Genomic DNA, 57,267 nt, shown 5'->3' with positions numbered 1-57,267 from the left:
TCATCCCCATTATTAGTCTTCAATTGAAGAAACTCCGGAAGATCCTTATGCCATGCATCTAACCAAATAGAAACACTACCATTCCTAACTCCAAGCTGGTCTACAGCTATTGCAGTATCATTGTATAGTTTTATCCAAGGAATAACCCCTCCAGAAGCGCCCTTAAAACCTCTTATAGCCGAACCTAAAGCCCTTACTTTACCGAAGTATATACCCATACCTCCACCAAACTTTGATACCTTTGCAAAGTTATCTAGAGATTTATATATTCCATTTAAACTATCTTCTACAGTATCAATGAAACAGGAACTCAACTGATAAAATGGCTTTCTAGCATTTGACATAGTAGGAGTAGCCATAGTTGCCTTTAATGAACTAAGTACATCATAAAATCTTTTAGCCCAATAAACTCTTTTATCATCTTTCTCTGGTATAGCTAAATGCATAGCAATGCCCATAAACATCTGCTGAGGTAATTCAAGCGGCTTTCTATTAAAGTCTTGAATTAGATATCTTTTAGCTAATAGGCTTATGCCACTATATGTAAATAAAAAGTCTCTCTTGGGATCAATATACTTTTCTAATTGATCTATATCATCTCTTGAGTAATTCTCTAAAATATACTTCCCATAAAGACCTTTATCTGTAAGCTCAGAAACAAAATCATAAAAGTTTTTATAAGGATCTTCTTCTTTAGTAAGTGCTCTATTTTCCCTTACTTCATCGTACAACTTTACTATATATAGTTTAGCTGCTCCATTAAGCCATTTTGGTTCCTCTTCTGTAGTAAGTTCAAGACAAACTTGAATTATAGAATTTAGCATATCGTTATAACTCATGTTGTCTCTCATTATATGCTCTAATGAATCAGTAAATTTTTTCTTTGAATATATATCCGTATCCCCACTAATGGCGCTTAGCGCTATATCACATAACTCTGATAGATTTTTCATAGCAATTCTCCTCCCCACAATATATAGTATATTTATTAGTATTCTATTCTTAGCAACACAATATATTGTCTTATATATTATAATAACCAAATAATAATTTTGTAAAATTACTTTTCTCCCGAAATAAGTGAATATAATATACCTTTATTGTATACATTTCATTTTTTCTTCTATTTCCTTACTAAACCATTTTAATTTTAAAGGATATATTTTCATGTTTTTATTACTGAATTCCATATAGATAAATTCGTATCTTAACCTCTATTACTTTATAATAAACTTAGGCTATGTTTAATAATATTGTTGAAATTAAGTGGTCATGAAGGAGATGCTATATGAGCGAGCAACTAGAATTAAATGATTTTTTCAGATGGAATGGCTTTAAAAATCACTAATACGTTCTTCATTAGTGATTTTTTGCGCATCTGCCTTTTCTGAACGTATGTGAAGAAATTCTGGCAGGCGACATAATTTTTTACTCTTTACTCTTTTTAATCAAGACATTTTATATTATTTTCATTTAAATCAAAATATAAGAATTTTATAAAAGTTATGATCATTAAAGAGTAAAACTGTATGTTCGAACGTAGTGAGTTTACAGTTTTAGCCATGGAATATGAAAAAATCATATTAATTCTTTGCGCAAGCTCATCTAAGCATCAGATGACTGACCACTTAATTTCAACACAGTGCTTTAACAGAGCCTAAACTTAAAATTTTATCAGTTCTTTAACTTAATTATCTTTTACCTTATAAGTTTATCCTTATACTCACAGTTATTAACAATTTCATCTCAAACATAGTTTATCTAAAATTAAAGAGTGATATCTCAGTAAGTAATTGGCATACTTATGATGTGCTACAAAAAATAAATCTCAAACCCTAAAGTTTGAGATTTATAGTAAAATAGTATTATGCTTCAAAAAAATATTTTACAAAGAAATATTTTTTACATCCTCTTCCCATTGATCTTCCTTAAATCCAACTAATACAGTATCATCCTTTATTAATATTGGTCTTTTTACAAGCATGCCATCTGTTGAGAGAATCTCTAAAAGTTCATCTTCTGAGGCAGTCTTAACCTTATCTTTCAAATTTAATTCTTTATACAGTCTTCCACTTGTATTAAAGAACTTATTAATTGGTAATCCACTTTTATCAAGCCAAAGCTTTAACTCCTCTTTTTTAGGATTATCTTCATTAATCACTCTATCAATAAAGTCTATATTATTATCTTGAAGCCACTTTTTAGCCTTTCTGCAAGTACTGCATTTTGGATACTCTATAAATGTAACTTTCATATAATATTCCTCCTTACTACATTGATTTAACTTTAACCAACAAACTTATAAAACTAATGGTAATGTTATATATTTTTAAGGTTGAAGCATTTCAATGACTTTTATATTTTATAAATTATGTTAATGTAATTAATATAAAAAGTAAAGAGCATATTTAGTTTACTCTAAGTCCTTAGGAATACTTATATAAAGCTTAAACATATCTCCTTCGGTTTCAATGTCCATCTTTCCACTGTGAAGCTCAACTATACTCCTAGCTATCGCAAGACCAAGCCCCGATCCATCAACCTCTGAATTTCTTGAGCTATCACCTCTTACAAATCTTTCAAAAATCTCATCATTATTAAAATTCATTTCATAAAAGGCAATGTTTTTAAAAGATATTTTTATAGCTTCACTAGAATCAACAATATCTATATATATCCTTGTATTATTCATTGAGTATTTTATTGCATTTATAATTATATTATTAAGCACTCTAGACATTCTGTATCCATCCAGCTTTACCATTAGGCTTTCTGGAGCATTAACTCTAACTTCAAGTTCCTTTTCCTCATATAACTCTATATATTCTCCTAAGGTCTGATATACAAGTTCTACAATATCTAGGTCGTTCTTTTCTAATGTTACCTTGCCACTGCTCATTTTTGATATTTCAAATAGGTCATCTATCAGATTCTTAAGCTTATAAGACTTATTACTGAGTATTTCTAGATAATCCTTTCTTTCCTCTTCAGTTATATCCTCTCTTTTTAATATATCTACATAATTAATTATAGAAGTCAGCGGAGTTCTAAGATCATGTGATACATTAGTTATAAGCTCTGTTTTTAGTTTTTCACTTTTAAGCTGGTTCTCTAAGACTATCTCATAACCGTCTCTTATAGAATTTATATTTTCTATGAGTTCACCAAACGAATCCCCTGCATCTTCTATTGCAATCTTATTATTCAAGTTTCCAGTAGCTAAAACTTTAGTCTGATTTATAAGCTCCTCTAATTTATAAACTCTATCTAATAGAAGTATACCTACTAATACAAAAAGTAAATCTCTAATAATCCTGATAATATTACCACTAAAGTTATAAATACCTACACTTATCAGAAGATAATCAATCCTATTAATACTATAATTCATTTTATAATCTATAATTATCAAAACAATAAAAACTAACGCTAGTACTATAATAGTCTTAAACACTTTTACTCTATACTTATTGAGCAAGCTTGGCAAAACGAGTATTCCACGTTTAGCCCTAAAAAAATTTTTATATATTAAAAGTGATTTTATAATACTATCTAAACTGCCTCGACCATTCTTTTTCCTATATCTTATTATTTTAAAAATCATTGTAGCAAGGAAACTAATTAAAAGTATAATAAATATAAAAAATAACTGTACGGCTCTTATATAGGAGGTGTAATAGCTATCTCTAATAAAATAAACCTCCTTATAGTTTGCTAAAACCTTTTTATCGTAATCTCCTAATAAATCATTTCTCACAATATAAGAATTAAAAGTATTAACATTGTCTACTGTGTAATAAGTTACATATCCCAAATCATCTAATATCTCTTCCGTACTCTTTCCAGAACTATTTATCTGCTTATATAGCCATTCTCTATTGGTAAATACATCTCCGCTACTTTTGTTTATTATTGCAAAGCCAACGTTATTACTTATTTTATATAAACTACTTCTTAAATCATCTATTTTCCAATCATCTTTTTTATTTTCATGTATCAGCGTATATTCATTAGTACTACTTGAAAATATCTTACTCATATCCCAAGAATCTAACTTTAGTCTGTTTAATCTGTATTCATTCTCACTTAACAGTACATTTTTCCACGAAACTCCATACTTCCAATTCCAATCGTCTTGGAAATCTATTTTATAGAAAAAATATATTAACGCCAAGAATGTGGCAATTATAAGGTATATTTCTATTTTAAAAACTTTACTCCAGTAATTATTAATCTTTGTTCCAGCCTTACTTGTCCATCTTATACCCAATACCCCACACCACCTTTATATACTCAGGCTCTTTTGCATCTATCTCAATCTTTTCTCTTATCCTTCTTATGTGTACAGTAACTGTATTTTCGCTCCTGTAAAAAGGTTCTGCCCATACTCTTTCATATATCTCTTTTATTGAAAAAACTCTCCCTGGGTTTTGAGCAAACAGACATAATATCTTAAACTCTGTAGCTGTTAAACGTATCTCTTCTCCCCTTAAAAACACTTTCTTTAAGTTTTGATCTAAAACCATATCTTTTATATTTATGATATTACTTTTTTCCTCTACTACAAGAGGACTTTCATATCTTCTTAACTGAGACTTCACTCTAGCTACAAGTTCCAGATGATTGAATGGCTTGGATATATAATCATCTGCTCCAATATTTAGGCCTAGTATCTTATCACTATCTTCAGTTTTTGCAGATAACATTATAATGGGTATGTTATTTTCTTCTCTTATCCTCATGCAAGTTCTTATACCATCAAGCTTTGGCATCATCACATCTAATATAATCAAATGTATTGTATTACTTCTCAGCATATCTAAGGCTTCCATTCCATTTGCGGCCTTTATGATATTTAACCCTTCACCTCTTAAATATATCTCTATTGCATCTCTTATTTCCTTTTCATCATCTACAACTAAAATTGAGAACTTCCCCAAAATAAACACTCCTTAATATTTAAATATACTGGTACCTATTTAAAACTTAATTTATATGCTAACCCAACAATAATTAAATAAACTTTTCTATACTAATACTATGTTAGTACTCTTTAATTAAAAAAAACCGTATAAAACTCTTACAAATTTATTAAGATTATTCTATTAACCATAATAACAGATTGACCATTACGTTGAATTTAAATGCATTTTCTCCTATTCTTTGCTCTTAAATATGTTCAATATTTAATACCTTGGCCAAAATATTATATAAGTATTAGCATTACTATTGTACCAACTTTTCACCTACATTCCTATTAATAATCAAGTTTCAAATAGATTGATATTTATTTGGTTGCTTAGAAATAAATTTTAATCTTCATAAAGTATCTTTTATAGGTTATAAATCTCCTATTTATCACCTTAAAATTCTCTTAAATTTGTTTACTTATAGAGAAATATATGGTATTTAATGGTACAATATAGGATATCATTATAACTACGGAGGAGATATCTATGCTAGAGGTTATAAATCTAAATAAAAAATATAATAAGCTAGAAGCTGCCAAGAATATAAATTTCACCATAAATAAAGGGGAAATTGCAGTTTTAGTTGGCCCAAATGGGGCAGGAAAATCAACCACTTTAAAATCTATTGCCGGCTTACTTAAGTATGATGGAGAAATAAAAATATGTGGTAAAATTAATAAAACTCCTGATGGTAAGCGTTTATTTGGCTACATCCCTGAGTTACCCTCACTATATCCTCTGCTTACGGTGGAAGAACATATTCATTTTATAGCTAGAGCCTATGGCATAAAAAGTTATGAAGATAAAGCCGAAAAGCTTCTTACCATATTTGATATGAGTGATAAAAAAGAAAAACTAGCTCAAGAACTATCAAAGGGAATGCAGCAAAAAGTTAGTATAATATGTGGTCTTATTACCAATCCTCAAGTAATTCTATTCGATGAGCCTATGATTGGCTTAGACCCAAAAGCAATAAAAGAATTAAAGAATTTGATATGTGAACTTAGGGATGAAGGTGCTTCAATCTTAATAAGTACTCATCTACTGGATAGCATGGAGGAACTTTGGGATAGAATATTGATAATGAAGAATGGTGAAATTGTAGTATCAAAAACAAAGAATGAATTTAATGAAGCCGATGAATCCTTAGAAGATATATTCTTTGAATTTACGGAGGAAAAATAACATGTCACCACTTTTATATATACTAAGAAGAAGCCTTATAAACAACATAAAGCTGATAAGAAGAAAACCTTCTAAGTTAGTACCAATATTGGTTTATATTCTCTTACTTGCTTATTGTGTTATAATGCCCTACTTAACAAGGAAGTCTCTTATAAGAACCACTTCACCTAGATACTTTATAGGAATATCCACTTTTATTACTATAATTATTTTTTTATTTTCTATATACTCAGGTGTGCAAAAGAGAAGCTCCTCATTCTTAATGAGTGATGTAAACCTTGCCTTTACATCTCCCATAAAACCACAAAATATATTGATGTATGGATTTATAAAAGAGATACAGACAATATTCGTAACATCATTATTTATTTTATTTCAAATTCCAAACCTTATTAATTGGTTTAAGTTCGTTCCTTTTGGGGTTTTCTTATTGCTATTTACGTATATCGTATTCTTTGTAACAATATCCTTTATATCTGTATTTGCTTTTAGTTTGTGCTCAAAGAAACCTTTTTTAAAGGAAGTTTTTAAAGCAGCGGTACTATTTATCGGTTCAGTAATATTGTTATATACAGCCTATAGTGGATATGCTAACAAAGATAATGTATTGATATATCTAACTTCTATGTATAGCAATAATTCCTTAGACTATGTACCTATAATAGGTTGGATTAAGGCTATCATCACTCAATGCTTCTACGGTTTAAACTATAGTATATTTATATATTTGGCACTAATGATATTATTGCTATCTATCATAGTATTTGTTTTATATAAGCTGGACTTAGATTTCTACGAGGATGTCCTTGATAAATCTGAGTTAAATGAGAACATGAAAAATCTTAAGACTAAGCAAATGAAGTCAAACGAATTTATGCTTCAAGGGAAAAGAAAAAGGAGGACTCGTAAGGTAACCTCCAAGTACGATAGCATGCTTGGAAAAGCTATTTTTAGTAAGCACCTCCTAGAGTATAGGAAGACAGGCTTTGGATTAATAAACATACATACTGGTTTCCTTATCCTAGGAGCCATATGCTACGGTGCATTTTTTCCAATCAAAGAGATTAATATATTTCTATACTTTACTATATATTTAGGTTGTTTATCAAACTTCTCATCAAAGTTTAATTTTGAAGCTTCCAAACCATATATATTTTTAATTCCTGATAGCGATGATAAAAAAATATTTTGGGCTACTTTATCTTCAGTATTGAAGTATATATCTGATAGCATTATAGTATTTATGATTTTAGGTATATTAATAAAGGCCAATCCAATAGATACTATTATGTGTATGCTTGTTTACATCTCCTTCGGATTTGTATTTACTTATGGAGCTGTATTAAATCTTAGATTATTTGGTGGAATGAACTCAGAAATGATAAAAGGGCTACTAATGTTCCTCTCTATTATAGTATATGTACTTCCAGGAATAATAGGTGCGGCAGTTATTGCCAGCCAACTATCATTTTTGGGGCACTATGCAATATATTTGGCTTTCTTAATCTGGAATTTTTTCGCAGCGGTGGTAATACTTCAATTATCAAAAGGCATATTAAAGCATGTAGAGTTAGATTAGTCTTCCAAATGATTAATATTAAGATATTGCTATTGAAAAGAAATATCTATGAATTAAAATAAATATAGCCATGCATAAAAAGAACTTAGTCTACTTTTTATGCATGGCTTTTATATTTATAGAAAGTTTTTATGCTTCTCTTAACAAAAGCTTTTTCAACTGTAATTATAAGTGTATTTAAACTATTACTTGCAATACTGCAGAAATCAATATATCTAGAATTTAATTATATTTTCTCTAACCTCTGCCCACTTAAGTGCATCTTCAATACCTTTCTCTATAGACATAGTTGGCTGCCAATTGAGTATTCTCTTTGCTTTGTCTATACTAGCATATGAACCTGCCACATCTCCAGGCCTCGATGGTGCTTCTTCTTTATCTATTTTCTTTCCGTATACTCTTTCAAAGGCATTAACAAGTTCTTTTACTGTTACTCCATCACCGGTTCCTAAATTAATTGCTAGATAATTATCACTTCCCGAGGATTGGTCAAAAGCCTCTTCAAATTTCTCCACAGCCTTAACATGGGCAAGCGCTAAGTCCCAAACATGAACAAAATCTCTTATTCCTGATCCATCTCTTGTATCCCAATTAACTCCGGTTATCTTAAATACTTTTTCATTACCTATAGCTACATCTACCATCTTTCCTAACACATGACTTGGAAACTGTACATGTATTCCAGAGCGCATTTGTGGGTCTGCTCCAATTGGATTAAAATATCTTAAAGCAATCCCCCTCATTCCATATGCCTTACAAAAGTCCTTTAATATCATCTCAATCATGCATTTTGTTCTTGCATAAGGACTTCTAGCATTAAGAGGTGCTTCTTCAGTTACTTCAAATCCTGGCACATCATCATATATTGAAGCCGAAGAGCTAAATACTATATTATTGCACCCAAATTTATTCAACGTATAGAATAACTCTAGTGACTTTGATACATTTTCCTTATAATATTCATAAGGATTTTCCACTGATTCAGGAACCACAATTAACGCTGCACAATGTATCACATGACTTATATCAGGATGTTCCACAAATATTTTTTCTAAAAGTTTTTGGTCAGCAATATCTCCTTGATAAAATATTCTACCTTTAGTGAACTCTCTTCTTCCTGTTATTAACGAATCTAAGATTACTGGAACATGTCCACTATCAATGAGTGCTGAACATACAGTACTTCCTATATATCCAGCTCCACCTGTTACTAATACCTTCATAAATTACTGCTCCTACAATATAACATATTATTTACGTATATATTGTATTTTAGTAATTTTTTATTTATGCAATCTTATAGAAGTAGTTAACCGTTATTTAACTTGTATAAATTGCTGATTAGTCTTTGTATTAACATTATTTTCTTTTCTATTTTCTATCCCTTCTTTTATAAAGATAGCGATACTAACAAATACTAATATCATGAGTATAATTATTTTTGTCTTCATACTGCCTGGAAGCTTAACTCTCATTACTAAACTCCTTTAGAGATTTTATATAAATCTAAATTATAATACTTATATTTTATATCACACCATATTTATTGTCTATTACTATGAAAGTTGAATTTAAGTAGTTATGTAGGAGATGCTATATTAGCAAATAATTTAATTAAATATTTTTTTAAATCCAATATGTAATGAGTAATCATATATTCAAATTTAGTTATATTTTAATACATATTATTGTATACAAGATCTTATAAGGAATAATGAAGAATTTATAGCATTTTTTACTTTATGATGAATAAAAACTTGTAATTTCGTTTTATAGCAGATTACAGTTTTTACATAGCATGATTATTTTTATATAATTTTCATGTAAACACATTATCTTATTGAGAGGGTCAAAAAATGGACTACATAAAATCTAAACAAACTTATATATTAGACATAATAATAATAATAAGTGGTTGTTTTATATCATCCTTAGGAATAAACCTATTCTTAACTCATGCTAAACTTTTAAGTGGTGGTGCTACAGGTGTAGCTCTAATTATTCAGTATCTCACTGGTTTCAAAGCTGGTTTTACTGTATTCATCTTAAATTTGCCACTATTTGTAGTTAGCTATTTTAAGTTAGACAAAAAATTTACCATGTATTCAGCATTAGGTATGACATCCTTATCAGCATCATTAATCATAACCTCACCTCTTTCTAAAATAATAGTACTAGATGAGGCTATTCTTTATTGTATTTACGGTGGAGTTATATGTGGAATAGGTTTTGGACTGGTATTTTCAAGAAATGGTTCAACTGGTGGAACAGATATAATTACAATGCTAATTAGAAAGAAATATTCTAATTTTGAAATAGGCAAGCTTAACTTTGCACTTAACTTAGTAATTATAGCAGTTGGAACTATATTTTTCGGTATTCCTAAATCTCTTTATACTTTAATATCAATGTTTATCCAAAGTTATGTTCTTGACGTTATGGTAAGAGGCTTAAATCGAAAAAACCTACTTCTTATTCTGACAGAACGAGAACAAGACGTAATAAGGTACATAATTAATGATTTGCACAGAGGAGTAACCTCCCTATTTGCAGAAGGTGAATATACCCATGACAGAAAGAAGATGCTTTATTGTATCGTTACAACTCGTCAAATGATAGAACTAAAAAATACAATTCATCTTGTTGACCCGAAGGCTTTTATAACCATAATCGATATATCAGAAGTTAGAGGAAAAGGGTTTAAAAGTATATAATAATAAAAAGACGCCTACATTAAGTTTTTAACCTATTGTACACGTCTTTTTATTATATTACTTTAGGCTTTCCAAATAGTCTCTTCTTCCAATTTCATATAAGTTGTTACCTTTACTATCTATTATTACAACTACCGGTAAGTCTTCAACTTCTAATCTTCTAACCGCTTCAGCACCTAATTCTTCATAAGCTACGATATCACTTTTTTTTATACACTTGGATATAAGTGCTCCAGCACCGCCAATAGCTCCGAAATATATTGCTTTATTTTTTATCATACTTTCTACTACGTCTTTACTTCTTAATCCCTTTCCTATCATTCCTTTAAGCCCTAAATCAAGTAATTGAGGCGTATATGAATCCATTCTGTAACTTGTAGTTGGTCCTGCTGACCCTATTACCTCTTTCGGCTTTTCTGGAGTTGGTCCTACATAATAGATAACTGAATTTTTTATATCTATAGGTAACGGCTTAGCTGAATTAATAAGTTCAATAAGCTTTTTGTGTGCTGCATCTCTAGCTGTATATATTACACCACTTAATAAGACTGTATCTCCTGCAGTTAACTCTAGCACCTTATCTTCTGTCAATGGAGTGGTAATTTTTCTTTCCATATATATTCCCCCTACAATTCTATTTCAGCATGTCTAGTAGCATGGCAATTAATATTAACAGCAACAGGCAATCCTGCAATGTGCGTTGGGTACACTTCAATATTAACTCCTAATGCTGTAGTTCTGCCTCCAAAGCCTTGAGGGCCTATTCCTAAATCATTTATTTTAGAAAGCAATTCCTCCTCTAACTCAGCATAAAACGGATTGCTATGTTTTTCATTTATCTTCCTCACAAGAGCCTTTTTTGCCAAAGTAGCAGCCTTATCAAAGGTACCTCCTATTCCTACTCCTATTACTATAGGTGGACATGGATTGGGTCCAGCCTTACTTACAGTATCTAAAACAAACTCTTTGACACCTTCTAATCCATCCGAAGGTTTTAGCATCTTAATTGCACTCATATTTTCTGATCCAAAACCTTTTGGAGCCACTGTTATTTTAAGCTTATCTCCACTTACAATATTATAGTATATTACTGCTGGAGTATTATCCTTAGTATTAATTCTTTCTATAGGATCTCCTACAACAGATTTTCTAAGATATCCTTCTTCATAACCTCTTCTTACACCTTCATTTATAGCATCTTCCAGAAGTCCCCCACTAATATGTACTTCTTGACCTATATCTATAAAAACGCAAGCCATACCTGTATCCTGGCAAATAGGCATCCTTTCATTCTTAGCTAAGTCTGCATTTAATACTATGTTTTCTAATACACTTTTTGCTATAGCCCAATTTTCTTCTTCTTTTGCTTTTTCCAAACTATCCTTTAAATCATCCCCTAAAAAATAGTTAGAAGATATACATAATTCTTTTACTGCCTCAACTATTTCTGAAACATGTATTTCTTTCATAAGCCCCTCCCCTTATATATAGACGAATCTAATTAAATTTGTAATTTAATCTTTAATTGTTTTCTAATTATATTAAACCATAGATTATCTTAAATATAAATTATATAATTCTTGCATAATATTAAAAATTCAAACTTATATTTAATTGTAAAATAATTTTAGGGAGCTTATATGAAATTAAAATTATCAACTAAAATTTATGACATTTTAATATATACATTAATTATAGTGTTACTATTAATAGTATTTTATGACTTCTTTAAAGTAGTAAATAAAAACAATAAAGATTCAATTCCTCATAACAGTATAAGTGTTTCACCTATAACTGGTGAAAGGATGACTGAAGTTTCATCTAAAAATTCTATTATAGGAATAAAATATTCACCAGTAAAGATTAAGAATCTCACTAATATAACAATAAGTGATATAGTATATGAAACATATAATAAAAAAAATAGTAATATAGAGTATTGGGCAATATTCTATAATAAAAAAATAGAGAGAACTGATTCAATAGACGTTATTAAAAACATGACTTTAAATGAAATACCTCATTTTAATTTTATAAACAAGCTAGATTTGGAAAAGTACAATTTCAAGTCTAATTACGACACCATTTTTATCGAATACACACCAGAGACTTCTTCCAGCTTTACATATAACGGTGAGGATTATGTACACTATAACGGTCCTATCGTGGAGAAGAATGTTATAACAAATAAAGAATTATCCTTTAAAAATATTATTATTCAATATGTAGATGAAGATAAAATAAATCATGAAGATATATTTTCTCATAAAGGTGATGGCTATGGCTTTTTGTTTACAGGTGGTAAAGCTCAAAAAATATTCTGGAGAGATAATAATTTTTATTTAAGCGATGGTACTACTCCCCTTTCTTTAATTAGAGGAAATACTTACTGGGTAGTTACTGATCAATCGACAAATATAATAACTTCAAAATATCTTGTGAAAAACTAGCAGTCATATATAAAGAGGATGTTCTGAAAGACAACAAGAGCAATTGTCTTCAAAGCATCCTCTTTTTTATAATACGCCTTCATTATTTCCTAGGAAATTTAGTTATTCAACATCATTTTTAGACTGAAAATATTTATCTATAGCGTGACCAACAGTATCTGCAAGTTTTTGTTGGTACGCCTCTGTTTTTAGCAACGCTTCTTCATTAGAATTCGATAAAAATCCACATTCAACTATAACACTTGGCACTCCTAATTTATCTCTAAGAATCCTATAATCATCTCCGGCTGATTTCGCTACTCTTTTATTATTTTTATCAATCTTCTCCACCAATGTATTTTGAATTAACTCGCCTAACTTTTTACTTTCTTCATCACTAGCATACCATGTCTGAGCACCATAATATTTACTTTGAGGAAACATATTTTGATGTATACTTACAAATATATTGCATTTAGTACTTTCTTTCAATTTCACCCTATTTCCTAAGTCTTCATCTTTTTTCTCTCTCAGAGTCTTACCCTTTTCATATAATCCAGTATCATCAGATCTAGTCATATAGATTTTATATCCCTTTTTCTCAAGATAGGCTCTTAATTTTAAGCCTATAGCCAAATTTATATCTTTCTCTATGGTACCATTTTTAGATTTAGCTCCGCCATCTATTCCTCCGTGTCCTGGATCTATTAAAACTATCTTATCTGAGTTTTTTGCATTCTTATCCAAAGCACTGGCACTGCCGACTACATTGGTAGCTAATAAAACGATGGCTAAAAATAATATAGATATCTTCTTTTTCATAATAACCTCCATAAGTACAATATCTATAGTATTTTTTGCAATAACTCTATATTTATACTTATTTTAGCGCATATAGTCTATAAAAAAATCACTGAAACTAACTTTTCAGTGATTTTTTGAATCCAACTTCTATAATTCACACCTAAGGAATCTATCATCTTATACATCTTTTAGCTATTTAAAGCTATTAAAACTCCTAATATTAGCAGCATATATGAAACCTTACTGCTAAATAATAAAGTTTCATATATGCTGTTGTAAAAACAAAAAAAAAGAGGAATACTCCTCTTTTTTGAAATACTATCTCTTTGAGAACTGTGGTGATCTTCTAGCTTTCTTAAGACCGTATTTCTTTCTTTCCTTCATTCTTGGATCTCTAGTTAAGAAACCAGCTCTCTTAATATCTGTCTTAACAGTTTCGTCTGATTTAACAAGAGCTCTTGATATACCATGTCTTATAGCTCCTGCTTGACCTGTCAATCCACCACCGTGTACATTAACTATAACATCAAATTTATCTTTAGTTCCAGTTAATACTAATGGTTGATTAACTATAACTCTTAAAGTTTCTAAACCAAAATATGTTTCTATTTCTTTATTATTTACTACTACCTTACCTTCACCTGCAACAAGTCTAACTCTTGCAACTGATTTCTTTCTTCTTCCAGTAGCCATGTATTGAACTTTTGCCATTTCAAATCCTCCTCCCGAGCGTCAAATTAGTACTTTAATTCAAGTACTTCTGGATTTTGAGCTGCATGATTATGTTCTGCACCTCTATAAACCTTTAATTTTGTAAGCATTTTTCTTCCTAGAACTCCTTTTGGAAGCATTCTTCTTACAGATTCTTCAAAAGCGAATTCAGGTTTCTTATCTAAAACTTCTCTATATGGAGTCTCTTTTAATCCACCTGGATATAGGCTGTGCTTTCTTAGGAACTTTTGATCTAATTTCTTTCCAGTTAAAACAACCTTTTCAGCATTTATAACTATTACGAAATCTCCGCAATCAACATTTGGAGTAAATGTTGGCTTATTCTTACCTCTTAATATTGAAGCAACTTGGCTAGCAACTCTTCCTAGTGGCTTTCCAGCAGCGTCAACTACATACCATTTTCTTTCAACTTCATTAGTTTTTGCAATGTATGATTTCATCGTTTTCCCTCCCTGAACTTTCTTTAAAGCGTACTTATACATTTAGTCAAATCTATAATGTCAAGATCCCAGGTCAACTGGTTCTTATACACGTATCACACGAACATAGACTATTATAATACACGCTTACGGGCGTGTCAATAAATTTCATCAATATTTTAATAAAAAACTTTTTCTAAACATAAACCACTAGCTGGTGAACACTTGCCTGCTTTCTGCCTTATTCCATCTGATATTATCTTCTCTACATCGCAAGGTTTGAGTTTATTTCTTCCAACTAGTATCAAGGTTCCTACTATTATTCTTACCATATTATACAAAAAGCCATCACCAGATACATAAATTTTAATAATATCATCCTTTATATCAAAATCAAGTTGTGTTATTGTTCTAACAGATGTCTTTACTGAACCACCTTTATTTTGAAATGCTTTAAAATCATGAGTTCCTATAAAATATTTAGCACCATTAATCATAGCCTCAACATCAAGCTCTTCTTTAACATTATAAAAATAATTTCTGCCTATAACTGTTGGCATGCTATTGTTTCTTATGGTATAACTATACATCTTTCCCTTTGAAGAATACCTTGCATGAAAGTCATCTGAAACTTCTTCTGAAAAAGTTATCAAGATATCCTCTGGCAATCTGGTGTTAATTGCATCCTTGAACTTTTCGCCAGGAATAGTGCTATTTGTTATAAAGTTCGCCACATATCCCTTAGCATGTACTCCTGAATCAGTTCTAGAACATCCTATAACTTCTATCTTTTCTTTCGTTAAACTTCCTATAGCCTCTTCTAGCTTATTTTGAACCGTAGCTCCATGTTTCTGTCTTTGCCATCCAAAATAGTTACTTCCATCGTATTCTAATATAATCTTTATATTTCTCAAAAAAATCACCTAATCTATTTTATTCCAAACCTCACATAAAAACTTAAAACAAGTAAAAGAGCAATTATTCCATATGCAACAAAGTCTCTTCCTCCATACTTTAATTGCTTCATTCTTGTTCTTCCTTCTCCTCCTCTATAGCATCTCGCCTCCATTGCCATTGCAAGTTCATCTGCTCTTCTAAAAGAACTGATGAATAGAGGCACCAGTAGAGGAATTAAGCTTTTTGCTTTTTGTATAATATTACCCGACTCAAAATCTGCACCTCTAGCTTGCTGAGCCTTCATAATCTTATCAGTTTCATCCATTAATGTAGGTATGAACCTTAATGCTATAGTCATCATCATCGCAAGTTCATGTGCTGGTACTCCAATTTTCTTAAATGGATTAAGAAGCCTCTCTATTCCATCAGTTAATTCTATTGGTGACGTTGTAAGAGTTAGTAATGAGGTACCTAATATTAAGAATATAAGCCTTAAAGTCATAAATAGTGCTGTATCTATGCCTTCCTTGTATATCTTTAGATATCCCCATGCATATAATAAATTCTCTGGCTTTCCTTGTATCATAAAAATATTTAAAGCAGCTGTTATAATTATAAGAAGAAATACAGGTTTTAGGCCTTTATAAAGAAATCTTATATGGATCTTAGAAAATATTATTGCAGCTCCTAAAAATGCCGTTACAAAAATATACCCTACATACTTGTTCATTACAAAAAGACAAATTATAAAAAATATTGATATTAATATCTTAGTTCTAGGATCTAACTTATGTATGAATGAATCTCCTGGTATATACTGCCCAATAGTTATCTCTTTTAACATTGCACCTTCCCCCTTACCTTATTGCTTGTTGTTATTGAAATACTCCAGTAACTCCTTCTTAGCCTGTTCCACTGTAAATATACTACTGCTTATATTGAAGCCTTTATTTTTAAGTTCTCTAACCAAATAGGTCACTTGAGGTGCGGCTAAGCCAACTTCTTCTAGAATGTCTATCTTATTAAATATTTCTGAGGGAACACCATCCAATATACACTTTCCTTTATTCATAACAATAACTCTATCTGCTAACTTAGCAACATCTTCCATGCTGTGACTTACAAGTATTATGGTCATATTATATTCTTTATGGAGTATCTTAATCTGCTCCAGAATCTCATCTCTACCTTTTGGATCTAAACCTGCAGTAGGTTCATCTAATATTAATATCTTAGGTTCCATAGCAACAACACCTGCTATAGCTACTCTTCTCTTCTGCCCACCACTCAATTCAAATGGAGATTTATCCTTATACTCCTCATAATCTAATCCAACCATCTTCATAGCTCTCGTTGTTCTAATACTAATTTCCTCTTCAGATAAGCCTAAATTCCTTGGGCCAAACTGTATATCTTTCTCTATTGTCTCTTCAAATAATTGATACTCAGGATATTGAAATACAAGCCCTATCTTTTTTCTAATGTCAGATAGCTTTACGCCTTTCTCAGTTATATTGACATCATCTACTATTATCTTACCACTAGAAGGCTTTAATAAACCATTTAAGTGTTGAATTAAAGTAGACTTTCCAGAGCCAGTATGTCCTATCAAAGCAACAAATTGACCATCATATATTTCTAAGGAAACATCATCTAGTGCTTTCTTCTCAAAAGGCGATTTTGGCATATATATATGAGTTAAACTTTCTATTTTAATTGACATAATGCATCCACCATCTCATCTACATTTAATATTTTAGTGCTAATATCTATACCCGACTTTTTAAGTTCGTAAGCAAGTTCAGTAACTTGAGGTACATCAAGTCCTATTCTCTTCATTGTTTCAACTTGCGAAAATACTTCTTTAGGTACACCTTCAATAATTATCTTTCCTTGATCCATAACAACTATTCTATCAGCCTCTGCAGCTTCATCCATATAATGAGTTATTAAAATTATTGTTATGCCATAATTCTTGTTAACATCTTTTATTGTATTTATAACTTCTTTTCTACCTACAGGATCCAGCATTGCTGTAGGTTCATCTAAAACTATACATTGAGGCCTCATAGCTAATATACCGGCTATGGCAATCCTTTGTTTCTGGCCACCTGACAATAAATGTGGCGCATGCTTTCTATATTCATACATCTCAACTTTTTTTAAACTTTCATCAACCCTTTTTCTTATTTCCGAAGGCTCAACTCCTAAATTCTCAGGACCAAAAGCTACATCTTCTTCTACAATAGTAGCAACCATTTGGTTATCAGGGTTTTGAAACACCATACCAGCTCTTTTTCGTACTTCCCATGTATTATTAACATCAGATGTATCTATGCCATCAACATAAACTTTGCCTCCACTAGGAAGAAGTAATGCATTTATATGTTTAGCAATAGTAGATTTACCTGATCCGTTATGTCCTAGGACAACTAAAAATTCTCCCTTTTTTACGTCTAGGTCTACTCCATTTATGGCATACTTTTCTTCTCCGTTTTCACCATTAATATATTTAAAGGTAAGCTCCTTACATTCAACCATCTTATCGCTCATCTAGACTCCTCCATATAAAATATATATAGATGTACCAATTTAGAACTTCAACAAATCTATAGGATTATATTACTATGACATTTAAATCCTAAGGTTAAAATAGTACATCTTTATCACATTATAAAGCTTATTAGAATAATAATAAACTTTATAATATGGACAAATATCTATTGTCTATTATACTTTATAATACATCCTTTTTCTACACTGTTAAAGCACTGACATAGTTAGTTATAATAAATCTACGTATATATTAAAATGGGGACTAAGCCGTAACTTAATCCCCAGTAAATTATACTAATTCAAGTATAACTATTTCAGCTCCGTCGCCTCTTCTTGGGCCAACTTTATACATTCTTGTATAACCACCGTTTCTCTCAGTGTATTTTGGAGCAACATTTTCAAATAAATTCTTCACTACTGCTTCTTCCGTAACAAAAGACAAAACCTGTCTTCTTGCATGAAGATCTCCTCTTTTTGCAAGAGTAATCATCTTTTCTGCAAGGCTTCTCGCTTCTTTAGCTCTTGTTTCAGTTGTTTCTATTTTACCATGCTTTAAGAAGCTTGTAACAAGGTTTCTTAGCATAGCTTTTCTCTGATCAGTAGGACGACCTAACTTACGATATCCTGCCATAGCTTTACCTCCTTACTTACTCGTCATTTAATCTTAGACCTAAACCTAATTCTTTAAGCTTTCTCTCAACTTCTTCAAGGGACTTCTTACCAAGGTTTCTAACCTTCATCATATCATCCATTGATCTTTGAGCAAGCTCTTGAACAGTGTTAATACCAGCTCTCTTTAAACAGTTATATGATCTAACTGATAAATCAAGCTCTTCTATGGTCATTTCAAGTACTTTTTCTTTGTTATCTTCTTCTTTTTCTATCATTATTTCAACATCATTAGTGTTGTCTGTAAGAGTCATGAATAATTTGAAGTGTTCAATAAGAATCTTTGCAGATAAACTTATAGCTTCTTCTATCTTTATTGTTCCGTTAGTCCAAACTTCTAAAGTTAATTTGTCATAATCAGTGATTTGACCTACTCTAGTGTTTTCAACAGTAAAGTTCACTCTCTTTACAGGAGTATATATTGAGTCCATTGCTATAGAACCTATAGGAAGACTATCGCTCTTATTTTTATTTTGAGAAACGTATCCTCTTCCTCTATTAACTGTAATTTCCATATACAATTTAGCATTGTCATCTAAAGTTGCTATATGTAAATCTTCGCTAACAACTTCTACATCACCATCAGTCTTTATATCAGCTCCTGTAACTACTCCAGGACCTTTAGCATCAATGTATATAGTCTTTGGGCCATCTCCAGTCATTCTAAGTGCTAATGATTTCATGTTAAGAATTAATTCTGTAACATCTTCCTTAACACCAGTAACTGTAGAAAACTCATGAACTACACCATCAATTTTTACTGATGTTGGTGCAGCTCCTGGTAATGATGAAAGTAAAATTCTTCTCAACGCATTACCAAGAGTTGTTCCATAACCTCTTTCTAATGGTTCCACAACAAACTTTCCGTAAGTTCCGTCCTCATTAGATTCAACACATTCGATTATTGGCTTTTCTATTTCTAACATTAACAAACCCTCCTTTTATATAAAATGGCAACCTTATTATGAGGGCAACTGATCCTATATTTGTAAAAGATAATATACCTAATACAAATATTAAAAATTACTTGCTGTATAATTCGACGATAAGTGTTTCATTAACTGGTACGTCGATATCCTCTCTTGCAGGTTCAGCTACAACCTTGCCTTCAAAGTTGTCAGGGTTTCCTGTTAACCATTTTGGTAATGGCTTTGGATTTTCAGCAAAAGTCTTGAACTTCTCAGAAGCTCTGCTCTTTTCTGAAACTGTTATAACATCATTTACAGATAATTTGTAAGAAGCAATATCAACCTTCTTACCATTAACTAAGAAATGACCGTGGTTAACTAATTGTCTAGCTTCTACTCTTGATGAACCGTATCCTAATCTAAACACAGCATTGTCAAGTCTTAATTCAAGAAGCTTTAATAGGTTTTCACCTGAAATACCTCTTAATTTTTCAGCCTTTTCATAGTATGTTGAGAATTGGCTTTCAAGAACACCGTATATTCTCTTAGCTTTTTGCTTTTCTCTTAATTGTACACCATAGTTAGAAAGCTTTTTCTTGCTTGCTCCATGCTGTCCTGGTGCATAGCTTCTTCTAACAAATGCGCATTTGTCTGTATAGCATCTATCCCCTTTAAGGAATAGTTTCATACCTTCTCTTCTACATAGTCTGCACGTAGCTCCAGTATATCTTGCCATTAATTACACCTCCTAATTACGTAACTATACTCTTCTTCTTTTTGGTGGTCTACATCCGTTATGTGGTATTGGAGTAACATCTTTTATTAATGTAACTTCAAGACCAGCTGCTTGTAAAGATCTTATTGCTGCTTCTCTACCAGCTCCTGGACCTTTAACATAAACTTCAACACTCTTTAAACCGTGTTCCATAGCTGCCTTTGCAGCAGTCTCTGCTGCCATTTGAGCTGCATATGGAGTGCTCTTTCTTGAGCCTCTGAAACCTAATCCACCTGCACTAGCCCATGATAATGCATTACCTTGAACATCAGTTAAAGTAACAATAGAGTTGTTGAAAGTTGACTTGATGTGTGCAGCACCATGTTCAACGTTCTTTCTCTCTTTTCTTCTTCTTGTCTTCTTAACCTTTTGAGCTGCCATTGTCTTACCTCCTCACTATTTCTTCTTGTTAGCTATAGTCTTCTTAGGACCTTTTCTTGTTCTAGCATTAGTCTTAGTCTTTTGACCTCTTACTGGAAGACCTCTTCTATGTCTAATTCCTCTGTAAGAACCAATTTCAACTAATCTCTTTATGTTTAACGCAATATCTCTTCTAAGATCACCTTCAACATTTAAGTTCTTGTTGATATAATCTCTAACTGCGTTTACTTCTTCTTCAGTAAGATCCTTAACTCTTGTGTCAGGATTTACTCCTGTTGCTTCAAGAATTTTGTGTGAAGTAGGTAGTCCTATTCCATATATATAAGTTAGACCTATTTCAACTCTTTTTTCTCTTGGTAGGTCAACACCTGCTATTCTTGCCATTAAAAGTTACACCTCCTGGTAATTGAAATGCGTTTTCTAAAGTTTTTAATTTATATATTATATAAAAAATTTTAGGTCTATAGGTAATGCCTATAGTCAGCCGCCCTAAAATTTATTAGCATTAAGAAAATACCTATATAATCTTATTTTAGTTTTAGTAAAAAGTCAATAAATACTTTCATACTAATATAAATTATTTTTAAAAATTTATATTTTCTTATTAGCCTTGTTTTTGCTTGTGCTTTGGATTTTCACAGATTACCATTACTCTTCCTTTTCTTCTTATAACCTTGCACTTTTCGCAAATAGGCTTAACTGATGGTCTTACCTTCATCGCTAACCCTCCTCAAATTCCTTTAGAGTATTAAAAATATCTTTTATATTTTCAAGTTACTCTGAATAGTATATTCGCTAGCAATATTTGATTGCTATTAATATGAATTTCATAAAACACAATATATAATATTGTAATAATTTCAGAAAGTTATTATTTAGCTCTCCAAGTAATTCTTCCTCTTGTTAAATCATATGGAGACAGTTCTATTGTAACTTTATCTCCAGGAAGGATTCTTATAAAGTTCATTCTAAGCTTTCCTGAAATATGTGCCAATATCTTATGTCCGCTTTCTAACTCAACTTGAAACATAGCATTTGGTAGTGCTTCTAGCACAACTCCCTGCATTTCTATTACATCATCTTTTGACATAAGGTAATCAGACCTCCTTGACAGTGCCATTAAGTTTTAAATATCTCTTTACTTTAAGATCTACAGTACTATCATTAGATAATATGCAATTCTTGATCTGTTCATCCACCTTATTAGTTAAAACTAAATGTTTTAGTTTCTTTTTCTTTGGCATTTTTAATGTCTTTGTATCTCCATTTGCTAGTAAAACATAATTCTCATCAAGTTGATCTACAACTATATAAGCCTTATCTTCATCTCTACCAGCTTTAGAAAATACCATTCCGCCAATTAAAGTGTCTTTTTGCAAAGTTTTCACCTCGATGATTACCTTAGCCATAAATCAACATAGCCAATAAAATGGCATGATGTGAATTTATAACTAAGCAACACGTATTTATTTTATCAGTGTCAATATTTCAGGGCCATTTGGTAGTATAGCTACAGTATTTTCATAGTGCGCTGACAAACTACCATCAACTGTTACTACAGTCCAATCATCAGATAAAGTTTTAACATGATAGTCTCCTATGTTAACCATAGGTTCAATAGCTAAAACCATACCTTCTGTAAGCTTAGGACCTCTACCTGGACGCCCAAAATTAGGAACTTCAGGATCCTCATGCACATCCTTACCAATGCCGTGTCCTACATAATCACGTACTACAGAAAAACCATTTGCTTCAACATATTGTTGAATATCATATGATATATCTGTCAATCTATTTCCTACATGAGCTTTTTCAATTCCTTTAAAGAAACTTTCTCTTGTTACATCTATTAATTTTTTTGCTTGATCAGAAATTTCACCTACAGCAAAGGTTCTAGCAGCATCACTGTGATATCCATTTAAGAATACACCACCATCGACGCTTATAATATCCCCTTCTTTTAATCTGTACTTTCCTGGAAATCCATGAACTACAACTTCATTAACTGATATACAAAGTGAACTAGGAAATCCATATAAGCCTTTAAAAGATGGTTTTGCTCCATGCTTAGTTATAAATTCTTCTGCAATTTTATCTAGTTCAGCTGTAGTTATTCCTGGTCTTATATTCTCTTCTAAAAGTAATAATACTTCTCCAAGAAGTCTTCCTGCTTTTCTCATTAGGTCGATTTCATTATCATTTTTTAATATAATCATTACTTATCGCTCCCTAATATACGACAGATACTTTCAAAGACCTCATTGATTGCTTTAGTACCATCAACAACTGACAGCAAATCTTTACTACTATAAAAATCAATCAGTGGCTGTGTTTGTCTTTCATAGACATCAAGTCTTTCCCTAACGGTCTCATCTGCATCGTCTTTTCTTTGAATGATATCACTTCCGCAAACATCACACTTACTAGCTACTATTGGTGGGTTGAATTTTACATGGTAACTAGCTCCACACGATGGACAAACTCTCCTACCAGTCATTCTTTCTAAAATAAATTCTTTCGGTACATCAATACATAAAGATGTATCCAAACTTTCTCCTCTATCCTGTAAAAATAACTGTAATGCCTCTGCTTGATGAACTGTCCTAGGAAAACCATCTAATAGATATCCGTTTTTACAGTCTTCTTGCTGAAGCCTATCTTTAACCATATTGATAGTCACATCGTCTGGCACGAGTTGACCATCATTTATATATTTTTTAGCTTCTATACCTAGTGGAGTATTTTCAGAAATATTCTTTCTGAATATATCACCAGTAGATATGTGAGGAATGGAGTATCTATTACTAATTGATTTTGCCTGTGTTCCCTTTCCTGCTCCAGGAGGACCTAATAATACTATTTTCACGGGCATCATCTCCATTGTTTAATCTATTTAAGGAATCCTTGATAATGTCTCATTACAAGCTGAGATTGCAATTGTCTCATAACTTCTAGCGATACACTTACCATTATTAGAAGAGTTGTTCCTCCAAATTGAAGATTCTTAAAGTTTGTATAATTATTTAATATTATTGGTAGTACTGCTATGACTGCCGCAAAAATACCACCTATTAATGAGATTCTATCCAAAACTCTTGTTAAATAATCTGCTGTTGGTTGACCAGGTCTTATGCCTGGTACAAATCCAGATGATTTGTGCATATTCTCAGCCATTTCTTCAGGTTTAAAAGTAACTTGAGTATAGAACCAAGTAAAGAATATTGTTAGTATAGCTTCACAAACTATATACAACCATCTATTTGGGTTAAAGGGACTCCATGTTCCTGCCTGAATCCATTGTGACCAACTCTTTGTTGGGAAAAACTGAGCAATTACATTTGGAAATTGCATTACTGACATAGCAAAGATTATAGCTATTACTGTTGATCCTATTAAACTTAAAGGAATATGAGTTGATTGACCTTTATATACTTTACCACCAACTGCTTTACCTGCATATTGAACAGTTATTCTTCTCTCGGCAAGAGATAGATAAACAACTGATGCTAATAAGGCAAGTGCTGCTACAACTAATAAAAACACCTCAACTATATTTGTATCTCCCTTAGATTGAGTACCTATTATGGTATTCACTGTTGAAGGGAACTTAGAAATAATATTCACAAATATTAAAAGTGAAATACCATTTCCTATACCTTTAACAGTAATCTGATCACCTAACCACATACAAAAAGTAGATCCAACAACTAATGTTAACATTATTAAAAATGTATTAAATGCTGTGTCTGCTCTTAATGCTCCTATATTATGAATAAGAACATAGGTACCGTATGCAGTTATAAATCCAAATACTATGGATGCATATCTAGTAATCTTTTGTATCTTCTTTCTACCCTCTTCACCTTCTTTAGAAAGTTGTTCCAACTGAGGAATAGAAATATTTAATAATGACATTATAATCGATGCATTAATGTAAGGAACTACACCTAATGCAAATATGCTAAATCTCTTAAAAGCACCACCAGAAATTAAATCATAGAATCCAAATAAACTTCCGGACTGTGTAAGGGTATCTAGACGTGATGTATCAATTCCAGGAACAGGAATATGATTTCCTATCCTGAAAATTGCAACTAATACAAAAGTCCATAATAATCTTTTTCTTAACTCCGGAACCTTCCAGGCATTACGTAGGGTTGATAGCATTATTAGATCACCTCAACTTTTCCTCCAGCAGCAACTATTTTATCAGCTGCTGTTTTTGAGAACTTACATCCTTTAACTGTTAGGCTCTTCTCAACATTTCCGTTTCCTAATATCTTAACTCCGTCTAGCACCTTACTTACTACTCTTCTTTCTAGTAGTAAATCAGGAGTAACTTCTGTTCCGTTTTCAAATACGTTTAATCTGTCTACGTTTATAGTAACATATTCTTTAGCAAATATGTTTGTAAATCCTCTCTTAGGAAGTCTTCTGTAAAGTGGCATTTGGCCCCCTTCAAATCCTGGTCTAACTCCACCACCAGTTCTTGAATTTTGACCCTTTTCACCTTTACCAGCGTTTCTTCCTAATCCTGAACCAGTACCTCTACCTACTCTCTTTGGAGCTTTCTTGCTGCCTGCAGCTGGTTTTAACTCATGAAGTTTCATTTAAGTACACCTCCTTGTTATTAAACTTCTTCTACCTTTAACAAGTAGTCAACTTTGTTTATCATACCTCTGATTTGAGCAGTTTCCTCATGTTCTACTGTTTTACCGATTTTTCTTAGTCCAAGGGCATTTGCAGTAGCGATATGGTCCTTTTTTCTACCTATTAAGCTTTTAACTAATGTAACTTTTAGCTTAGCCATCGCTTGATCCCTCCTAACCTAGAATTTCTTCAACAGATTTTCCTCTTAATTTAGCTATATCTTCAGCTGTCCTTAAGCTTGCTAATCCGTTGATTGTAGCGTTAACCATGTTTCTTGGATTATTAGACCCCAATGACTTAGCTCTAACATCCTTTAATCCTGCTAATTCAAGTACAGATCTTGCAGGACCTCCTGCTATAACTCCAGTACCTTCTGTAGCTGGCATTATAAGAACCTTACCAGTTCCGAACTTTCCGTAGATTTCATGAGGAACTGTTGTTCCAACTATTGCAACTTCTACTAAGTTCTTCTTAGCATCTTCAATTCCTTTTCTAATTGCTTCAGGTATTTCAATTGACTTTCCCATTCCAACGCCTACGTGACCGTTACCGTCTCCGACAACAACTAAAGCGCTGAATCTGAAGTTTCTACCACCCTTAACAACCTTAGTAACTCTGTTTATAAAAACAACCTTTTCTTTAAGGTCTAGTGTGCTAGGATCGATTCTCATGTATTTCCCTCCTTTTAGAATTTTAGTCCTGCTTCTCTTGCTCCGTTAGCTAATTCTTGAACTCTTCCATGATATACATATCCGCCTCTATCGAAAACAACTTCTGTTATTCCCTTTTCAGCAGCTCTTTTAGCAACTAATTCACCAACAAATTTTGCAGCTTCTTTGTTGCTTCCAGCTTTTCCTGTAAATTCTTTATCTAGAGTTGAAGCAGCTACTAGAGTAACAGCATTAACATCATCTATTATTTGAGCGTATATATTCTTTTCACTTCTATAAACTGAAAGTCTTGGTCTAGCTGAAGTACCGAAAACTTTCTTACGTACTCTAAGGTGACGTCTTTCTCTTGACGCTTTTCTGTCTACCTTCTTGAACATAAGGTTCACTCCTTTCTATTACTTCTTACCAGTCTTACCTTCCTTACGTCTGATAACTTCATCAGAGTATTTAATACCTTTACCTTTATAAGGTTCTGGTTCTCTCCATGATCTTATATCAGCAGCAACTGCACCAACTTTTTCTTTATCAATACCTTGAACTAGAACTTTTGTAGTTCCGTCTAAAGCAAAAGTTACTCCATCAACTGGTTCTACTTCTACTGGGTGTGAGTATCCAAGGTTCATTACAAGCTTCTTTCCTTGTAATTGTGCTCTATAACCTACACCTATTAATTCCAATGTTTTTTGGAATCCTTGAGTTACACCTGTAACCATATTATTTACTAAAGCTCTTGTTAAACCGTGTAGAGCTCTGTGTTCTTTTACATCACTTGGTCTTGTAACAACCACTTGATTGTCTTCTACTGCTATTGTTATGTCCTTGTGCATAGCTTTAACTAGCTCTCCCTTTGGACCCTTTACTGTAACAACGTTGTCTGGTGTTACAGTAACAGTTACGCCAGCAGGGATAGCTATCGGCAATCTACCAACTCTTGACATAATTGCACCTCCTGTATTTTGGCATAAACGATCTAATATATTTAAACACACTACCTTTTATTGGTCAGTTAATTACCATATGTAGCAAATAACTTCTCCACCAAGGCCTTGTTTTCTAGCTTCTCTATCAACTACTATACCTTTTGAAGTTGATATTACCGCAACTCCTAATCCATTAAGAACCTTAGGAATATCATCTTTCTTACAGTATACTCTTAAACCTGGCTTAGATATTCTCTTTAATCCAGTTATAACTCTTTCTTTGTTAGAACCGTATTTTAAAGCGATTCTTAACATTGGTACAACACCATCATTGTACTCTTCAACATTCTTAATGTAACCTTCTTGTAATAATAAATTTACTACAGCCTTCTTTATGTTAGAAGAAGGAACCTCTACTACTTCATGTCTCACAGCATTTGCATTTCTTATACGTGTTAGCAAATCTGCTATAGGATCTGTCATAACCATTATATTGTGCCTCCTTTCATTACATCAATGATTTTACCAGCTTGCCTTCTTGCATCCAGGTATTTCTCCTTTGTAAGCAAGTTCTCTAAAACAGATACGGCAAATTCCGAATTTTTTAAGTACAGAATGTGGTCTACCACATAGTCTACATCTAGTATAAGCCCTAGTTTGGAACTTAGGCTCTTTTTTCCATTTTTCAATCATTGCTTTACGTGCCATCGTAACCCTCCTTATTATTGAGCGAATGGCATTCCCAAGAATCTTAACAATTCTCTTGCTTCTTCGTCAGTGTTAGCAGTTGTAACGAAGATGATATCCATTCCTCTAACTTTATCAACTTTATCGTACTCGATTTCTGGGAATATTAATTGTTCTTTGATTCCTAGTGAGTAATTTCCTCTACCATCAAAAGATTTGCTTGAAACTCCTCTGAAATCTCTAACTCTTGGAAGAGCTATTGACATTAATTTATCAGCAAATTCATACATCTTTGCTTTTCTTAATGTAACCTTGCATCCTAATGGCATATTTTGTCTTATCTTAAAGTTAGCAACTGATTTCTTTGCTCTTGTTATAACAGGTTTTTGACCTACTATTATTGTTAAGTCACTAACAGCAGATTCTAGGGCTTTAGGATTGTCTTTAGCCTCTCCTACTCCCATATTAACTATTATTTTTTCAAGCTTTGGAACTTGCATTACATTCTTATAACCGAACTTTTCCATCATTGCTTGAACTACTTCTTTTTCATATTTTTCTTGAAGTCTTGGCATAATTTTTTGTACCTCCTTTCAGATCCTAGAATGTTTCTCCACACTTCTTACACACTCTAACTTTAGTTCCGTCTTCTAAAACCTTATGGCTTATTCTAGTTGCACTCTTGCACTTTTCGCAATATAGCATAACTTTTGAACTATATATTGGTGCTTCAGTCTCTATTATTCCGCCTTGCATGTTTTGTCTGCTTGGCTTTTCATGTTTCTTAACTATATTAACACCCTTAACAAGTACTTTTCCTGTCTTTGGTGATACGCTTAAAACTTCACCGATTTTACCAGCGTCTTTACCTGAAATTACAACTACAGAGTCGTTTTTTCTAACATGTACCTTCATCTTAGCCACCTCCTAATCTATTATAGAACTTCAGGTGCTAATGATAATATTTTATTGAATTCTTTATCTCTTAGCTCCCTAGCAACTGGTCCGAAGATACGAGTTCCTCTTGGTTGCTTATCTTCCTTTATAATAACTGCAGCGTTCTCATCAAATTTGATGTATGAACCATCTGCTCTTCTTAAACCTCTTACTGATCTAACGATAACTGCTTTTACAACATCACCTTTTTTAACAACTCCGCCTGGTGTTGCACTTTTAACGCTAGCAACGATGATATCTCCGATATTACCATACTTTCTTTTTGAACCGCCTAAAACTCTGATACACATTATTTCCTTTGCTCCAGAATTATCTGCGACTTTAAGTAAGGTTTGTTGTTGTATCATAGAATTACCCTCCTTTCGAAACTTACGCTAAATTACTTAGCTCTTTCAAGTATTTCAACAAGTCTCCATCTCTTATCCTTTGATAATGGTCTTGTTTCCATTATTAATACTCTATCATTTATTTTTGCTTCATTATTTTCATCATGAGCCTTAAACTTAGTAGTTCTGTTTACTGTCTTTCCATACAATGGATGTCTTACCTTAGTTTCTACTGCAACTACTATAGTCTTATCCATTTTATCTGAAACAACTCTTCCTATTCTCTTTTTTCTTAATCCTCTTTCCACAGGACAAACCTCCTTTCAGACTATTGTTGGAATGCCTTCAATTCTTCTTCTCTTATTATTGTTTTAATTTGAGCTATTGATTTCTTAACTTCTTTTATTCTCATTGGATTTTCCAATTGTCCAGTTGCTAATTGGAATCTTAAATTGAATAATTCAGCTTTAAGGTCGTTTAATTTAACCTTTAAATCTTGAGGATTGCTTGATCTTAATTCTTTTAATTCTGTAGCTTTCATTATTCTTCACCACCCATTTCCTCAAAATCTCTTCTTGTAACGAACTTAGTCTTTACAGGAAGTTTGTGTGATGCAAGTCTCATAGCTTCTCTTGCTACTTCTTCTTGAACTCCTGATAATTCGAATAGAACTCTACCTGGCTTAACTACTGCTACCCAGTACTCAGGTGAACCTTTACCAGATCCCATTCTTGTTTCAGCAGGTTTCTCAGTAACTGGCTTATCTGGAAATATCTTTATCCAAAGCTTACCGCCTCTTCTGATGTATCTGTTTATAGCTATTCTCGCAGCTTCTATTTGATTGCTTGTTATCCATCCACAAGTTGTAGCTTGAATTCCAAAGTCTCCGTACGCAAGGAAATTACCTCTTGTAGCTTTACCTGTCATTCTACCACGTTGTACCTTACGATGCTTTACTCTTTTAGGCATTAACATGATGTTATTCCTCCTTTCTTACTATGCGTTTACTTGTTCTTTCTCTACTTTTTTAGTTGGAAGAACTTCTCCATTGTAAACCCAAACTTTTACTCCAATTTTACCGTAAGTTGTATCTGCTTCTGCAAATCCATAATCTATATCTGCTCTTAAAGTTTGAAGTGGAATTGTACCTTCATGGTAAAATTCTGTTCTTGCAATTTCAGCTCCGCCAAGTCTACCAGCGCAAGCAGTTTTAACACCCTTAACTCCGGTTCTCATAGCTCTTTGTATTGTTTGCTTCATTGCTCTTCTGAAAGAAATTCTCTTTTCTAGTTGTGAAGCTATGTTTTCAGCCATTAACTGAGCATTTGCTTCAGCATTCTTAACTTCTACTATGTTTATAAGTACGTTCTTTTCTTTTACAAACTTTTCAAGTTTACCTTTAAGGCTTTCTATACCAGCTCCGCCTCTACCGATGATAACACCAGGTTTAGCAGTGTGTATATTTAACTTTACTCTCTTTGCAGCTCTTTCGATTTCTATTTTAGAAATACCTGCTGAGAATAATTCTTTCTTCACGAATTCTCTTATTTGATGATCTTCAACTAGATTATCAGCGAAGTTTTTCTTATCAGCATACCATTTAGCATTCCAATCTTTAATTACGCCAACTCTTAATCCATGAGGATGTACTTTTTGACCCATCTGTTTCCCTCCTTCTATTAAGCTCTTTCTTTAACAACAAGTGTTATATGACTTGTTCTCTTGTTTATTCTGAACGCTCTACCTTGAGCATGAGGTCTGAATCTCTTTAATGTTGGTCCTTGACCTACATGTGCTTGTGCTACAAATAATCTACTAACGTCTAAACTATGATTGTTTTCAGCGTTAGCTACAGCTGACTTAAGTACCTTAGATATTACCTCAGCAGCATCTTTTGGAGTGTATTGTAATATAGCAAAAGCTTCATTAACATTTTTTCCTCTTATTAAATCAAGAACTACTCCTACTTTTAAAGGAGACATTCTTACATACTTAGCAATGGCTTTAGCTTCCATTTAAGTTCCTCCTTTCCAGGCTATTACTTTCTCTTTGAAGTCTTTTCTGTATCAACATGACCTTTGAAAGTTCTTGTTAATGCAAATTCACCTAATTTATGTCCAACCATATCTTCTGATACATAAACTGGAACATGCTTTCTTCCATCATGAACAGCAATTGTGTGTCCAATCATTTGTGGGAATATAGTTGAGCTTCTTGACCAAGTCTTTACAACTTTCTTGTCACCAGCTTGATTCATTTCTTCTATTTTCTTCATAAGACCAGCATGCACGAAAGGTCCCTTTTTAGTTGATCTACTCACTAGAATATCCTCCCTTCACTTTCTGAATAAGTTAGTAATCTATGAAGAGAATTTAACACTCTCTTCATACTACTTGTCGTTTCTTCTCTTAATGATGAATCTATCTGAGTATTTTTTATGCTTTCTTGTCTTGTATCCAAGAGCTGGTTTACCCCAAGGTGTTAATGGAGATGGTCTACCTACTGGTGACTTACCTTCACCACCACCGTGTGGATGGTCTACTGGGTTCATTACAGATCCTCTTACAGTTGGTCTCCAACCCATGTGTCTCTTTCTACCAGCTTTACCTAATTTAATGATTTCATGAGTTAAGTTTGATACAGTACCTATAGTAGCTCTGCATTCAACTCTAACATATCTCATTTCACCTGAAGGTAATCTTAAAGTAGCATATGCTCCTTCTTTAGCCATTAACTGAGCAGCTGTACCAGCTGATCTAACCATTTGGCCACCTTTACCAGCTTGTAGTTCAATGTTATGAACAAAAGTACCAACTGGAATATTCTTTAAAGGAAGAGCGTTTCCTGGTTTTATATCTGATTCTGGTCCTGATACTACTACATCTCCAACTTTTAATCCTACTGGAGCAAGTATGTATCTCTTCTCACCATCAGCATATACAACAAGTGCTATATAAGCAGATCTATTAGGATCGTATTCTATAGTAGCAACCTTTGCTGTAACTCCATCTTTGTTTCTCTTAAAATCTATAATTCTATATTTTCTCTTAGCTCCACCACCGTGGTGTCTAACAGTTATCTTACCCTGTGCATTTCTACCACCAGTGCTACTTAATGATACAAGAAGTGATTTCTCTGGTACATCAGTAGTTATTTCTTCGAAAGTTGACATAGTCATATTTCTTCTAGATGGTGTGGTAGGGTTAAACTTCTTAACTGCCATTTAAATTCCCTCCTTCTTACGCTTATCTGGCCATTCGACCAATAACTGCTTTAATTATTATTGCATTCCTTCAAAGAATTCAATATTCTTACTATCAGCTGATAATTTAACTACAGCTTTCTTGAAGTCAGCTCTCTTTCCGATGTGAACGCCAACTCTCTTTGTTTTTCCTTCAACTCTCATAGTCTTAACATCTTCAACTTTAACGCCGAAAACTTCTTCTACAGCTTTCTTTATTTGAACTTTGTTTGCTGATTTATGAACTATGAAGGTGTATTTCTTTTCTGCCATTATTGCCATACTCTTTTCAGTTATAACTGGCTTTCTTATTATATCATGGCTATTTAAATTCATTATGCGTACACCTCCTCAATCTTAGCTACTGCATCTTTTGTGATCACTAGCTTATCATATTTTAATAAATCATAAACATTTATATTGTTTACTGGAACTACTGCTACTCCAGGAATGTTTCTTGCTGATTTATATACATTCTCATTTGATTCTGCAGTTACTATTAATGTCTTCTTAGCTTCTAATGCATTTAAAAGACTAATAACTTGCTTTGTCTTTGGAGTTTCGAAATCTAATCCTTCAAGAACTAATAAGCTGTTATCAACTACTTTACTGCTTAGTGCAGATTTCATAGCAACTCTTCTCATAGTCTTTGGTATAGATACTCTATAACTTCTTGGCTTTGGTGCAAATACAATACCACCATGAGCCCATTGTGGTGATCTAGTTGAACCTTGTCTTGCTCTACCAGTTCCCTTTTGTCTCCATGGCTTTATTCCACCACCTGAAACTTCAGCTCTTGTTTTAGCTGATTGAGTTCCTTGTCTTTTATTCGCAAGTAATGCTACAACTACTTGATGCATTGCATGTTCATTTATTTCAACTCCGAACACATTCTCATTTAATTGGAAATCTCCAACTTTTTGTCCTTCTTTATTAAATAATCCTACTACAGGCATCATTATTCCTCCTTTCTACAGAAAATTAAGCCTTAACTGTATTTCTTATAACTACAGTCCCTTTATTTGGACCTGGGATACCACCCTTTATTAGTATAAGATTCTTTTCAGGCATTACTTTGACAACTTCTAAATTAAGAACAGTTGTCTTTTCAGCACCCATATGTCCAGGCATTTTCTTGTTTTTGAATGTTCTTGATGGATCTGAAGAAGCTCCCATTGAACCTACAGATCTGTGGAACTTAGAACCGTGTGTCATTGGTCCTCTGTGACCATTCCATCTCTTTATAGTTCCTTGGAATCCCTTACCTTTTGATGTACCAGAAACATCTACTTTTTCTCCAGCTTGGAATAAGTCAGCTTTTATTTCTTGACCTACTTCATATGCAGCAACATCTTCAAGTCTGAACTCTTTAAGACGTCTCTTTAATGCTACACCAGCCTTTGCAAAATGTCCCTTAGCTGGCTTGTTAACCAACTTTTCTCTTACATCGCCAAATCCAACCTGTATAGCTTCATAACCATCTTTTTCAACAGTCTTCTTTTGAACAACTACACATGGACCAGCTTCAACAACAGTTACTGGAACAACCTTACCATTTTGATCAAATATTTGAGTCATTCCAATTTTTCTTCCTAATATTGCTTTTTTCATGTGGTTACACCTCCTAAACTTATTAGCGGATTACTTATAAGCAATCATAATAGTTCAAAATCATAAAAACTTATAATCTAAAATTAAAGCTTTATTTCGATATCTACACCTGCTGGAAGATTTAATCTCATTAATGCATCAACAGTTTTAGGTGATGGATTAACTATATCGATTAATCTCTTGTGAGTTCTGATTTCGAACTGCTCTCTGGAATCCTTATATTTGTGAACTGCTCTAAGAACTGTTACAATGTCTTTTTCAGTTGGTAGTGGAACTGGTCCTGCAACCTTCGCTCCAGTAGCCTTTGCAGTTTCAACAATTTTCTCAGCTGATTGATCTAATATTGTATGATCAAACGCTTTTAATCTGATTCTTATTTTTTGTTTTGACATGTGCTTTCCCTCCTTTTCATGTACGCATTACTTCTTACGCACAACAGCGGAACTTCTGTAAACTGCACCGGGTGTTTCGTACTTTTAGTAATAAATCTACAGATTCCCTGTCGTCGGATTCTAGATCCAGACATACTCATCAAGAATTACCGGGAAGTCCCGCAACCTCTTGATTCATCACTGTTTGCTTTGCAACTTCTTTATTATACTATGAATAAATTTGATTTTCAAGCTTTTTTTATGTTTTTACCTAATCTTTAATTAATAATATTTATACCATCTACTTCCACATAATCAAACTAATTTATACCACTTCTAAATCTATTTATCACTAAAAAACATTCTTTACTGGTTATATTAAATCATATAAAACAATATTCTAATCCATACACTATATCTGTTAATTCAAAACACATACTTAGATTAGGCAAAAATAACACCTCAATCTATTCATTTTTCACATTAAAACCATTATATATACATCCTTAGGAAAAGTCCACTTATGAAATTGTTTACCCAAGTCAGTATTATTTACCATCTCTTATTTTAATTATAAATTTAAGATAAGTAATAAGCTTGATGCACTCTTCATTGTTTAATCCATAGCTTTTATTAGAAATAATATTCTAATCAATTGGTACGTTAACATTCTATAATTTCAATTGCCTATTTAAATCTTTCTTATACAAATAGAATTAATAATTCTGTTAACCGAAGTACTTTAACATCTAGAAGACTTCTTGAAAAAATCTTTTTAAGTGAGTGTTGTAGCATCTGCAGAGAAATTATGATATGCAATAAGATTTATTTTAGACTATTTATTCTAAATAGCTATTATAAATTCTTTAAATTACTATGCTTAATTAGAATAAATCTTATACTGGAATTAAAAGAAAAATAGCGGGTAAAGACGTCTCTTTACCCGCTATCTTAAGGCCTTTTTTGAACTTGTAAGTTGATTTTGCGCTTATCAACCTACGTTTAAGTATATACTCGAACATTTCCTTTACTCCAAATAATTTTCATAGTCCGCGCAAACTAATCTTATCATTCGAATTCAGGCATAAATTCCCGAAAGTTCAACCGGTACTAAAATACAAGATTTATATTAAACTTTTACGACTAACTTTATTTACAGTATTATTATTTAGCGATAATGCTAGTAACAACACCTGAACCTACAGTTCTTCCACCTTCTCTTATAGCGAATCTTAATCCTTCATCCATCGCTACTTGAGTTATTAATTCAACATTCATGTCAATGTGGTCTCCAGGCATAACCATTTCCATTCCTTCTGGTAACTTGATTGATCCTGTAACGTCTGTTGTTCTGAAGTAGAATTGTGGTCTGTATCCATCGAAGAATGGTGTATGTCTTCCGCCTTCTTCTTTCTTAAGTACGTATACTTGACCTACGAACTTGTCGTGTGGATTTACTGATCCTGTCTTAGCTAATACTTGACCTCTTTCGATGTCTGTTCTTTGTACACCTCTTAATAGAGCTCCTATATTATCTCCTGCTTGTGCTTCATCTAGTAACTTTCTGAACATTTCTATTCCTGTTACTACTGTCTTTCTTCTTTCTTCTGAAAGACCTATTATTTCAACTTCTTCACCTACATGTAGTATTCCCTTTTCAACTCTTCCTGTTGCAACTGTTCCTCTACCTGTGATTGTGAATACATCTTCTATTGGCATTAAGAATGGCTTATCTGTTGCTCTTTCTGGTGTTGGGATATAGCTATCTACTGCATCCATTAACTCAGTTATGCATGCTGTTGCATCTGCATCTGTTGGGTTTTCTAATGCTTTTAATGCTGATCCCTTTATTACTGGAATGTCATCTCCTGGGAAGTTGTACTCGCTTAATAGTTCTCTAACTTCCATTTCAACTAATTCTAATAATTCTTCGTCGTCAACCATATCTGCTTTATTTAAGAATACTACTATATAGTCAACACCAACTCTTGATGCTAGTAGTATATGTTCTCTTGTTTGTGGCATTGGGCCGTCTGCAGCTGATACTACTAGTATAGCTCCATCCATTTGTGCTGCTCCTGTTATCATGTTCTTAACATAGTCAGCATGTCCTGGACAGTCAACGTGAGCATAATGTCTGTTTTCTGTTTGGTACTCAACGTGTGCTGTGTTGATTGTGATTCCTCTTTCTTTTTCTTCTGGCGCCTTATCTATTTCGTCATACTTAAATGCTTCTGCAAATCCCTTGTTTGCTAATACTGTTGTGATTGCAGCTGTTAATGTTGTCTTACCGTGGTCTACGTGTCCTATTGTTCCGATATTTACGTGTGGCTTATTTCTTTCAAATTTAGACTTTGCCATTTTTGAATTCCTCCTTAAAATAACTTTATATAATTAAGCTATCTATTAAGCTTTTTTACCTGCTATTTGTTCTTGAATGCTCTTTGGAACTTCTTCGTAGTGGTCGAATACCATTGTGTAAACACCTCTACCTTGAGTTCTTGATCTTAATGTTGTAGCATAACCAAACATCTCTGAAAGTGGAACGAATGCTCTGATAACTTGAGCTCCATTAAGAGCTTCCATACCTTCGATTCTACCTCTTCTTGAGTTAAGGTCACCCATAACATCTCCCATGTACTCTTCTGGCATAGTAACTTCAACCTTCATCATAGGCTCAAGTAATACTGGATTAGCTTTAGCCATAGCGTTCTTGAATGCCATAGATCCAGCAATCTTAAATGCCATTTCAGATGAGTCAACTTCATGGTATGATCCATGAACAACTTTTACTTTGAAGTTTATAACTGGGTATCCAGCTATAATACCATTCTTAGAAGCCTCTTGTATACCGTTGTCGATTGCTGGAATGTATTCTCTTGGAATAGCTCCTCCGACTACAGCATTTTCAAATGTATATTCTCCTTCAGTTGGTTCCATTTCAATTACGCAGTGACCGTATTGTCCTTTACCACCTGATTGCTTAGCATACTTAGCTTCTGCTTTAACTGCAGCTCTAATTGTTTCTTTGTAAGCAACTTGAGGAGCACCTACATTACATTCAACTTTGAATTCTCTTGTAAGTCTATCAACTATAATTTCAAGGTGTAATTCACCCATACCAGCTATAATTGTTTGACCTGTTTCTTGGTTTGTATAAGTTTTAAATGATGGATCTTCTTCTGCAAGTTTAGCAAGAGCTAAGCCCATCTTTTCTTGACCAGCTTTTGTCTTTGGCTCAATAGCAACGTTTATAACTGGTTCTGGGAATTCCATAGACTCAAGAATTATTGGTTGGTCTTCGCTACATAAAGTATCACCAGTAGTAGTGTTCTTTAGTCCGATAACTGCTCCTAATTCTCCTGCTTCTAATTCTTCAACTTCTTCTCTAGAATTAGCATGCATCTTAACAAGTCTACCAATTCTTTCTTTCTTACCCTTTGTTGAGTTAAGTACATAAGTACCACTCTTCATAACACCTGAGTAAATTCTTGTAAATGCTAACTTACCAACAAATGGGTCAGTTGCTATCTTAAATGCTAACGCTGACATTGGAACATCATCTGATGCTTCTCTTGAATCAGCTTCACCTTCTAAGTTTGTACCTTGAACTGGAGGTATATCTAATGGTGATGGTAGGTAATCAACAACACCATCAATCATTAATTGAACACCCTTATTCTTGTATGAAGAACCACATATACATGGTACTATTTGATTAGCTATAGTAGCTTTTCTCAAAGCTAACTTTAACTCTTCAGCAGTTATTTCTTCACCTTCAAGGTATTTCATCATTAATTCTTCATCAGTTTCAGCAATAGCTTCAACCATAGCTGCTCTATATTCTTCAGCTTGATCTGCTAATTCTGCTGGTATTTCTTCTTCTCTAACATCTTTTCCAAGATCATCATAGTAGATTTCAGCTTTATTCTTTATAAGGTCTATTATACCCTTAAAGTTTTCTTCTGATCCAACTGGTATTTGTATTGGAACAGCATTAGCTTTTAATCTATCTCTAACTGTAGTAATACATCTGAAGAAATCTGCTCCAGTAGCATCCATTTTGTTTACATAAATCATTCTTGGAACACCATACTTATCTGCCTGTCTCCATACAGTTTCAGTTTGAGGTTCAACTCCTGATTTAGCATCAAGAACAGTAACAGCACCATCTAGTACTCTTAATGATCTTTCAACTTCAATTGTAAAATCTACGTGTCCTGGTGTATCTATTATGTTTAATTCATGTTCTTTCCATACACATGTTGTTGCAGCAGAAGTAATTGTTATACCTCTTTCTTGTTCTTGAACCATCCAGTCCATTGTAGCTGCACCTTCATGTACTTCACCTATTTTATGACTTTTTCCTGTATAGAATAATATACGCTCAGTAGTTGTTGTTTTACCAGCATCTATATGAGCCATTATTCCGAAGTTACGGAATTTTTCTAACGAATATTTTCTAGCCATGAAACATTTCCTCCTCTCGCTTTATAATTATATAAATTCGACAAAACTGCTTTGGCACAAGCCAAAACAGTTTCAAAATTAGTATCTGTAATGAGCGAATGCTTTATTAGCCTCAGCCATTCTATGCATATCTTCTCTCTTCTTAACAGCTGCTCCAGTATTATTAGCTGCGTCTAAAAGTTCGTTAGCTAATCTTTCTCTCATGTACTTTTCGCCTCTGTTATTTGAAGCTGCAAGTAACCATCTAAGAGCTAGAGTCTGTCTTCTTTCAGGTCTAACTTCTATTGGAACTTGGTAGTTTGCTCCACCTATTCTTCTAGCCTTTACTTCTAGTAATGGCATGATGTTGTTCATAGCTGTTTCAAAAACTTCAAGAGCATCTTTACCTGTTCTTTGAGCCATAATTTCAAATGCATCGTAGCATATTTTTTGTGCTACTCCTTTTTTACCATCTTCCATAACATTGTTTATTAACTTTGTTACAACCTTTGAGTTGTATACTGGATCTGGTAATACATCTCTCTTCGCAATATGTCCTTTTCTTGGCACTTTTCTTCCCTCCTTAACAATTTAGTTTTAAGTTCATCGGTACTCGGTAAATTAATACCGCAAAGCGCTCTGACTTCTGCTATCTATATAAACTCATACAAATCTATGTAAATGCTGAAGACATAGCACTGTCAGCAAAAATTATTTTTGCTTTGGTTTCTTAGCACCATATTTTGATCTTGACTGCATTCTGTTAGCTACTCCAGCTGAGTCTAATGCTCCTCTAACTATGTGGTATCTAACACCAGGAAGATCCTTAACTCTTCCACCTCTTATAAGAACAACACTGTGCTCTTGTAAGTTGTGTCCAACACCTGGGATGTAAGCTGTAACTTCGTATCCATTAGTCAATCTAACTCTGGCAATTTTTCTAAGAGCTGAGTTAGGCTTCTTTGGAGTAGTTGTTTTAACTACAGTACAAACTCCTCTTTTTTGAGGACTTTCCTTAAGTGCTGGTGCAGTTGATTTAGTTGCTAGTGTCTTTCTGCCTTTTCTTACTAATTGGCTTATAGTTGGCATTCATTTCACCTCCTGAAAGTTTTTTGAACTATCTATATAAAATTAGGTGTTCGCTAAGTTACTCTAACATAAGTGTGGCAGCAGAACCTACTTCTATGCCGCACATACGACCAAGTTCCTTCATTGTATTAATATACTTGACTTCAACACCATGTTCTTTAGCCAAATCCACTATAGGATTAACTAACTTTTGTTCAGCATCTTTAGCTATATATAGTGTTTTTCCTTCTCCACTTTTCATGGATTTGATACATTGCTTAGTGCCTATGACCTTTTTGCCTAAAAGTCTGTCTATCATGAAAATACCTCCCTAATAAACAGTAACATGGAGGTAAAGCACGGAACTTCACCTCAATGCTATCATGTAAACAAGTTAATCTTGTAGAATTATGCTAAATCACACAAATTGTATTGTATCATCTATCAATTTTGCTGTCAATAAAATTAATTACTACTCTTCAAGGGCATTAGCTGTTTCTTTTTCAGCTAAAGCACTCTCAGTGCTCAATTTTACTGATCTATATCTCATCATTCCAGTACCAGCTGGAATAAGTTTACCAATTATTACATTTTCCTTTAATCCAAGTAGTGGATCTACTTTACCCTTTATAGCTGCATCAGTTAGAACTCTAGTAGTTTCTTGGAATGATGCCGCTGAAAGGAAACTATCAGTAGCAAGAGCTGCCTTTGTTATACCAAGAAGAACTTTTTCACCTTGAGCTAGTTCTCCTCCAAAAGCTTTAACTCTTTCATTTTCTTCATCAAAGTCAAACATATCTATCATTGTTCCAGGTAAAAGTTCAGTATCTCCTGATTCTGTTACCTTAACTTTTCTAGTCATCTGTCTAACAACGACTTCTAGATGCTTATCATTGATATCAACACCCTGTAGTCTATAAACTTTTTGAACTTCTGATAGAAGGTACTGTCTTGCTCCATCCACACCCTTTATTGCCATTACATCATGTGGATTTACTGAACCTTCTGTAACCTCATCTCCAGCTTCAATTATATTGCCATCTGAAACCTTAAGTCTTGATCCAAAAGGTATATCATAGCTATATTCTTCACCTTCATTTGAAGTTACTACTACTACTCTCTTTTTCTTAGTTTCTTCTACTCTTACTGTTCCTGATATTTCACTTACTATCGCTAACCCCTTAGGTTTTCTTGCTTCGAAAAGTTCTTCAACTCTAGGAAGACCTTGAGTTATATCTGCTCCAACAACTCCACCAGTATGGAATGTTCTCATTGTAAGCTGCGTACCAGGTTCACCTATAGATTGAGCTGCAACTATACCTACAGCTTCACCAATGTTAATTTTTTGTGCAGTCGCCATGTTCATTCCATAACATCTAGCACATACTCCAACTTTAGCTTTACATGTAAATACAGATCTTATCTTAATCTTCTTAACACCAGCAGCAACAACCTTATCAGCTATGTCATTTTCTATATAAGATTGTGCAGGAACAATAACTTCATTAGTTTCTGGATGTACTATATCTTCAGCTATATATCTTCCTACAATTCTTTCTTTAATGGTTTCAATTATTTCATTACCATCTTTTATTTCACTTACATATATACCCTCTTCAGTACCACAATCTTCATGCCTTACTATAACATCTTGGCTTACATCAACAAGTCTTCTTGTTAAGTATCCTGAGTCAGCAGTCTTAAGAGCTGTATCGGCATTACCCTTTCTAGCACCATGTGTGGATATAAAGTACTCTGAAACGTCAAGACCTTCTCTAAATGAAGCTCTGATTGGTAACTCTATAATCTTACCAGATGGACTCGCCATAAGACCTCTCATACCAGCAAGCTGCTTGATCTGAGACTTAGATCCTCTGGCTCCAGAGTCAGCCATCATGAATATTGGATTAAATTTATCCAAACTATCCATAAGTGCGTTAGCAACTTCTTCTGTTGTCTTAGTCCACTTCTCTATAACTCTTTCATATCTTTCATCTTCTGATATGAATCCTCTTCTATACATCTTTTCAATCTTTTCGATTGTTTCATCAGTTGCTCTAAGAAGTTCATATTTTGCCTGAGGCACTATCATATCAGATGCTGCTACTGTTACAGCTCCAATAGTTGAATAGTGATATCCTTGAGCTTTTATCTTATCAAGCATGATTGATGTCTTTGTTGGTCCGTGAACCATATAGCAAGCATCTATAATCTGTCCAAGTGACTTCTTAGTTATTAAGAAATCTACTTCAAGATTAAATTCATCTGCTGGATTAGTTCTATCTACAAATCCTAGGTCTTGAGGTATAGATTCGTTAAATATTATTTTACCAATAGTAGTTTTGATACTACCAGATTTTTTAACACCATCAACAACCTTAGTCATTCTTACAAATATCTTTGCGTGAATTTCAATTTCTTTTAATTGGTAAGCCATTAAAGCCTCTTCAAAAGATGCAAAATGTTTACCTTCTCCTTTAGCTCCATCCTTATCCATAGTTAGATAGTATGATCCTAATACCATATCCTGTGTAGGAACAGATACTGGTTTACCATCTGAAGGTTTAAGTATGTTACCTGCTGCAAGCATTAAGAATCTTGCCTCAGCTTGAGCTTCTACTGATAACGGAACATGGACAGCCATTTGGTCTCCATCGAAATCCGCATTATACGCTGTACAAACTAGAGGATGTAGTTTTATCGCTCTACCTTCTACAAGTATAGGCTGGAACGCTTGAATTCCAAGTCTGTGTAGTGTAGGAGCACGGTTAAGTAATACTGGATGGTCTGCTATTACATCTTCAAGCACATCCCACACTTGAGGCATTACTCTTTCTACCATTCTCTTAGCACTCTTTATATTATGAGCTACTCCATCTTGAACTAACTTTTTCATTACGAAAGGTTTAAATAGTTCTAAAGCCATTTCCTTTGGAAGTCCACATTGGTACATCTTAAGTTCAGGCCCTACAACTATAACAGATCTTCCAGAGTAGTCAACTCTCTTACCAAGAAGGTTTTGTCTGAATCTACCTTGCTTACCTTTAAGCATGTCAGAAAGTGATTTTAGAGGTCTGTTTCCAGGACCAGTTACAGGTCTACCTCTTCTACCATTGTCAATCAAGGCATCTACAGCTTCTTGAAGCATTCTTTTTTCATTTCTTACTATTATATCTGGCGCACCAAGATCTAATAGTTTTTTAAGTCTGTTATTTCTGTTTATAACTCTTCTGTAAAGATCATTTAAATCTGATGTAGCAAATCTTCCTCCATCTAACTGAACCATTGGTCTTAAATCTGGAGGTATAACTGGAATTACATCGACAATCATCCACTCAGGCTTGTTACCTGACTTTCTAAATGATTCTATAACTTCAAGTCTTCTTATAACCCTAACTCTTTTTTGTCCAGTGCTTGTTTTTAATTCTTCCTTTAGCTCAACTGATGATCTTTCTAAATCAATTTCAGCTAATAAATCCTTAACTGCTTCAGCACCCATTCCTGCAACAAAGCTTTCTTCACCATACTTATCTACAGCTTCTCTATATTCTTTTTCATTTAGAAGTTGCTTTTTAAGTAATGGTGTTTCCTTTGGATCTATAACTATATAAGATGCAAAGTATAAAACTTTTTCTAGAGCTCTTGGGGACATATCAAGTATTAACCCCATTCTAGATGGTATTCCTTTAAAGTACCAAATATGAGATACTGGGGCAGCCAGCTCTATATGCCCCATTCTCTCTCTTCTAACCTTAGCTTTGGTAACTTCAACACCACATCTGTCACAAACAATACCTTTGTATCTAACTCTCTTATACTTACCACAATGACATTCCCAGTCTTTTTGTGGTCCAAATATTCTTTCACAGAACAAACCATCTCTTTCTGGCTTTAGCGTTCTATAGTTTATAGTTTCAGGTTTTTTAACTTCACCTCTAGACCATTCTCTTATCTGTTCTGGAGATGCCAATCCTATTTGTAAAGCGTCAAAATTATTTAACTCAAACAAGGGTATATCCTCCCTTCACTTTTAGTGTTCATCATTAAAATCATCAAGTTCTAGGTCTGTATTGAATTCATCAAAATCCAAACTATCGTAGTCGATATCCTCTTCAGAATCTTCTGCGCTAGTATAGCTGTCGTCTACCTCTGGAGTTTGTGGCACTAAATCTTCAGTACCTTCTATATTTACTTCTAATTCTTCTATGTCTTCATCTACAAGTTCTTTAAGTCTAACTTCTTGATTTTCATCATTTAGAACTCTAACATCTAAACATAAAGCTTGTAATTCTTTAATTAGAACCTTGAATGATTCTGGTACACCAGGTTCAGGAATATTTTCACCTTTAACAATTGACTCATAAGTTTTAACTCTACCTACGACATCATCTGATTTAACTGTTAAAATTTCCTGAAGTGTATGAGCAGCACCATAAGCTTCTAACGCCCAAACTTCCATTTCACCAAATCTCTGGCCTCCGAATTGAGCCTTACCACCTAGTGGTTGTTGTGTAACTAATGAGTATGGTCCAGTTGATCTAGCATGTATCTTATCATCAACTAAATGGGCAAGTTTTAAGATATACATTATTCCAACAGTAACTTCATTATCAAACTCATCGCCAGTTCTACCGTCTCTAAGTTTTGTCTTTCCATTTCTGTTGTATCCGGCTTGTTCTAAGCAGTCTTCTATATCTGTTTCAGTTGCTCCATCAAATACCGGAGTAGCTATATGCCATCCTAGTCTAGAAGCAGCCCATCCTAGATGCACTTCTAATACCTGACCTATATTCATACGAGAAGGTACTCCTAGTGGATTTAAGCATATCTGTAGTGGTCTTCCATCTGGTAAGAATGGCATATCTTCTTCAGGTAATACTCTAGATATAACACCCTTGTTACCATGTCTACCAGCCATCTTATCACCAACTGATATTTTTCTCTTTTGACAGATATAACATCTTACAAGTTCATTAACTCCTGGAGGTAATTCATCTCCATTCTCTCTTGTAAAGACCTTAACGTCTACTATTATACCAGCTTCTCCATGAGGAACTCTTAAAGAAGTATCTCTAACTTCTCTTGCCTTTTCACCAAATATAGCTCTAAGTAATCTTTCTTCTGCAGTAAGTTCAGTTTCACCCTTAGGAGTTACCTTACCTACAAGAATGTCACCTGATCTAACTTCAGCACCAATTCTTATTATACCTCTATCATCAAGATCCTTTAATGCATCTTCACCTACGTTTGGTATATCTCTTGTTATTTCTTCAGGTCCTAGTTTAGTGTCTCTAGCTTCACATTCATATTCTTCAATATGAATAGAAGTAAATACATCTTCTCTTACTAGTTCTTCAGAAATAAGCATAGCATCTTCGTAGTTATAACCTTCCCAAGTTATGAAACCAATTCTTATATTTCTTCCTAAAGCTATTTCTCCAAGATCGGTAGATGGTCCATCAGCTAATACTTGATTCTTAGCGATTTTCTCACCCTTAGAAATAATAGGTCTTTGGTTGATACAAGTACTTTGGTTACTTCTCTTGAACTTAAGAAGTCTATAAGTGTCTATACCACCATCAGAATCTCTCTTTATTCTTATTTCATTTGCACTTACATATATTGCTTCACCGGCATTTCTTGCCTTAGGTAAAACTCCTGAGTCTACAGCTGCCTTATATTCAATTCCTGTTCCAACTATAGGCGCTGCAGGTTTTAGAAGCGGAACGGCCTGACGTTGCATGTTTGATCCCATAAGAGCTCTTGACGCATCATCATTTTCCAAGAATGGTATCATCGCTGTAGCAACAGAAACAATTTGTCTTGGAGAAACATCGATTAAATCAACTTCTTCTCTAGGAACAACCAATACTTCACCTTTTTCTCTTACTGTAACTCTTTTATCAACAAAGTTGCCTTCATCATCTATAGGTTCCTTTGCTTGAGCTATTAAGTATTGATCTTCTTCGTCAGCAGTAAAGTATCTTATTTCATCAGTAGCTTTTCCAGTCTCCTTATTTACAACTCTATAAGGAGTTTCTATAAATCCATATTCATTAACTTTTGCAAAAGTTGCAAGTGAGTTAATAAGCCCTATGTTTGGTCCTTCTGGAGTTTCTATAGGACACATTCTACCATAGTGAGAATGATGAACGTCTCTTACCTCGAAACCAGCTCTTTCCCTTGAAAGACCTCCTGGTCCAAGTGCTGAAAGTCTTCTCTTATGAGTTAACTCAGAAAGTGTATTTATCTGATCCATGAATTGAGAAAGCTGTGAACTACCAAAGAACTCTTTAATAGCCGCTGCTACAGGTCTTATATTAATCAACCCACCTGGAGTCAATCCTTCTTGATCCTGTATAGTCATTCTTTCTTTAACTACTCTTTCCATTCTTGAAAGCCCAATTCTAAATTGGTTCTGTAGCAATTCACCTACAGATCTAAGTCTTCTATTACCTAAATGGTCTATATCATCAACATTTCCTACACCCCAAGCTAAGCCCAATTCGTAGCTTATTGTAGCGAATATATCATCTCTTACAATATGCTTAGGTATAAGTCTGTTTATGTTTTTCTTTATAGCCGCTTTAATAGACTCTTCATCTGAATAATTTTCTTTAATTTCTTTTAAAGTTGGATAGTGAACTAGTTCTCTTATATTCAAATCATCAGTATTAAAGTTGAATTGTTTATGTATGTTAACAAAGTGGTTACCTATTACTCTAACAACCTTATCATCAACAATAATATCAACAGAATTAATTCCTGAGTCTTGAATTTCTTCAGCCTTAGCTCTTGATATCTTTTCTCCCTTGGAAACCAAAACTTCTCCAGTTTCAGGATTCACAATATCATTAGCTGCAACTTGGTTAGCTATTCTTAAATTTATAGCTAACTTCTTATTGAACTTGTATCTACCGACTCTTGATAAATCGTACCTCTTCGCATCAAAGAACAATGAGTCTATAAGTGACACTGCACTATCAACAGTTGGTGGTTCACCTGGTCTTAATCTCTTATATATCTCTAGTAAAGCTTCTTCTTTTGTCTTAGTATTATCTTTTTCGATAGTAGCTTTGAATCTTTCATCTTCACCAAAGTATTCTACAAGCTCTTGATCGCTTCCAAAGCCCATAGCTCTTGCTAATATGGTTATTGGTAGTTTTCTAGTTTTATCTATTCTTACATAGATAACATCATTTGAGTCTGTTTCATACTCTAACCAAGCACCTCTGTTTGGTATAACTGTTGAAGAATAAAGCTTCTTACCACTTTTATCAACAGCAAAGTTATAATATACTCCTGGAGATCTTACCAATTGTGAAACTATAACTCTTTCTGCACCATTAATAACAAATGTTCCTTGTTCAGTCATCAACGGGAAATCACCCATGAAAACTTCTTGTTCCTTAATTTCACCAGTTTCTTTGTTTTGGAGTCTGACTGCTACCTTTAACGGAGCAGCAAATGTTGTATCTCTTTCCTTGCATTCTTCTACAGAATACTTGATATTATCCATATCAAGTTTGTAACCTACAAATTCAAGTACTAGATTACCAGTAAAGTTACCTATAGGATTAATATCATCAAATACTTCTTGAAGACCTTCATCCCAAAACCACTGATATGAATCTAATTGTACTTCAATTAGGTTCGGCATTTCTGCAACATCTTTTACCTTTCCAAAGCTCATTCTAGTTCTTTTTCCATTTTGGACAGGATGTACCATCAACTTTCACCCCTTGTATAAACTAAAATAACCAATAAACATAAAAATGTTATTGGAGTTAATACACTGCATCTAATTATTTTGCCTAAATCTTATAATTTAATTCATAACCTTCCAATTTATATACGAAAAGTTATATTTCAATGCAATTAAATATACTACCATAACATTGAATAGTTGTCAATGAAATTTATAAAAATACATTATAATGTATTTATGGTAACTTTGCAAATACAATTTTTAATCAAATTCTTACTAGTAGTAATTCAATCTAGTTTTTCCATGATAAAGCTTTTATTTTCTTGTCCTTCATTTGAATCCATTATATTATACAGCAAACATCCATGTATTACAGTAAAAAGTACCTTTATCTATCTCACTAACCTATATTTAATCTTTCAATACCATAACTTATAGATGCAGACTTCTGAATAAACATTTTTATATTTTTGCGTAAACTTAGTATTTTATTCTTCCAAAATATAGACCCAGAGAATTTTCCCTAGGTTATATTCCATACTTTATTGTTTTTTTACTATTGATATAACTCCTTTTTCTCCACTAACTACATCTTTATTGCGCGCTATACTTATAGCCTCATCTTCGGACAAATTAGTGAAGATAACTGGGGATATTGTAGACTTGGCATTTGCACTTATATATTCTACATCAATTTTTAATAGCGGATCTCCTTTTTTAACCTTTTGTCCTACCTCCACTATTAGCTCAAATCCCTGGCCTTTTAGATCTACTGTATCAATACCCACATGGATAAGAAGCTCTCTACCATTCGATGCAATCATAGCAAATGCATGTTTGGTTGGAAATATTGAGTCTATAATACCATCTACTGGAGCCACTACAACTCCATCTGTTGGTTCTAATGCAAATCCATCACCCATCAATTTAGATGCAAAAACATCATCTGGAACTTCACTTAAGTCTAATAACTTACCAGTCATAGGCACCACTATACTTTCAATACTGATAACTTCTTTAGCTTCCACCGCCTTTTCAACCGCCAATTCTTCTTTTGCTATAGGTTTTGCAGTAACTCTACCGGATATTATATCGTTTATCTGTGACTTTATAATATCAGACTTAGGGCCAAATATAGCCTGTATATTTTCACCCACTTGCATTACCCCAGCGGCACCAAGTTTCTTTAGCCTGTTACTATCAACCTTTTTAATATCCTTTACCGTAACTCTTAATCTTGTTATGCACGCATCTAACTCTTTAATATTCTGTTTGTTCCCTAACGCAGCTACTATACTTTCAGCTAAATTATCATTATCTCCTTGTGAAACTAAATTTTCATTTTCATCTTCATCTTCTCTACCTGGAGTTTTAAGATTAAACTTTCTTATTACAAATCTAAATCCAACATAGTAAATTACAGCAAACACCAGCCCAACTGGTATAACCAGCCACCATCGTGTCCTATTGGGTATAACGCCAAATAGAATATAGTCAATAGCTCCACCTGAGAATGTCATACCAATCTTTACATTTAATATATTCATTATCATAAACGCTAATCCTGCAAATACACAGTGAACAGCAAATAACGCTGGTGCAACAAATAAAAATGAGAACTCTAAAGGCTCAGTTATTCCTGTTAAGAATGAAGTCAATGCAGCCGAAGCCATTATACTTCCAACTAGAATTTTCTTCTCCGGCTTAGCTTCATGATATATAGCTAACGCAGCAGCTGGCAACCCAAACATCATGAATACAAACTTACCAGTCATGAAGGTTCCAGCTGTAAAAGGAACACCATCATTAAGTTGAGCCATAAATATCTTTTGATCTCCCATAATAAGTTGTCCAGCTTTATTTGTGTATTCTCCAAATTGATACCAGAATGGATTGTAGAATATATGGTGCAAACCAAAAGGAATTAACCCTCTTTCTATAACACCAAAAATAAATGCAGCTAAGGTCTTATTCGTATCAATCATCCCTCTTGAGAAAGCCAAAAGACCATTTTGTATATGAGGCCAAATAAACGTCATTAACAGTCCAACAACTATAGCACCAGCAGCTGTAACTATAGGAACAAATCTCTTACCAGCAAAAAAGCCTAAATATGAAGGCAATTCAATCCTATAATATTTTCTAAACAAACTAGCTGCAATAACACCAATTATTATCCCTCCAAAAACCCCAGTTTGAAGCGTTGGAACTCCTAATATATTTGCATACATAGGATCCTTCAACATGCTATCATTAACACCCAAGAAGGTTCCCATGGTAACATTCATTATTAAAAAACCAACCATTGCCGCTAACCCAGCAACTCCATCACCATCACTTAGACCAACCGCAACACCTACCGCAAATAAAAGAGCAAGATTATTAAACACTATGTTTCCCGCATTCTCCATAACTGAGGCAACAACTTGAAACCAATACCCATTTAATGCAGGTACTAAGTTTAAGAACTGAGGATTTCTAAGCATGTTACCAAAAGCAAGCAACATACCAGCTGCTGGAAGCAGCGCAACTGGAAGCATAAGAGCTTTCCCAACAAGTTGTAAAACCCCGAAAACTTTCTTCATTTCAATTCCCCCTTCATTTTACGATATAAACTCATCTAATATTTAATCCTTTTCAAACAAGGCACTAGTATTCAAAACATCTTATATTATAAAGAATATATGTAAAAATCACCAGCATCCATATACAGTAATTATTTTACCTTCATAAGAAGAAGAGACCCAAATTTATTGCAATAATATATTGAGCAATAAACTTAGGTCTTGCCTGCACACTCAGTAACAACCCTTTTATTCAATTTTAGACCTTATTACACTAATAACTCTATGTATATGCAAACTTAAATAAACCAATTCATCTTCCATGACTTCATAGTTATATTTACTTTCTACAAAAGATTTTATCTTTACAGAACATAGATATGCTTCTTTGTGTTTTTGTTTTACTAAGTCTAAAAATTCGCTATCAGTCTTTCCATTTTTCTCACTAGTTACTATTCTCTTTGCAAAAAACTTCAAGTGAGTTAACAACCTATCGTAATTTAAATCGTCTTCTATAAATTCTACCGAAAAATAATACCTTATTATATTCAATACATCCCTTACAATATTGGTCAATATATAAGATTCGCCAATATTGTCTGTATAACTAGCATTTACTATATGAAGCGTTATAAAACCAGACTCATCTATAGGTAATGCTGTATTTAGCCTCTGATTAATATATTGTACAGCCCATTGCCCTATTTCATATTCTTCCTTATGAACTCTTCTTATTTCTACCAATAAGCTGTTTTGAACAACTATATCATTTGCAAGTCTTTTTATAGCAAAAGCTATATGATCAGCTAAAGCAACATATATATGGTTATCTAATTTACGTTTCAATTTCTCTTCAGCTTTTTTTACTATATCTCCAGTAATATGTATAATCTCTATTGGTATTTCTTCAATAAGTTTCTTAAACTTATCACTATCATTAGGATTATCCATTATAAATATCTTTTCTATTTTACTTTCTTCAACTTCTTGACCTATCTTTTTCTTAAAAGCCAATCCATTACCCATGAGGATCTTTTCCCCTCTGGTTTTGGGATCTACAGTAATTACAACATTGTTATTCAATATTTTTTCTATTATCATAGATTACCCCACTTTCAATTTTAGTATAACTTAGAAAGATAAAATTAATACCTAAATCAAAATCAACTATTAATATGTAATAGTTTACTTTAATTTAGGTATTGCCTGCATATCAGTAACAATCCATACATATAAACACATATATATATAATTATATTAACTGTTATAAACATATCATCGGACATTTAATTTGTCAACAACTAGTTTAGGTTATATACACCATACAAAAACAGCTTATACAGCTTTATTCAACATGCATTTTTTTGCTCATAAGACTTTCTCAATATATGTATACGAAAAATATGTCTGTACAATAAGCTTTTCACTACATATGCTAAAAAGCTATTATAACACCTTAATATCACTAGATTGGCTAATAACCATTTTGTAATTTGCTAATACATTAAATAAAGACACTGCTTTATAGCAGTGTCTCTAGTTAAAGACTACTTTATTTCTACAGCAGCTCCAACTTCAGCTAACTTAGCTTTCATAGCTTCAGCATCTTCCTTTGAAACGCCTTCTTTAAGTGTCTTAGGAGCTCCGTCAACTATTTCCTTAGCTTCCTTTAATCCAAGACCAGTTATTTCTCTAACTGCCTTTATAACCTTTATCTTTTCAGCACCAGCACTAGCTAATACTACGTCGAATTCAGTCTTTTCTTCTGCAGCAGGAGCAGCAGCGCCACCAGCAACAGCAACAGGAGCAGCAGCACTAACTCCAAATTCTTCTTCACAAGCCTTTACTAATTCATTTAATTCTAAAACAGTCATACTCTTTATAGCTTCGATTATTTGTTCCTTATTCATGTTTCGCACCTCCGAAATTTTTCAGTTAATTTATATTTAGTTCTTCAAGATTATTCAGCAGATTCTGCTTCTTTCTTGTCTTTTACAGCATTTAATAAGTAAGCAAGATTTGATAGTGGAGCCTTGAAGCTTCCAAGAAGTTTTGCAATAAGAACTTCTTTTGATGGTATTGATGCAAGTTGGTTAACCTTATCTTGATCGAATATATCTCCATCAACTATACCTGCTTTAAGTTCAAGCTTCTTATGAGTTTTAGCGAAATCAGCTAAAATTCTTGCAGGAGCTGTAACATCTTCATATCCAAATGCTATAGCAACTGGTCCTTCAAGATATTGAACAATACCTTCATGACCTAGTTCTTTAGCAGCTAATGTAACCATAGTGTTCTTATAAACCTTATATTCTACACCAGCTTCTCTTAAAGCTTTTCTTAATTCAGTATCTTCTTCAACTGTCAAACCTTGATAGTCTGCAAGAATAACTGCTTGAGCTTTCTCTAACTTTTCTTTAATTTCAGCAACTTTTGCTTCTTTTAATTCTCTATTCTTGTTCATTACTGTGTGTCCACCTCCTCACAGTTTACAACTGCTTTATATAAATAAGAAAGGTCTTTCCGCAGACATACGAAAAGACCATTACATACTGTATTGGAATCCTCGGCAGGTTGTTTTACGTTATGCATACGCACCTACTATCTACGGAAATATATTCTCTTTTAACAACAAAAAATATTATACTAGATTGAACTTATTAAGTCAATACTATTCTAAAACTTTTGTTGGGTTAACTTTAACTCCAGGTCCCATTGTAGCTGAAAGTGAAACTGACTTAACGTATTGTCCCTTTGCAGCTGATGGCTTAGCCTTTATTACAGCTTCCATTAATGTGTGGAAGTTATCTGCTAACTTTTCTACGCCAAATGAAGCCTTTCCTATTGGACAGTGAACAATAGCAGTTTTGTCAACTCTATATTCAACCTTACCAGCCTTAATTTCAGCTATAGCTTTAGCAACATCAAATGTTACTGTACCTGACTTAGGGTTTGGCATTAATCCCTTAGGTCCTAAAACTCTACCTAATCTACCAACAACACCCATCATATCTGGAGTAGCTACTACTACATCATAATCGAACCAGTTTTCGTTTTGGATTCTTGAAACTAATTCTTCAGCTCCAACGAAATCTGCTCCTGCAGCTTCTGCTTCCTTAGCCTTATCGCCCTTAGCAAAAACTAATACTTTCACGCTTTTACCAGTTCCGTGTGGAAGAACAACAGCTCCTCTAACTTGTTGGTCAGCATGTCTTGGGTCAACCCCTAATCTTACATGAATTTCTATAGTTTCATCAAACTTAGCTTTAGCAGTTTTTATAGATAATTCTAAAGCTTCTGCTGGTGAATATAATGCGCTCTTATCAACTAACTTTGCGCTTTCTACGTACTTCTTACCCATTTATATAAGCCTCCTTCGTGGTATTAACGGTAAGTACCTCCCACCGATTTAGTGAATATTATTCTTCAACAACTACACCCATACTTCTAGCAGTACCTGCTATCATACTCATAGCAGCTTCTACTGATGCTGCGTTTAAGTCTGGCATCTTTAATTCAGCTATTTTTCTAACTTGTTCCTTTGTTATCTTACCAACCTTAGTTCTGTTTGGTACTCCTGAACCACTTTCTAATCCTAGCTCCTTCTTTATAAGAACGGCAGCTGGAGGAGTTTTAAGAATAAAGCTGAAAGATCTATCTTGATATACAGTAATAACAACTGGTATTATAAGACCAGCTTTATCAGCTGTTTTTGCATTGAATTCCTTACAGAATCCCATAATGTTAACACCGTGTTGTCCTAATGCTGGACCAACTGGTGGTGCTGGTGTTGCCTTTCCTGCAGGAAGTTGTAATTTGATCATTCCTGTTACTTTCTTAGCCATGAGTTATTCCTCCTATACTGTGGTAATTTCGGACTTACGCCCTCCCACTTGATTAAGACGTTAGTCTGATTATTAATCTAATTTTTCTACTTGGTGGAAATCAAGTTCAGCTAGTGTTTCTCTGCCAAACATGTCAACCAAGGCCTTAACCTTGTGCTTTTCTAGATTTATTTCTTGAATTGTCGCCATAAAGTCTTTTATAGGACCAGAAATAATTCTAATCGTTTCTCCTACCTCTAAGTCGATATCCACTGGAGTTTCGTTTACTCCCATAGATTCTACCTCTTCATCGGTAAGCGGAACTGGTTTTGATCCAGGTCCAACAAATCCTGTGACTCCTCTTGTATTTCTAACGACATACCAAGAGTCATCAGTCATAACCATTTTTACTAACACATATCCCGGGAACTTCTTTTTCTGAGTTACTTTTTGTTTACCATCTTTTTCTTCAATCACTTCTTCCATAGGAACTTGAACGTCCTGAAAAAATGATTGTAGGTTTCTATTTTCAATGGCTTTTTCAAGGTTAGCTTTAACCTTATTCTCATAGCCAGAATATGTGTGTACTACGTACCATCTAGCTCTTTCACTCATAATTTATCAGATGGATACAAATCCATCCAAACCTCCCTTTTATTTCTTAAGTTTGAAAATTAAATCAAAGAGGTTTTGTAATATAAAGTCTACTCCGCCTACGAGTACCATGTACACTAGAGCGAAAATTAATACTGCTATAAACGCCTTCTTTAATTCGTCTTTGGACGGCCAAGTTATTCTAGTAACTTCTGCCTTAACCTCTCTTAAAAACTTAACTAAGCCTGCTTCTTTTTTAGATTCAGGTTGCTTAACCTTCCCATTTACAGCCATAAGTTCACATCCTTAACAAAGTGTATAAAATAAATTACTTTGTCTCTCTATGAAGAGTATGCTTCTTGCAGAACTTGCAGTACTTCTTCATTTCTAATCTATCTGGGTCGTTCTTCTTGTTCTTCATTGAATTGTAGTTTCTTTGCTTACATTCTGTGCATGCTAAAGTTACTTTCACTCTCATGATCTGCACCTCCAGTCAAATAAATAATGGGCATAAAAAAATAAAACTCGTTTAAACTATGAGTTTGTTACTCAATAAACTTATCATAAATACATCATTGTGTCAAGAAATCATGACTATCTAAAGGACTAGGTTATTTAACCCAGCCCTTATTTACAGTATTATTATTTAGCAATAATGCTAGTAACAACACCTGAACCTACAGTTCTTCCACCTTCTCTTATAGCGAATCTTAATCCTTCATCCATCGCTACTTGAGTTATTAATTCAACATTCATGTCAATGTGGTCTCCAGGCATAACCATTTCCATTCCTTCTGGTAACTTGATTGATCCTGTAACGTCTGTTGTTCTGAAGTAGAATTGTGGTCTGTATCCATCGAAGAATGGTGTATGTCTTCCGCCTTCTTCTTTCTTAAGTACGTATACTTGACCTACGAACTTGTCGTGTGGATTTACTGATCCTGTCTTAGCTAATACTTGACCTCTTTCGATGTCTGTTCTTTGTACACCTCTTAATAGAGCTCCTATATTATCTCCTGCTTGTGCTTCATCTAGTAACTTTCTGAACATTTCTATTCCTGTTACTACTGTCTTTCTTCTTTCTTCTGAAAGACCTATTATTTCAACTTCTTCACCTACATGTAGTATTCCCTTTTCAACTCTTCCTGTTGCAACTGTTCCTCTACCTGTGATTGTGAATACATCTTCTATTGGCATTAAGAATGGCTTATCTGTTGCTCTTTCTGGTGTTGGGATATAGCTATCTACTGCATCCATTAACTCAGTTATGCATGCTGTTGCATCTGCATCTGTTGGGTTTTCTAATGCTTTTAATGCTGATCCCTTTATTACTGGAATGTCATCTCCTGGGAAGTTGTACTCGCTTAATAGTTCTCTAACTTCCATTTCAACTAATTCTAATAATTCTTCGTCGTCAACCATATCTGCTTTATTTAAGAATACTACTATATAGTCAACACCAACTCTTGATGCTAGTAGTATATGTTCTCTTGTTTGTGGCATTGGGCCGTCTGCAGCTGATACTACTAGTATAGCTCCATCCATTTGTGCTGCTCCTGTTATCATGTTCTTAACATAGTCAGCATGTCCTGGACAGTCAACGTGAGCATAATGTCTGTTTTCTGTTTGGTACTCAACGTGTGCTGTGTTGATTGTGATTCCTCTTTCTTTTTCTTCTGGCGCCTTATCTATTTCGTCATACTTAAATGCTTCTGCAAATCCCTTGTTTGCTAATACTGTTGTGATTGCAGCTGTTAATGTTGTCTTACCGTGGTCTACGTGTCCTATTGTTCCGATATTTACGTGTGGCTTATTTCTTTCAAATTTAGACTTTGCCATTGTATGTTCCTCCTTTTTTAAATTGATAAACTTTGCCTAGCGTTTTGTATATTCCAAAAAATGGAGCTCACGAACGGGATCGAACCGTCGACCTCCACCTTACCAAGGTGACGCTCTACCTACTGAGCTACGTGAGCAGTTTTATATAATATATTTATAATTGTTATATAACATATACCAATTATAAAGTTTACTACCATTATTTTTTTTTGTCAATATTTTTTGTATTTTGTATTATTTAATATTTAAACATTTTTCTAATTTTCTCTTAACCCTTTGAAGAGCATTGTCTATGGACTTTGCTTGCCTATCTAAATCACAAGCAATTTCCTGGTACGACTTTCCATCTAAGTAAGACATGAGAACTTCCATTTCTAAATCTGAGAGCACCCGTCCCATCTCTTTTTCTATATGAAGCATTTCTTCTTTACTTATTATTAATTCCTCAGGATCTGTTATCTTAAGTCCAGACAACACATCTAATAGAGTTCTATCAGACTCTTCATCATATATGGGCTTATTAAGGGAAACATAGGTATTAAGAGGAATATGCTTCTGCCTAGTTGCAGTTTTTATTGCTGTTATGATTTGTCTAGTGACGCATATCTCAGCAAATGCTTTAAAAGAGGTAAGCTTTTCAGGATTAAAATCTCTAATAGATTTATATAACCCTATCATACCTTCTTGATATATGTCTTCCTTGTCTGCTCCTATAAGAAAATATGATTTTGCCTTTGTCTTAACAAAATTTTCGTATTTATTTATCAGA

Annotated in this window: 70 protein-coding genes, 1 tRNA gene and 1 other annotated feature (2 of these 72 only partly in view); of the genes, 5 read left to right on the top strand and 66 right to left on the bottom strand. The window is 33.5% G+C overall.

Going from position 1 to position 57,267, the window contains the following annotated elements; translation table 11 throughout:
- Positions 1-953, bottom strand: the start of a protein-coding gene (locus C1I91_RS03870; RefSeq protein WP_128211317.1) for a ribonucleoside-diphosphate reductase subunit alpha. It extends 1,279 nt beyond the left edge of the window; only the first 953 of its 2,232 coding nucleotides appear in the window; the start codon lies at positions 951-953; the stop codon falls past the left edge of the window.
- 576 nt (positions 954-1,529) lie between these two features.
- Between C1I91_RS03870 and C1I91_RS29325 the strand changes: the two genes are divergently transcribed.
- Positions 1,530-1,661 (top strand): hypothetical protein, encoded by a 132-nt coding sequence (locus tag C1I91_RS29325; protein ID WP_275051646.1) that lies wholly within the window; start codon positions 1,530-1,532, stop codon positions 1,659-1,661.
- Positions 1,662-1,885: 224 nt separating this feature from the next.
- Here the strand turns inward: C1I91_RS29325 and C1I91_RS03865 are convergent, their stop codons facing one another.
- The 3 genes from C1I91_RS03865 to C1I91_RS03855 all read right to left on the bottom strand — a co-directional run bounded on the left by C1I91_RS03865 (position 1,886) and on the right by C1I91_RS03855 (position 4,940).
- Entirely contained in the window at positions 1,886-2,254 is a 369-nt protein-coding gene (locus C1I91_RS03865; protein WP_128211316.1) for an arsenate reductase family protein, read from the bottom strand.
- A 159-nt stretch (positions 2,255-2,413) separates the two neighbouring features.
- The gene (locus tag C1I91_RS03860) at positions 2,414-4,270 is read right to left on the bottom strand and encodes a sensor histidine kinase (protein ID WP_128211315.1); all 1,857 of its coding nucleotides are present in this window, start codon (positions 4,268-4,270) and stop codon (positions 2,414-2,416) included.
- Entirely contained in the window at positions 4,248-4,940 is a 693-nt protein-coding gene (locus C1I91_RS03855) for a response regulator transcription factor (protein WP_128211314.1), read from the bottom strand. Before C1I91_RS03855 ends, C1I91_RS03860 begins: the two co-directional genes overlap by 23 nt.
- 516 nt (positions 4,941-5,456) lie before the next feature.
- Here C1I91_RS03855 and C1I91_RS03850 point away from each other — a divergent pair.
- Both C1I91_RS03850 and C1I91_RS03845 read left to right on the top strand, forming a co-directional pair.
- Positions 5,457-6,155: an ABC transporter ATP-binding protein gene (locus C1I91_RS03850; protein ID WP_128211313.1), complete on the top strand. Its 699-nt coding sequence runs from the start codon at positions 5,457-5,459 to the stop codon at positions 6,153-6,155.
- Position 6,156: 1 nt separating this feature from the next.
- Complete coding sequence (locus C1I91_RS03845; RefSeq protein ID WP_128211312.1) at positions 6,157-7,734, top strand: putative ABC exporter domain-containing protein; 1,578 nt, start codon at positions 6,157-6,159, stop codon at positions 7,732-7,734.
- Between the two features lie 215 nt (positions 7,735-7,949).
- On the opposite strand, the gene galE is transcribed toward C1I91_RS03845, so the two are convergent.
- Both galE and C1I91_RS27990 read right to left on the bottom strand, forming a co-directional pair.
- Positions 7,950-8,957, bottom strand: coding sequence for a UDP-glucose 4-epimerase GalE (gene galE / locus C1I91_RS03840; protein ID WP_128211311.1), 1,008 nt, complete (start codon positions 8,955-8,957; stop codon positions 7,950-7,952).
- A 93-nt stretch (positions 8,958-9,050) separates the two neighbouring features.
- Positions 9,051-9,209, bottom strand: a complete 159-nt coding sequence (locus tag C1I91_RS27990; protein ID WP_164880428.1) for a hypothetical protein — start codon at positions 9,207-9,209, stop codon at positions 9,051-9,053.
- A 381-nt stretch (positions 9,210-9,590) separates the two neighbouring features.
- On the opposite strand from C1I91_RS27990, the gene C1I91_RS03835 reads away from it, so the two are divergent.
- On the top strand, positions 9,591-10,448 hold the full coding sequence (locus tag C1I91_RS03835; RefSeq protein ID WP_128211310.1) for a YitT family protein: 858 nt from the start codon (positions 9,591-9,593) through the stop codon (positions 10,446-10,448).
- 57 nt (positions 10,449-10,505) lie between these two features.
- Here C1I91_RS03835 and C1I91_RS03830 read toward each other — a convergent pair whose 3' ends face one another.
- Positions 10,506-11,063: a Fe-S-containing hydro-lyase gene (locus C1I91_RS03830; RefSeq protein WP_128211309.1), complete on the bottom strand. Its 558-nt coding sequence runs from the start codon at positions 11,061-11,063 to the stop codon at positions 10,506-10,508.
- A gap of 11 nt (positions 11,064-11,074) precedes the next feature.
- A complete protein-coding gene (locus C1I91_RS03825) occupies positions 11,075-11,917 on the bottom strand; it encodes a fumarate hydratase (protein WP_128211308.1) in 843 nt (280 codons plus the stop codon).
- A gap of 171 nt (positions 11,918-12,088) precedes the next feature.
- On the opposite strand from C1I91_RS03825, the gene C1I91_RS03820 reads away from it, so the two are divergent.
- Positions 12,089-12,898: a DUF3048 C-terminal domain-containing protein gene (locus C1I91_RS03820; protein WP_128211307.1), complete on the top strand. Its 810-nt coding sequence runs from the start codon at positions 12,089-12,091 to the stop codon at positions 12,896-12,898.
- 102 nt (positions 12,899-13,000) lie between these two features.
- On the opposite strand, the gene cwlD is transcribed toward C1I91_RS03820, so the two are convergent.
- The 58 genes from cwlD to sigH form a co-directional block, all read right to left on the bottom strand.
- Complete coding sequence (gene cwlD, locus C1I91_RS03815) at positions 13,001-13,699, bottom strand: N-acetylmuramoyl-L-alanine amidase CwlD (RefSeq protein WP_128211306.1); 699 nt, start codon at positions 13,697-13,699, stop codon at positions 13,001-13,003.
- A gap of 300 nt (positions 13,700-13,999) precedes the next feature.
- Positions 14,000-14,392 (bottom strand): 30S ribosomal protein S9, encoded by a 393-nt coding sequence (gene rpsI, locus C1I91_RS03810; RefSeq protein ID WP_128211305.1) that lies wholly within the window; start codon positions 14,390-14,392, stop codon positions 14,000-14,002.
- A gap of 26 nt (positions 14,393-14,418) precedes the next feature.
- Positions 14,419-14,853 (bottom strand): 50S ribosomal protein L13, encoded by a 435-nt coding sequence (rplM, locus tag C1I91_RS03805; protein WP_128211304.1) that lies wholly within the window; start codon positions 14,851-14,853, stop codon positions 14,419-14,421.
- Positions 14,854-15,011: 158 nt separating this feature from the next.
- Complete coding sequence (gene truA, locus C1I91_RS03800; protein ID WP_128211303.1) at positions 15,012-15,746, bottom strand: tRNA pseudouridine(38-40) synthase TruA; 735 nt, start codon at positions 15,744-15,746, stop codon at positions 15,012-15,014.
- A gap of 14 nt (positions 15,747-15,760) precedes the next feature.
- A complete protein-coding gene (locus C1I91_RS03795) occupies positions 15,761-16,573 on the bottom strand; it encodes an energy-coupling factor transporter transmembrane component T family protein (RefSeq protein ID WP_128211302.1) in 813 nt (270 codons plus the stop codon).
- Between the two features lie 18 nt (positions 16,574-16,591).
- Positions 16,592-17,452 carry an energy-coupling factor transporter ATPase gene (locus tag C1I91_RS03790; protein WP_128211301.1) on the bottom strand — a complete coding sequence of 287 codons (861 nt, stop codon included), beginning with the start codon at positions 17,450-17,452 and terminating at the stop codon, positions 16,592-16,594.
- On the bottom strand, positions 17,437-18,282 hold the full coding sequence (locus C1I91_RS03785) for an energy-coupling factor transporter ATPase (RefSeq protein WP_128211300.1): 846 nt from the start codon (positions 18,280-18,282) through the stop codon (positions 17,437-17,439). Before C1I91_RS03785 ends, C1I91_RS03790 begins: the two co-directional genes overlap by 16 nt.
- A gap of 292 nt (positions 18,283-18,574) precedes the next feature.
- Positions 18,575-18,916, bottom strand: coding sequence for a 50S ribosomal protein L17 (gene rplQ, locus C1I91_RS03780; RefSeq protein WP_128211299.1), 342 nt, complete (start codon positions 18,914-18,916; stop codon positions 18,575-18,577).
- 16 nt (positions 18,917-18,932) lie between these two features.
- Positions 18,933-19,880 carry a DNA-directed RNA polymerase subunit alpha gene (locus C1I91_RS03775; RefSeq protein ID WP_128211298.1) on the bottom strand — a complete coding sequence of 316 codons (948 nt, stop codon included), beginning with the start codon at positions 19,878-19,880 and terminating at the stop codon, positions 18,933-18,935.
- Positions 19,881-19,977: 97 nt separating this feature from the next.
- Positions 19,978-20,598 carry a 30S ribosomal protein S4 gene (rpsD, locus tag C1I91_RS03770; protein ID WP_128211297.1) on the bottom strand — a complete coding sequence of 207 codons (621 nt, stop codon included), beginning with the start codon at positions 20,596-20,598 and terminating at the stop codon, positions 19,978-19,980.
- A gap of 24 nt (positions 20,599-20,622) precedes the next feature.
- A complete protein-coding gene (gene rpsK, locus C1I91_RS03765) occupies positions 20,623-21,018 on the bottom strand; it encodes a 30S ribosomal protein S11 (RefSeq protein WP_128211296.1) in 396 nt (131 codons plus the stop codon).
- 15 nt (positions 21,019-21,033) lie between these two features.
- A complete protein-coding gene (gene rpsM, locus C1I91_RS03760; RefSeq protein WP_128211295.1) occupies positions 21,034-21,402 on the bottom strand; it encodes a 30S ribosomal protein S13 in 369 nt (122 codons plus the stop codon).
- 220 nt (positions 21,403-21,622) lie between these two features.
- A complete protein-coding gene (gene rpmJ, locus C1I91_RS03755; RefSeq protein ID WP_039312872.1) occupies positions 21,623-21,736 on the bottom strand; it encodes a 50S ribosomal protein L36 in 114 nt (37 codons plus the stop codon).
- Between the two features lie 153 nt (positions 21,737-21,889).
- On the bottom strand, positions 21,890-22,108 hold the full coding sequence (gene infA / locus C1I91_RS03750; protein ID WP_005212092.1) for a translation initiation factor IF-1: 219 nt from the start codon (positions 22,106-22,108) through the stop codon (positions 21,890-21,892).
- A gap of 7 nt (positions 22,109-22,115) precedes the next feature.
- Positions 22,116-22,397, bottom strand: coding sequence for a hypothetical protein (locus C1I91_RS03745; protein WP_128215907.1), 282 nt, complete (start codon positions 22,395-22,397; stop codon positions 22,116-22,118).
- An 87-nt stretch (positions 22,398-22,484) separates the two neighbouring features.
- Complete coding sequence (gene map, locus C1I91_RS03740; protein ID WP_128211294.1) at positions 22,485-23,234, bottom strand: type I methionyl aminopeptidase; 750 nt, start codon at positions 23,232-23,234, stop codon at positions 22,485-22,487.
- Positions 23,234-23,884, bottom strand: a complete 651-nt coding sequence (locus C1I91_RS03735; protein WP_128211293.1) for an adenylate kinase — start codon at positions 23,882-23,884, stop codon at positions 23,234-23,236. Before C1I91_RS03735 ends, map begins: the two co-directional genes overlap by 1 nt.
- 23 nt (positions 23,885-23,907) lie before the next feature.
- The gene (gene secY, locus C1I91_RS03730) at positions 23,908-25,185 is read right to left on the bottom strand and encodes a preprotein translocase subunit SecY (RefSeq protein WP_128211292.1); all 1,278 of its coding nucleotides are present in this window, start codon (positions 25,183-25,185) and stop codon (positions 23,908-23,910) included.
- A gap of 2 nt (positions 25,186-25,187) precedes the next feature.
- Positions 25,188-25,628, bottom strand: coding sequence for a 50S ribosomal protein L15 (gene rplO, locus C1I91_RS03725; RefSeq protein ID WP_128211291.1), 441 nt, complete (start codon positions 25,626-25,628; stop codon positions 25,188-25,190).
- Positions 25,629-25,648: 20 nt separating this feature from the next.
- Positions 25,649-25,828, bottom strand: coding sequence for a 50S ribosomal protein L30 (gene rpmD, locus C1I91_RS03720; RefSeq protein ID WP_128211290.1), 180 nt, complete (start codon positions 25,826-25,828; stop codon positions 25,649-25,651).
- A gap of 13 nt (positions 25,829-25,841) precedes the next feature.
- The gene (gene rpsE, locus C1I91_RS03715; RefSeq protein WP_128211289.1) at positions 25,842-26,339 is read right to left on the bottom strand and encodes a 30S ribosomal protein S5; all 498 of its coding nucleotides are present in this window, start codon (positions 26,337-26,339) and stop codon (positions 25,842-25,844) included.
- 14 nt (positions 26,340-26,353) lie between these two features.
- Positions 26,354-26,716, bottom strand: coding sequence for a 50S ribosomal protein L18 (gene rplR / locus C1I91_RS03710; protein ID WP_128211288.1), 363 nt, complete (start codon positions 26,714-26,716; stop codon positions 26,354-26,356).
- Positions 26,717-26,734: 18 nt separating this feature from the next.
- Positions 26,735-27,277: a 50S ribosomal protein L6 gene (rplF, locus tag C1I91_RS03705; protein WP_128211287.1), complete on the bottom strand. Its 543-nt coding sequence runs from the start codon at positions 27,275-27,277 to the stop codon at positions 26,735-26,737.
- A gap of 72 nt (positions 27,278-27,349) precedes the next feature.
- Entirely contained in the window at positions 27,350-27,748 is a 399-nt protein-coding gene (gene rpsH, locus C1I91_RS03700) for a 30S ribosomal protein S8 (RefSeq protein WP_128211286.1), read from the bottom strand.
- Positions 27,749-27,781: 33 nt separating this feature from the next.
- Entirely contained in the window at positions 27,782-27,967 is a 186-nt protein-coding gene (locus tag C1I91_RS03695; RefSeq protein WP_128211285.1) for a type Z 30S ribosomal protein S14, read from the bottom strand.
- A gap of 14 nt (positions 27,968-27,981) precedes the next feature.
- Positions 27,982-28,521, bottom strand: a complete 540-nt coding sequence (gene rplE / locus C1I91_RS03690; RefSeq protein WP_128211284.1) for a 50S ribosomal protein L5 — start codon at positions 28,519-28,521, stop codon at positions 27,982-27,984.
- A 25-nt stretch (positions 28,522-28,546) separates the two neighbouring features.
- On the bottom strand, positions 28,547-28,861 hold the full coding sequence (gene rplX / locus C1I91_RS03685) for a 50S ribosomal protein L24 (RefSeq protein WP_128211283.1): 315 nt from the start codon (positions 28,859-28,861) through the stop codon (positions 28,547-28,549).
- Between the two features lie 20 nt (positions 28,862-28,881).
- Positions 28,882-29,250: a 50S ribosomal protein L14 gene (gene rplN / locus C1I91_RS03680; RefSeq protein WP_128211282.1), complete on the bottom strand. Its 369-nt coding sequence runs from the start codon at positions 29,248-29,250 to the stop codon at positions 28,882-28,884.
- 32 nt (positions 29,251-29,282) lie between these two features.
- A complete protein-coding gene (gene rpsQ, locus C1I91_RS03675) occupies positions 29,283-29,537 on the bottom strand; it encodes a 30S ribosomal protein S17 (protein ID WP_128211281.1) in 255 nt (84 codons plus the stop codon).
- 20 nt (positions 29,538-29,557) lie between these two features.
- Positions 29,558-29,770, bottom strand: coding sequence for a 50S ribosomal protein L29 (rpmC, locus tag C1I91_RS03670; RefSeq protein WP_128211280.1), 213 nt, complete (start codon positions 29,768-29,770; stop codon positions 29,558-29,560).
- A complete protein-coding gene (gene rplP, locus C1I91_RS03665; protein ID WP_128211279.1) occupies positions 29,770-30,204 on the bottom strand; it encodes a 50S ribosomal protein L16 in 435 nt (144 codons plus the stop codon). Before rplP ends, rpmC begins: the two co-directional genes overlap by 1 nt.
- A gap of 21 nt (positions 30,205-30,225) precedes the next feature.
- Complete coding sequence (gene rpsC / locus C1I91_RS03660; protein ID WP_128211278.1) at positions 30,226-30,891, bottom strand: 30S ribosomal protein S3; 666 nt, start codon at positions 30,889-30,891, stop codon at positions 30,226-30,228.
- 17 nt (positions 30,892-30,908) lie between these two features.
- On the bottom strand, positions 30,909-31,244 hold the full coding sequence (gene rplV, locus C1I91_RS03655) for a 50S ribosomal protein L22 (protein WP_128211277.1): 336 nt from the start codon (positions 31,242-31,244) through the stop codon (positions 30,909-30,911).
- Positions 31,245-31,267: 23 nt separating this feature from the next.
- A complete protein-coding gene (gene rpsS / locus C1I91_RS03650; RefSeq protein WP_128211276.1) occupies positions 31,268-31,549 on the bottom strand; it encodes a 30S ribosomal protein S19 in 282 nt (93 codons plus the stop codon).
- 69 nt (positions 31,550-31,618) lie between these two features.
- Positions 31,619-32,452 carry a 50S ribosomal protein L2 gene (rplB, locus tag C1I91_RS03645; protein ID WP_128211275.1) on the bottom strand — a complete coding sequence of 278 codons (834 nt, stop codon included), beginning with the start codon at positions 32,450-32,452 and terminating at the stop codon, positions 31,619-31,621.
- Between the two features lie 57 nt (positions 32,453-32,509).
- Positions 32,510-32,806 carry a 50S ribosomal protein L23 gene (gene rplW, locus C1I91_RS03640; RefSeq protein WP_128211274.1) on the bottom strand — a complete coding sequence of 99 codons (297 nt, stop codon included), beginning with the start codon at positions 32,804-32,806 and terminating at the stop codon, positions 32,510-32,512.
- Positions 32,806-33,426 (bottom strand): 50S ribosomal protein L4, encoded by a 621-nt coding sequence (gene rplD, locus C1I91_RS03635; protein WP_128215906.1) that lies wholly within the window; start codon positions 33,424-33,426, stop codon positions 32,806-32,808. The genes rplW and rplD overlap by 1 nt, the downstream gene beginning before the upstream one ends.
- Positions 33,427-33,451: 25 nt before the next feature.
- Positions 33,452-34,081, bottom strand: coding sequence for a 50S ribosomal protein L3 (rplC, locus tag C1I91_RS03630; protein ID WP_128211273.1), 630 nt, complete (start codon positions 34,079-34,081; stop codon positions 33,452-33,454).
- Positions 34,082-34,164: 83 nt separating this feature from the next.
- Complete coding sequence (gene rpsJ / locus C1I91_RS03625) at positions 34,165-34,473, bottom strand: 30S ribosomal protein S10 (protein ID WP_128211272.1); 309 nt, start codon at positions 34,471-34,473, stop codon at positions 34,165-34,167.
- A 1,143-nt stretch (positions 34,474-35,616) separates the two neighbouring features.
- Complete coding sequence (tuf, locus tag C1I91_RS03620; RefSeq protein WP_128211256.1) at positions 35,617-36,813, bottom strand: elongation factor Tu; 1,197 nt, start codon at positions 36,811-36,813, stop codon at positions 35,617-35,619.
- Positions 36,814-36,858: 45 nt separating this feature from the next.
- Positions 36,859-38,922: an elongation factor G gene (gene fusA / locus C1I91_RS03615; RefSeq protein WP_128211271.1), complete on the bottom strand. Its 2,064-nt coding sequence runs from the start codon at positions 38,920-38,922 to the stop codon at positions 36,859-36,861.
- A 78-nt stretch (positions 38,923-39,000) separates the two neighbouring features.
- Entirely contained in the window at positions 39,001-39,471 is a 471-nt protein-coding gene (rpsG, locus tag C1I91_RS03610; protein WP_128211270.1) for a 30S ribosomal protein S7, read from the bottom strand.
- Between the two features lie 141 nt (positions 39,472-39,612).
- A complete protein-coding gene (gene rpsL, locus C1I91_RS03605) occupies positions 39,613-39,990 on the bottom strand; it encodes a 30S ribosomal protein S12 (protein ID WP_128211269.1) in 378 nt (125 codons plus the stop codon).
- 58 nt (positions 39,991-40,048) lie between these two features.
- Positions 40,049-40,288 carry a ribosomal L7Ae/L30e/S12e/Gadd45 family protein gene (locus C1I91_RS03600; protein ID WP_128211268.1) on the bottom strand — a complete coding sequence of 80 codons (240 nt, stop codon included), beginning with the start codon at positions 40,286-40,288 and terminating at the stop codon, positions 40,049-40,051.
- A 153-nt stretch (positions 40,289-40,441) separates the two neighbouring features.
- Entirely contained in the window at positions 40,442-43,978 is a 3,537-nt protein-coding gene (rpoC, locus tag C1I91_RS03595) for a DNA-directed RNA polymerase subunit beta' (RefSeq protein WP_128211267.1), read from the bottom strand.
- A gap of 21 nt (positions 43,979-43,999) precedes the next feature.
- Positions 44,000-47,698, bottom strand: coding sequence for a DNA-directed RNA polymerase subunit beta (gene rpoB / locus C1I91_RS03590; RefSeq protein ID WP_128211266.1), 3,699 nt, complete (start codon positions 47,696-47,698; stop codon positions 44,000-44,002).
- 521 nt (positions 47,699-48,219) lie between these two features.
- Positions 48,220-50,262 (bottom strand): glucose-specific PTS transporter subunit IIBC, encoded by a 2,043-nt coding sequence (ptsG, locus tag C1I91_RS03585; protein WP_128211265.1) that lies wholly within the window; start codon positions 50,260-50,262, stop codon positions 48,220-48,222.
- A 228-nt stretch (positions 50,263-50,490) separates the two neighbouring features.
- Positions 50,491-51,342 (bottom strand): BglG family transcription antiterminator LicT, encoded by an 852-nt coding sequence (licT, locus tag C1I91_RS03580; RefSeq protein WP_128211264.1) that lies wholly within the window; start codon positions 51,340-51,342, stop codon positions 50,491-50,493.
- A 446-nt stretch (positions 51,343-51,788) separates the two neighbouring features.
- On the bottom strand, positions 51,789-52,151 hold the full coding sequence (gene rplL, locus C1I91_RS03575; RefSeq protein WP_128211263.1) for a 50S ribosomal protein L7/L12: 363 nt from the start codon (positions 52,149-52,151) through the stop codon (positions 51,789-51,791).
- Positions 52,152-52,201: 50 nt separating this feature from the next.
- The gene (gene rplJ / locus C1I91_RS03570; protein ID WP_128211262.1) at positions 52,202-52,705 is read right to left on the bottom strand and encodes a 50S ribosomal protein L10; all 504 of its coding nucleotides are present in this window, start codon (positions 52,703-52,705) and stop codon (positions 52,202-52,204) included.
- A gap of 38 nt (positions 52,706-52,743) precedes the next feature.
- Positions 52,744-52,870, bottom strand: a sequence feature (ribosomal protein L10 leader region).
- 42 nt (positions 52,871-52,912) lie between these two features.
- A complete protein-coding gene (rplA, locus tag C1I91_RS03565; protein WP_128211261.1) occupies positions 52,913-53,602 on the bottom strand; it encodes a 50S ribosomal protein L1 in 690 nt (229 codons plus the stop codon).
- 58 nt (positions 53,603-53,660) lie between these two features.
- On the bottom strand, positions 53,661-54,086 hold the full coding sequence (rplK, locus tag C1I91_RS03560) for a 50S ribosomal protein L11 (RefSeq protein WP_128211260.1): 426 nt from the start codon (positions 54,084-54,086) through the stop codon (positions 53,661-53,663).
- Positions 54,087-54,158: 72 nt separating this feature from the next.
- A complete protein-coding gene (nusG, locus tag C1I91_RS03555) occupies positions 54,159-54,680 on the bottom strand; it encodes a transcription termination/antitermination protein NusG (protein ID WP_128211259.1) in 522 nt (173 codons plus the stop codon).
- Positions 54,681-54,719: 39 nt separating this feature from the next.
- Entirely contained in the window at positions 54,720-54,953 is a 234-nt protein-coding gene (gene secE, locus C1I91_RS03550) for a preprotein translocase subunit SecE (RefSeq protein ID WP_128211258.1), read from the bottom strand.
- Positions 54,954-54,987: 34 nt separating this feature from the next.
- The gene (gene rpmG, locus C1I91_RS03545; protein ID WP_128211257.1) at positions 54,988-55,137 is read right to left on the bottom strand and encodes a 50S ribosomal protein L33; all 150 of its coding nucleotides are present in this window, start codon (positions 55,135-55,137) and stop codon (positions 54,988-54,990) included.
- 164 nt (positions 55,138-55,301) lie between these two features.
- Positions 55,302-56,498, bottom strand: a complete 1,197-nt coding sequence (gene tuf, locus C1I91_RS03540; protein WP_128211256.1) for an elongation factor Tu — start codon at positions 56,496-56,498, stop codon at positions 55,302-55,304.
- Positions 56,499-56,559: 61 nt separating this feature from the next.
- Positions 56,560-56,635: transfer RNA gene (locus C1I91_RS03535), tRNA-Thr, on the bottom strand.
- Between the two features lie 97 nt (positions 56,636-56,732).
- On the bottom strand, positions 56,733-57,267 hold the 3' portion of the coding sequence (gene sigH, locus C1I91_RS03530) for an RNA polymerase sporulation sigma factor SigH (protein ID WP_128211255.1). Its footprint extends 104 nt past the window's final position; only the last 535 of its 639 coding nucleotides appear in the window; its start codon lies beyond the right edge, outside the window — the gene reads right to left on this strand; it ends in the stop codon at positions 56,733-56,735.

Source organism: Clostridium manihotivorum (genome assembly GCF_004015185.1).
Classification (GTDB): domain Bacteria; phylum Bacillota; class Clostridia; order Clostridiales; family Clostridiaceae; genus Clostridium_AR; species Clostridium_AR manihotivorum.
The sequence above is the reverse complement of the archived record's forward strand: the minus strand, read 5'-3'. Positions and strand labels throughout refer to the sequence as shown.

What these genes read in the sequence shown, in the direction of transcription:
- C1I91_RS29325 (WP_275051646.1), top strand. Translation starts at nt 1,530, where the DNA reads ATGTTCGAACGTAGTGAGTTTACAGTTTTAGCCATGGAATATGAAAAA.
- C1I91_RS03865 (WP_128211316.1), bottom strand. Translation starts at nt 2,254, where the DNA reads ATGAAAGTTACATTTATAGAGTATCCAAAATGCAGTACTTGCAGAAAG.
- C1I91_RS03850 (WP_128211313.1), top strand. Translation starts at nt 5,457, where the DNA reads ATGCTAGAGGTTATAAATCTAAATAAAAAATATAATAAGCTAGAAGCT.
- C1I91_RS03845 (WP_128211312.1), top strand. Translation starts at nt 6,157, where the DNA reads ATGTCACCACTTTTATATATACTAAGAAGAAGCCTTATAAACAACATA.
- galE (WP_128211311.1), bottom strand. Translation starts at nt 8,957, where the DNA reads ATGAAGGTATTAGTAACAGGTGGAGCTGGATATATAGGAAGTACTGTA.
- C1I91_RS27990 (WP_164880428.1), bottom strand. Translation starts at nt 9,209, where the DNA reads ATGAGAGTTAAGCTTCCAGGCAGTATGAAGACAAAAATAATTATACTC.
- C1I91_RS03835 (WP_128211310.1), top strand. Translation starts at nt 9,591, where the DNA reads ATGGACTACATAAAATCTAAACAAACTTATATATTAGACATAATAATA.
- C1I91_RS03830 (WP_128211309.1), bottom strand. Translation starts at nt 11,063, where the DNA reads ATGGAAAGAAAAATTACCACTCCATTGACAGAAGATAAGGTGCTAGAG.
- C1I91_RS03825 (WP_128211308.1), bottom strand. Translation starts at nt 11,917, where the DNA reads ATGAAAGAAATACATGTTTCAGAAATAGTTGAGGCAGTAAAAGAATTA.
- C1I91_RS03820 (WP_128211307.1), top strand. Translation starts at nt 12,089, where the DNA reads ATGAAATTAAAATTATCAACTAAAATTTATGACATTTTAATATATACA.
- cwlD (WP_128211306.1), bottom strand. Translation starts at nt 13,699, where the DNA reads ATGAAAAAGAAGATATCTATATTATTTTTAGCCATCGTTTTATTAGCT.
- rpsI (WP_128211305.1), bottom strand. Translation starts at nt 14,392, where the DNA reads ATGGCAAAAGTTCAATACATGGCTACTGGAAGAAGAAAGAAATCAGTT.
- rplM (WP_128211304.1), bottom strand. Translation starts at nt 14,853, where the DNA reads ATGAAATCATACATTGCAAAAACTAATGAAGTTGAAAGAAAATGGTAT.
- C1I91_RS03795 (WP_128211302.1), bottom strand. Translation starts at nt 16,573, where the DNA reads ATGTTAAAAGAGATAACTATTGGGCAGTATATACCAGGAGATTCATTC.
- C1I91_RS03790 (WP_128211301.1), bottom strand. Translation starts at nt 17,452, where the DNA reads ATGTCAATTAAAATAGAAAGTTTAACTCATATATATATGCCAAAATCG.
- C1I91_RS03785 (WP_128211300.1), bottom strand. Translation starts at nt 18,282, where the DNA reads ATGAGCGATAAGATGGTTGAATGTAAGGAGCTTACCTTTAAATATATT.
- rplQ (WP_128211299.1), bottom strand. Translation starts at nt 18,916, where the DNA reads ATGGCAGGATATCGTAAGTTAGGTCGTCCTACTGATCAGAGAAAAGCT.
- C1I91_RS03775 (WP_128211298.1), bottom strand. Translation starts at nt 19,880, where the DNA reads ATGTTAGAAATAGAAAAGCCAATAATCGAATGTGTTGAATCTAATGAG.
- rpsD (WP_128211297.1), bottom strand. Translation starts at nt 20,598, where the DNA reads ATGGCAAGATATACTGGAGCTACGTGCAGACTATGTAGAAGAGAAGGT.
- rpsK (WP_128211296.1), bottom strand. Translation starts at nt 21,018, where the DNA reads ATGGCAGCTCAAAAGGTTAAGAAGACAAGAAGAAGAAAAGAGAGAAAG.
- rpsM (WP_128211295.1), bottom strand. Translation starts at nt 21,402, where the DNA reads ATGGCAAGAATAGCAGGTGTTGACCTACCAAGAGAAAAAAGAGTTGAA.
- rpmJ (WP_039312872.1), bottom strand. Translation starts at nt 21,736, where the DNA reads ATGAAGGTAAGACCATCAGTTAAGCCTATTTGCGAAAAGTGCAAGGTT.
- infA (WP_005212092.1), bottom strand. Translation starts at nt 22,108, where the DNA reads ATGTCAAAAGATGATGTAATAGAAATGCAGGGAGTTGTGCTAGAAGCA.
- map (WP_128211294.1), bottom strand. Translation starts at nt 23,234, where the DNA reads ATGATTATATTAAAAAATGATAATGAAATCGACCTAATGAGAAAAGCA.
- secY (WP_128211292.1), bottom strand. Translation starts at nt 25,185, where the DNA reads ATGCTATCAACCCTACGTAATGCCTGGAAGGTTCCGGAGTTAAGAAAA.
- rplO (WP_128211291.1), bottom strand. Translation starts at nt 25,628, where the DNA reads ATGAAACTTCATGAGTTAAAACCAGCTGCAGGCAGCAAGAAAGCTCCA.
- rpmD (WP_128211290.1), bottom strand. Translation starts at nt 25,828, where the DNA reads ATGGCTAAGCTAAAAGTTACATTAGTTAAAAGCTTAATAGGTAGAAAA.
- rpsE (WP_128211289.1), bottom strand. Translation starts at nt 26,339, where the DNA reads ATGAGAATCGATCCTAGCACACTAGACCTTAAAGAAAAGGTTGTTTTT.
- rplR (WP_128211288.1), bottom strand. Translation starts at nt 26,716, where the DNA reads ATGTTCAAGAAGGTAGACAGAAAAGCGTCAAGAGAAAGACGTCACCTT.
- rplF (WP_128211287.1), bottom strand. Translation starts at nt 27,277, where the DNA reads ATGTCAAGAGTTGGTAGATTGCCGATAGCTATCCCTGCTGGCGTAACT.
- rpsH (WP_128211286.1), bottom strand. Translation starts at nt 27,748, where the DNA reads ATGGTTATGACAGATCCTATAGCAGATTTGCTAACACGTATAAGAAAT.
- C1I91_RS03695 (WP_128211285.1), bottom strand. Translation starts at nt 27,967, where the DNA reads ATGGCACGTAAAGCAATGATTGAAAAATGGAAAAAAGAGCCTAAGTTC.
- rplE (WP_128211284.1), bottom strand. Translation starts at nt 28,521, where the DNA reads ATGCCAAGACTTCAAGAAAAATATGAAAAAGAAGTAGTTCAAGCAATG.
- rplX (WP_128211283.1), bottom strand. Translation starts at nt 28,861, where the DNA reads ATGAAGGTACATGTTAGAAAAAACGACTCTGTAGTTGTAATTTCAGGT.
- rplN (WP_128211282.1), bottom strand. Translation starts at nt 29,250, where the DNA reads ATGATACAACAACAAACCTTACTTAAAGTCGCAGATAATTCTGGAGCA.
- rpmC (WP_128211280.1), bottom strand. Translation starts at nt 29,770, where the DNA reads ATGAAAGCTACAGAATTAAAAGAATTAAGATCAAGCAATCCTCAAGAT.
- rplP (WP_128211279.1), bottom strand. Translation starts at nt 30,204, where the DNA reads ATGTTAATGCCTAAAAGAGTAAAGCATCGTAAGGTACAACGTGGTAGA.
- rpsC (WP_128211278.1), bottom strand. Translation starts at nt 30,891, where the DNA reads ATGGGTCAAAAAGTACATCCTCATGGATTAAGAGTTGGCGTAATTAAA.
- rplV (WP_128211277.1), bottom strand. Translation starts at nt 31,244, where the DNA reads ATGGAAGCTAAAGCCATTGCTAAGTATGTAAGAATGTCTCCTTTAAAA.
- rplB (WP_128211275.1), bottom strand. Translation starts at nt 32,452, where the DNA reads ATGGCAGTTAAGAAGTTTAACCCTACCACACCATCTAGAAGAAATATG.
- rplW (WP_128211274.1), bottom strand. Translation starts at nt 32,806, where the DNA reads ATGAATTTAAATAGCCATGATATAATAAGAAAGCCAGTTATAACTGAA.
- rplD (WP_128215906.1), bottom strand. Translation starts at nt 33,426, where the DNA reads ATGCCTGTAGTAGGATTATTTAATAAAGAAGGACAAAAAGTTGGAGAT.
- rplC (WP_128211273.1), bottom strand. Translation starts at nt 34,081, where the DNA reads ATGAAAAAAGCAATATTAGGAAGAAAAATTGGAATGACTCAAATATTT.
- rpsJ (WP_128211272.1), bottom strand. Translation starts at nt 34,473, where the DNA reads ATGTCAAAACAAAAAATAAGAATCAGATTAAAAGCGTTTGATCATACA.
- tuf (WP_128211256.1), bottom strand. Translation starts at nt 36,813, where the DNA reads ATGGCAAAGTCTAAATTTGAAAGAAATAAGCCACACGTAAATATCGGA.
- fusA (WP_128211271.1), bottom strand. Translation starts at nt 38,922, where the DNA reads ATGGCTAGAAAATATTCGTTAGAAAAATTCCGTAACTTCGGAATAATG.
- rpsL (WP_128211269.1), bottom strand. Translation starts at nt 39,990, where the DNA reads ATGCCAACTATAAGCCAATTAGTAAGAAAAGGCAGAAAGACACTAGCA.
- C1I91_RS03600 (WP_128211268.1), bottom strand. Translation starts at nt 40,288, where the DNA reads ATGATAGACAGACTTTTAGGCAAAAAGGTCATAGGCACTAAGCAATGT.
- rpoB (WP_128211266.1), bottom strand. Translation starts at nt 47,698, where the DNA reads ATGGTACATCCTGTCCAAAATGGAAAAAGAACTAGAATGAGCTTTGGA.
- ptsG (WP_128211265.1), bottom strand. Translation starts at nt 50,262, where the DNA reads ATGAAGAAAGTTTTCGGGGTTTTACAACTTGTTGGGAAAGCTCTTATG.
- licT (WP_128211264.1), bottom strand. Translation starts at nt 51,342, where the DNA reads ATGATAATAGAAAAAATATTGAATAACAATGTTGTAATTACTGTAGAT.
- rplL (WP_128211263.1), bottom strand. Translation starts at nt 52,151, where the DNA reads ATGAATAAGGAACAAATAATCGAAGCTATAAAGAGTATGACTGTTTTA.
- rplJ (WP_128211262.1), bottom strand. Translation starts at nt 52,705, where the DNA reads ATGAACAAGAATAGAGAATTAAAAGAAGCAAAAGTTGCTGAAATTAAA.
- rplA (WP_128211261.1), bottom strand. Translation starts at nt 53,602, where the DNA reads ATGGGTAAGAAGTACGTAGAAAGCGCAAAGTTAGTTGATAAGAGCGCA.
- rplK (WP_128211260.1), bottom strand. Translation starts at nt 54,086, where the DNA reads ATGGCTAAGAAAGTAACAGGAATGATCAAATTACAACTTCCTGCAGGA.
- nusG (WP_128211259.1), bottom strand. Translation starts at nt 54,680, where the DNA reads ATGAGTGAAAGAGCTAGATGGTACGTAGTACACACATATTCTGGCTAT.
- secE (WP_128211258.1), bottom strand. Translation starts at nt 54,953, where the DNA reads ATGGCTGTAAATGGGAAGGTTAAGCAACCTGAATCTAAAAAAGAAGCA.
- rpmG (WP_128211257.1), bottom strand. Translation starts at nt 55,137, where the DNA reads ATGAGAGTGAAAGTAACTTTAGCATGCACAGAATGTAAGCAAAGAAAC.
- tuf (WP_128211256.1), bottom strand. Translation starts at nt 56,498, where the DNA reads ATGGCAAAGTCTAAATTTGAAAGAAATAAGCCACACGTAAATATCGGA.